The 54,126-nt window shown below is 65.3% G+C and carries 62 protein-coding genes and 3 riboswitches (2 of these 65 cut by a window edge); of the genes, 41 read left to right on the top strand and 21 right to left on the bottom strand.

The annotated features are described in order from the left end of the window. A protein-coding gene (locus tag FHW64_RS22205) for a YXWGXW repeat-containing protein (RefSeq protein WP_184530206.1) crosses the window boundary here: on the top strand, positions 1-59 show its 3' end. It extends 319 nt beyond the left edge of the window; the window shows 59 of its 378 coding nt (coding positions 320-378); the start codon falls outside the window, past its left edge; the stop codon is at positions 57-59. On the opposite strand, the gene FHW64_RS22200 is transcribed toward FHW64_RS22205, so the two are convergent. From FHW64_RS22200 to purU, 4 genes are read right to left on the bottom strand one after another with little or no spacing between them, the layout of a single operon-like run. Then, complete coding sequence (locus FHW64_RS22200) at positions 56-781, bottom strand: LrgB family protein (protein ID WP_184530204.1); 726 nt, start codon at positions 779-781, stop codon at positions 56-58. The two genes, FHW64_RS22205 and FHW64_RS22200, sit on opposite strands and share 4 nt — an antisense overlap. An 8-nt stretch (positions 782-789) precedes the next feature. Continuing rightward, a complete protein-coding gene (locus FHW64_RS22195) occupies positions 790-1,149 on the bottom strand; it encodes a CidA/LrgA family protein (protein WP_184530202.1) in 360 nt (119 codons plus the stop codon). A 2-nt stretch (positions 1,150-1,151) separates the two neighbouring features. Continuing rightward, positions 1,152-2,657, bottom strand: coding sequence for an FAD-linked oxidase C-terminal domain-containing protein (locus FHW64_RS22190; protein WP_184530200.1), 1,506 nt, complete (start codon positions 2,655-2,657; stop codon positions 1,152-1,154). A gap of 31 nt (positions 2,658-2,688) precedes the next feature. Continuing rightward, positions 2,689-3,534: a formyltetrahydrofolate deformylase gene (gene purU / locus FHW64_RS22185; protein ID WP_184530198.1), complete on the bottom strand. Its 846-nt coding sequence runs from the start codon at positions 3,532-3,534 to the stop codon at positions 2,689-2,691. Positions 3,535-3,623: 89 nt separating this feature from the next. Here purU and FHW64_RS22180 point away from each other — a divergent pair, with 89 nt between their 5' ends. Beyond that, positions 3,624-4,958 (top strand): aminotransferase class III-fold pyridoxal phosphate-dependent enzyme, encoded by a 1,335-nt coding sequence (locus FHW64_RS22180; protein WP_184530196.1) that lies wholly within the window; start codon positions 3,624-3,626, stop codon positions 4,956-4,958. On the opposite strand, the gene FHW64_RS22175 is transcribed toward FHW64_RS22180, so the two are convergent. The 4 genes from FHW64_RS22175 to FHW64_RS22160 all read right to left on the bottom strand — a co-directional run bounded on the left by FHW64_RS22175 (position 4,942) and on the right by FHW64_RS22160 (position 8,516). After that, positions 4,942-5,769 carry a ChaN family lipoprotein gene (locus FHW64_RS22175; protein WP_184530194.1) on the bottom strand — a complete coding sequence of 276 codons (828 nt, stop codon included), beginning with the start codon at positions 5,767-5,769 and terminating at the stop codon, positions 4,942-4,944. The genes FHW64_RS22180 and FHW64_RS22175 overlap by 17 nt on opposite strands. Before the next feature lie 67 nt (positions 5,770-5,836). Continuing rightward, positions 5,837-6,115 (bottom strand): DUF3567 domain-containing protein, encoded by a 279-nt coding sequence (locus FHW64_RS22170; RefSeq protein WP_172843856.1) that lies wholly within the window; start codon positions 6,113-6,115, stop codon positions 5,837-5,839. A 115-nt stretch (positions 6,116-6,230) separates the two neighbouring features. Further along, a complete protein-coding gene (gene ydiK / locus FHW64_RS22165) occupies positions 6,231-7,301 on the bottom strand; it encodes an AI-2E family transporter YdiK (protein ID WP_184530192.1) in 1,071 nt (356 codons plus the stop codon). 72 nt (positions 7,302-7,373) lie between these two features. Beyond that, positions 7,374-8,516: an FAD-dependent monooxygenase gene (locus tag FHW64_RS22160; RefSeq protein WP_184530190.1), complete on the bottom strand. Its 1,143-nt coding sequence runs from the start codon at positions 8,514-8,516 to the stop codon at positions 7,374-7,376. A 165-nt stretch (positions 8,517-8,681) separates the two neighbouring features. On the opposite strand from FHW64_RS22160, the gene FHW64_RS22155 reads away from it, so the two are divergent. Next, positions 8,682-9,665 (top strand): AraC family transcriptional regulator, encoded by a 984-nt coding sequence (locus FHW64_RS22155; protein ID WP_184530188.1) that lies wholly within the window; start codon positions 8,682-8,684, stop codon positions 9,663-9,665. 3 nt (positions 9,666-9,668) lie between these two features. Here FHW64_RS22155 and FHW64_RS22150 read toward each other — a convergent pair whose 3' ends face one another. Beyond that, on the bottom strand, positions 9,669-10,793 hold the full coding sequence (locus FHW64_RS22150; RefSeq protein ID WP_184530186.1) for a DUF3108 domain-containing protein: 1,125 nt from the start codon (positions 10,791-10,793) through the stop codon (positions 9,669-9,671). A gap of 100 nt (positions 10,794-10,893) precedes the next feature. Here FHW64_RS22150 and FHW64_RS22145 point away from each other — a divergent pair, with 100 nt between their 5' ends. Further along, positions 10,894-11,925 carry a fumarylacetoacetate hydrolase family protein gene (locus tag FHW64_RS22145; protein WP_184530184.1) on the top strand — a complete coding sequence of 344 codons (1,032 nt, stop codon included), beginning with the start codon at positions 10,894-10,896 and terminating at the stop codon, positions 11,923-11,925. A gap of 1 nt (position 11,926) precedes the next feature. Here FHW64_RS22145 and FHW64_RS22140 read toward each other — a convergent pair whose 3' ends face one another. Continuing rightward, entirely contained in the window at positions 11,927-12,934 is a 1,008-nt protein-coding gene (locus tag FHW64_RS22140; protein WP_184530182.1) for a TIR domain-containing protein, read from the bottom strand. 49 nt (positions 12,935-12,983) lie between these two features. Further along, entirely contained in the window at positions 12,984-13,763 is a 780-nt protein-coding gene (locus tag FHW64_RS22135; RefSeq protein WP_184530180.1) for a LuxR C-terminal-related transcriptional regulator, read from the bottom strand. Between the two features lie 80 nt (positions 13,764-13,843). On the opposite strand from FHW64_RS22135, the gene FHW64_RS22130 reads away from it, so the two are divergent. The 3 genes from FHW64_RS22130 to FHW64_RS22120 are packed head-to-tail and all read left to right on the top strand — an operon-like array spanning position 13,844 to position 16,811. Continuing rightward, entirely contained in the window at positions 13,844-15,589 is a 1,746-nt protein-coding gene (locus FHW64_RS22130; protein WP_184530178.1) for an FAD-dependent monooxygenase, read from the top strand. Next, positions 15,586-15,795, top strand: a complete 210-nt coding sequence (locus tag FHW64_RS22125) for a DUF2783 domain-containing protein (RefSeq protein ID WP_184530176.1) — start codon at positions 15,586-15,588, stop codon at positions 15,793-15,795. The genes FHW64_RS22130 and FHW64_RS22125 overlap by 4 nt, the downstream gene beginning before the upstream one ends. A gap of 41 nt (positions 15,796-15,836) precedes the next feature. Continuing rightward, the gene (locus FHW64_RS22120; RefSeq protein WP_184530174.1) at positions 15,837-16,811 is read left to right on the top strand and encodes a tripartite tricarboxylate transporter substrate binding protein; all 975 of its coding nucleotides are present in this window, start codon (positions 15,837-15,839) and stop codon (positions 16,809-16,811) included. A 9-nt stretch (positions 16,812-16,820) separates the two neighbouring features. On the opposite strand, the gene FHW64_RS22115 is transcribed toward FHW64_RS22120, so the two are convergent. Next, positions 16,821-17,999 (bottom strand): toxin-antitoxin system YwqK family antitoxin, encoded by a 1,179-nt coding sequence (locus FHW64_RS22115; RefSeq protein WP_260306231.1) that lies wholly within the window; start codon positions 17,997-17,999, stop codon positions 16,821-16,823. Then, the gene (locus FHW64_RS22110; RefSeq protein WP_184530172.1) at positions 17,996-18,406 is read right to left on the bottom strand and encodes a VOC family protein; all 411 of its coding nucleotides are present in this window, start codon (positions 18,404-18,406) and stop codon (positions 17,996-17,998) included. Before FHW64_RS22110 ends, FHW64_RS22115 begins: the two co-directional genes overlap by 4 nt. 75 nt (positions 18,407-18,481) lie before the next feature. Here FHW64_RS22110 and FHW64_RS22105 point away from each other — a divergent pair, with 75 nt between their 5' ends. From FHW64_RS22105 to FHW64_RS22085, 5 genes are all read left to right on the top strand, one after another. Further along, a complete protein-coding gene (locus FHW64_RS22105) occupies positions 18,482-18,838 on the top strand; it encodes a DUF2946 family protein (protein ID WP_184530170.1) in 357 nt (118 codons plus the stop codon). A 102-nt stretch (positions 18,839-18,940) separates the two neighbouring features. Next, positions 18,941-21,262 (top strand): TonB-dependent receptor, encoded by a 2,322-nt coding sequence (locus FHW64_RS22100; RefSeq protein ID WP_260306227.1) that lies wholly within the window; start codon positions 18,941-18,943, stop codon positions 21,260-21,262. A gap of 24 nt (positions 21,263-21,286) precedes the next feature. Further along, positions 21,287-22,195 carry a copper chaperone PCu(A)C gene (locus tag FHW64_RS34875; protein WP_184530168.1) on the top strand — a complete coding sequence of 303 codons (909 nt, stop codon included), beginning with the start codon at positions 21,287-21,289 and terminating at the stop codon, positions 22,193-22,195. A 49-nt stretch (positions 22,196-22,244) separates the two neighbouring features. Continuing rightward, complete coding sequence (locus FHW64_RS22090) at positions 22,245-22,979, top strand: PhaM family polyhydroxyalkanoate granule multifunctional regulatory protein (RefSeq protein ID WP_184530166.1); 735 nt, start codon at positions 22,245-22,247, stop codon at positions 22,977-22,979. A gap of 40 nt (positions 22,980-23,019) precedes the next feature. Beyond that, complete coding sequence (locus tag FHW64_RS22085) at positions 23,020-24,288, top strand: FIST N-terminal domain-containing protein (protein WP_184530164.1); 1,269 nt, start codon at positions 23,020-23,022, stop codon at positions 24,286-24,288. Here the strand turns inward: FHW64_RS22085 and FHW64_RS22080 are convergent. From FHW64_RS22080 to FHW64_RS22070, 3 genes are all read right to left on the bottom strand, one after another. Next, entirely contained in the window at positions 24,249-25,562 is a 1,314-nt protein-coding gene (locus tag FHW64_RS22080) for a D-amino acid dehydrogenase (protein WP_184530162.1), read from the bottom strand. The two genes, FHW64_RS22085 and FHW64_RS22080, sit on opposite strands and share 40 nt — an antisense overlap. A gap of 55 nt (positions 25,563-25,617) precedes the next feature. Further along, positions 25,618-25,723: riboswitch (glycine riboswitch) on the bottom strand. Further along, positions 25,724-25,827: riboswitch (glycine riboswitch) on the bottom strand. 43 nt (positions 25,828-25,870) lie between these two features. Beyond that, positions 25,871-27,112, bottom strand: a complete 1,242-nt coding sequence (locus FHW64_RS22075; protein WP_184530160.1) for an FAD-dependent oxidoreductase — start codon at positions 27,110-27,112, stop codon at positions 25,871-25,873. Positions 27,113-27,191: 79 nt separating this feature from the next. After that, positions 27,192-27,299, bottom strand: a riboswitch (glycine riboswitch). A gap of 144 nt (positions 27,300-27,443) precedes the next feature. Continuing rightward, complete coding sequence (locus FHW64_RS22070; protein ID WP_184530158.1) at positions 27,444-28,178, bottom strand: helix-turn-helix transcriptional regulator; 735 nt, start codon at positions 28,176-28,178, stop codon at positions 27,444-27,446. A 125-nt stretch (positions 28,179-28,303) separates the two neighbouring features. Between FHW64_RS22070 and FHW64_RS22065 the strand changes: the two genes are divergently transcribed. From FHW64_RS22065 to FHW64_RS22035, 7 genes are all read left to right on the top strand, one after another. Continuing rightward, positions 28,304-29,146 carry a hypothetical protein gene (locus FHW64_RS22065; protein WP_184530156.1) on the top strand — a complete coding sequence of 281 codons (843 nt, stop codon included), beginning with the start codon at positions 28,304-28,306 and terminating at the stop codon, positions 29,144-29,146. Between the two features lie 26 nt (positions 29,147-29,172). After that, complete coding sequence (locus FHW64_RS22060; RefSeq protein ID WP_184530154.1) at positions 29,173-31,125, top strand: MFS transporter; 1,953 nt, start codon at positions 29,173-29,175, stop codon at positions 31,123-31,125. A gap of 10 nt (positions 31,126-31,135) precedes the next feature. Beyond that, positions 31,136-31,798 carry a phosphatase PAP2 family protein gene (locus FHW64_RS22055; protein ID WP_184530152.1) on the top strand — a complete coding sequence of 221 codons (663 nt, stop codon included), beginning with the start codon at positions 31,136-31,138 and terminating at the stop codon, positions 31,796-31,798. 103 nt (positions 31,799-31,901) lie between these two features. Continuing rightward, positions 31,902-32,387 (top strand): YiaA/YiaB family inner membrane protein, encoded by a 486-nt coding sequence (locus FHW64_RS22050; RefSeq protein WP_184530150.1) that lies wholly within the window; start codon positions 31,902-31,904, stop codon positions 32,385-32,387. Positions 32,388-32,401: 14 nt separating this feature from the next. Then, complete coding sequence (locus FHW64_RS22045; protein ID WP_184530148.1) at positions 32,402-32,860, top strand: hypothetical protein; 459 nt, start codon at positions 32,402-32,404, stop codon at positions 32,858-32,860. After that, a complete protein-coding gene (locus FHW64_RS22040; protein ID WP_184530146.1) occupies positions 32,857-33,741 on the top strand; it encodes a DUF2145 domain-containing protein in 885 nt (294 codons plus the stop codon). The genes FHW64_RS22045 and FHW64_RS22040 overlap by 4 nt, the downstream gene beginning before the upstream one ends. 34 nt (positions 33,742-33,775) lie before the next feature. Continuing rightward, positions 33,776-34,864 (top strand): zinc ribbon domain-containing protein, encoded by a 1,089-nt coding sequence (locus FHW64_RS22035; protein WP_184530144.1) that lies wholly within the window; start codon positions 33,776-33,778, stop codon positions 34,862-34,864. Here the strand turns inward: FHW64_RS22035 and FHW64_RS22030 are convergent. Then, on the bottom strand, positions 34,837-35,616 hold the full coding sequence (locus FHW64_RS22030) for an SDR family NAD(P)-dependent oxidoreductase (RefSeq protein ID WP_184530143.1): 780 nt from the start codon (positions 35,614-35,616) through the stop codon (positions 34,837-34,839). The two genes, FHW64_RS22035 and FHW64_RS22030, sit on opposite strands and share 28 nt — an antisense overlap. A gap of 128 nt (positions 35,617-35,744) precedes the next feature. Between FHW64_RS22030 and FHW64_RS22025 the strand changes: the two genes are divergently transcribed. Continuing rightward, positions 35,745-36,665 (top strand): aldose 1-epimerase, encoded by a 921-nt coding sequence (locus FHW64_RS22025; RefSeq protein ID WP_184530141.1) that lies wholly within the window; start codon positions 35,745-35,747, stop codon positions 36,663-36,665. Here FHW64_RS22025 and tgt read toward each other — a convergent pair. Both tgt and queA read right to left on the bottom strand, forming a co-directional pair. Further along, positions 36,662-37,834 carry a tRNA guanosine(34) transglycosylase Tgt gene (tgt, locus tag FHW64_RS22020; protein WP_184530139.1) on the bottom strand — a complete coding sequence of 391 codons (1,173 nt, stop codon included), beginning with the start codon at positions 37,832-37,834 and terminating at the stop codon, positions 36,662-36,664. The two genes, FHW64_RS22025 and tgt, sit on opposite strands and share 4 nt — an antisense overlap. 2 nt (positions 37,835-37,836) lie before the next feature. Further along, the gene (gene queA, locus FHW64_RS22015; RefSeq protein WP_184530137.1) at positions 37,837-38,877 is read right to left on the bottom strand and encodes a tRNA preQ1(34) S-adenosylmethionine ribosyltransferase-isomerase QueA; all 1,041 of its coding nucleotides are present in this window, start codon (positions 38,875-38,877) and stop codon (positions 37,837-37,839) included. A gap of 76 nt (positions 38,878-38,953) precedes the next feature. Here queA and recG point away from each other — a divergent pair, with 76 nt between their 5' ends. The 4 genes from recG (at position 38,954) to ubiA (ending at position 43,759) form a co-directional block, all read left to right on the top strand. Then, positions 38,954-41,068, top strand: coding sequence for an ATP-dependent DNA helicase RecG (gene recG, locus FHW64_RS22010; RefSeq protein ID WP_184530135.1), 2,115 nt, complete (start codon positions 38,954-38,956; stop codon positions 41,066-41,068). A gap of 153 nt (positions 41,069-41,221) precedes the next feature. Beyond that, complete coding sequence (locus tag FHW64_RS22005; protein ID WP_184530133.1) at positions 41,222-42,187, top strand: LysR substrate-binding domain-containing protein; 966 nt, start codon at positions 41,222-41,224, stop codon at positions 42,185-42,187. Between the two features lie 74 nt (positions 42,188-42,261). Beyond that, complete coding sequence (locus tag FHW64_RS22000; RefSeq protein ID WP_260306199.1) at positions 42,262-42,852, top strand: Dps family protein; 591 nt, start codon at positions 42,262-42,264, stop codon at positions 42,850-42,852. 10 nt (positions 42,853-42,862) lie between these two features. Beyond that, positions 42,863-43,759, top strand: coding sequence for a 4-hydroxybenzoate octaprenyltransferase (gene ubiA, locus FHW64_RS21995; protein WP_184530475.1), 897 nt, complete (start codon positions 42,863-42,865; stop codon positions 43,757-43,759). 29 nt (positions 43,760-43,788) lie between these two features. On the opposite strand, the gene proC is transcribed toward ubiA, so the two are convergent. Together proC and FHW64_RS21985 are read right to left on the bottom strand one after the other, a co-directional pair. After that, a complete protein-coding gene (gene proC, locus FHW64_RS21990; protein WP_184530131.1) occupies positions 43,789-44,646 on the bottom strand; it encodes a pyrroline-5-carboxylate reductase in 858 nt (285 codons plus the stop codon). A gap of 3 nt (positions 44,647-44,649) precedes the next feature. Then, positions 44,650-45,615: an esterase-like activity of phytase family protein gene (locus FHW64_RS21985; RefSeq protein ID WP_409350637.1), complete on the bottom strand. Its 966-nt coding sequence runs from the start codon at positions 45,613-45,615 to the stop codon at positions 44,650-44,652. A 403-nt stretch (positions 45,616-46,018) separates the two neighbouring features. On the opposite strand from FHW64_RS21985, the gene rplN reads away from it, so the two are divergent. From rplN to FHW64_RS21900, 17 genes are all read left to right on the top strand, one after another. Continuing rightward, positions 46,019-46,387 carry a 50S ribosomal protein L14 gene (gene rplN, locus FHW64_RS21980; RefSeq protein WP_068674584.1) on the top strand — a complete coding sequence of 123 codons (369 nt, stop codon included), beginning with the start codon at positions 46,019-46,021 and terminating at the stop codon, positions 46,385-46,387. A 13-nt stretch (positions 46,388-46,400) separates the two neighbouring features. Continuing rightward, positions 46,401-46,718: a 50S ribosomal protein L24 gene (gene rplX, locus FHW64_RS21975; RefSeq protein WP_184530129.1), complete on the top strand. Its 318-nt coding sequence runs from the start codon at positions 46,401-46,403 to the stop codon at positions 46,716-46,718. A gap of 11 nt (positions 46,719-46,729) precedes the next feature. Beyond that, a complete protein-coding gene (rplE, locus tag FHW64_RS21970) occupies positions 46,730-47,269 on the top strand; it encodes a 50S ribosomal protein L5 (protein ID WP_093162401.1) in 540 nt (179 codons plus the stop codon). An 8-nt stretch (positions 47,270-47,277) separates the two neighbouring features. Next, positions 47,278-47,583, top strand: coding sequence for a 30S ribosomal protein S14 (gene rpsN / locus FHW64_RS21965; protein ID WP_088954788.1), 306 nt, complete (start codon positions 47,278-47,280; stop codon positions 47,581-47,583). 20 nt (positions 47,584-47,603) lie between these two features. Beyond that, positions 47,604-47,999 carry a 30S ribosomal protein S8 gene (gene rpsH / locus FHW64_RS21960; RefSeq protein WP_184530127.1) on the top strand — a complete coding sequence of 132 codons (396 nt, stop codon included), beginning with the start codon at positions 47,604-47,606 and terminating at the stop codon, positions 47,997-47,999. A 23-nt stretch (positions 48,000-48,022) separates the two neighbouring features. Further along, positions 48,023-48,556: a 50S ribosomal protein L6 gene (gene rplF, locus FHW64_RS21955; RefSeq protein WP_088954786.1), complete on the top strand. Its 534-nt coding sequence runs from the start codon at positions 48,023-48,025 to the stop codon at positions 48,554-48,556. Positions 48,557-48,570: 14 nt separating this feature from the next. Beyond that, on the top strand, positions 48,571-48,936 hold the full coding sequence (rplR, locus tag FHW64_RS21950) for a 50S ribosomal protein L18 (protein ID WP_184530471.1): 366 nt from the start codon (positions 48,571-48,573) through the stop codon (positions 48,934-48,936). Positions 48,937-48,954: 18 nt separating this feature from the next. Continuing rightward, a complete protein-coding gene (rpsE, locus tag FHW64_RS21945) occupies positions 48,955-49,473 on the top strand; it encodes a 30S ribosomal protein S5 (protein ID WP_093162406.1) in 519 nt (172 codons plus the stop codon). 15 nt (positions 49,474-49,488) lie between these two features. Continuing rightward, positions 49,489-49,671, top strand: coding sequence for a 50S ribosomal protein L30 (gene rpmD, locus FHW64_RS21940; RefSeq protein WP_130366860.1), 183 nt, complete (start codon positions 49,489-49,491; stop codon positions 49,669-49,671). 24 nt (positions 49,672-49,695) lie between these two features. Further along, the gene (gene rplO / locus FHW64_RS21935) at positions 49,696-50,127 is read left to right on the top strand and encodes a 50S ribosomal protein L15 (protein WP_093162407.1); all 432 of its coding nucleotides are present in this window, start codon (positions 49,696-49,698) and stop codon (positions 50,125-50,127) included. Between the two features lie 27 nt (positions 50,128-50,154). Next, positions 50,155-51,465, top strand: a complete 1,311-nt coding sequence (gene secY, locus FHW64_RS21930; protein ID WP_184530125.1) for a preprotein translocase subunit SecY — start codon at positions 50,155-50,157, stop codon at positions 51,463-51,465. A gap of 7 nt (positions 51,466-51,472) precedes the next feature. Further along, complete coding sequence (infA, locus tag FHW64_RS21925) at positions 51,473-51,691, top strand: translation initiation factor IF-1 (RefSeq protein WP_086919801.1); 219 nt, start codon at positions 51,473-51,475, stop codon at positions 51,689-51,691. 32 nt (positions 51,692-51,723) lie between these two features. After that, entirely contained in the window at positions 51,724-51,837 is a 114-nt protein-coding gene (gene rpmJ / locus FHW64_RS21920) for a 50S ribosomal protein L36 (protein ID WP_068641696.1), read from the top strand. A gap of 24 nt (positions 51,838-51,861) precedes the next feature. Then, positions 51,862-52,227, top strand: coding sequence for a 30S ribosomal protein S13 (gene rpsM, locus FHW64_RS21915; protein ID WP_088954781.1), 366 nt, complete (start codon positions 51,862-51,864; stop codon positions 52,225-52,227). A 12-nt stretch (positions 52,228-52,239) separates the two neighbouring features. Further along, positions 52,240-52,644, top strand: a complete 405-nt coding sequence (gene rpsK / locus FHW64_RS21910; protein WP_009124825.1) for a 30S ribosomal protein S11 — start codon at positions 52,240-52,242, stop codon at positions 52,642-52,644. 127 nt (positions 52,645-52,771) lie between these two features. After that, the gene (rpsD, locus tag FHW64_RS21905) at positions 52,772-53,395 is read left to right on the top strand and encodes a 30S ribosomal protein S4 (protein ID WP_184530123.1); all 624 of its coding nucleotides are present in this window, start codon (positions 52,772-52,774) and stop codon (positions 53,393-53,395) included. A gap of 125 nt (positions 53,396-53,520) precedes the next feature. Beyond that, on the top strand, positions 53,521-54,126 hold the 5' portion of the coding sequence (locus tag FHW64_RS21900; protein ID WP_093162415.1) for a DNA-directed RNA polymerase subunit alpha. 384 nt of this gene lie beyond the right edge of the window; only the first 606 of its 990 coding nucleotides appear in the window; it begins with the start codon at positions 53,521-53,523; its stop codon lies off the right edge, out of view.

The raw sequence follows: 54,126 nt of genomic DNA, 5'->3' as shown, positions 1-54,126 counted from the left end.
ACCGCGACGGCGTGCCGAACCGGTACGACCGCCGTCCGAACGATCCGAACCGTAGCTAGAACAGGCGGAACACCAGGGGCATGAGGAGTGCAGCCAGCACTACCTGCATGCCCAGTGCCAACCCTGCGTAGGCACCCGCATCGGCGTTGACGTGCAAGGCACGTGCAGCGCCGATGCCATGTGCGGCAGTGCCCAGGCCGAAGCCGCGCGCCGCAAAGCCCGTGGGGCTGGTGCTGATCCGCAGCATGTCGAACAGATACTTGCCCGACAGCGCGCCGATCATTCCGGTGAGCACCGCGAAGACCGCCGAGAGCGCGGGAATGCCGCCAATCTTTTCCGAGATGCCCATCGCGACCGGTGCGGTCACCGACTTCGGTGCGAGCGACAGCACCACGTCATGCGGCAATCCGAGCGCCCACCCCAGGGCGACCGCCGAACCGCCGGCTGCTGCGCCGCCGAGCAGCGATGCAAGCAAGATCCGGCCGAAGCGCGCGCGCAGTTCGGCGCGACGCTGCCACAGTGGCCATGCAAGCGCGACCACCGCCGGGCCCAGCAGGAAGTGGATGAACTGCGCACCCGCGAAATAGGTCTGGTAGTCCACCCGCGTGAGCAGCAGGCCGCCCGCCAGCACGATCACCGACCACAGCACCGGATTGGCCCAGGGCGCGCCACCGAGTCGCGCGTAAATCGCCGTTGCAATCAGATAGACGACCAGCGTCGCGGTGAGGCCGAAGAGCGGCGTGGCGGAAAGATAGATCCAGAGTTCGACGAAGCGCGGCACGGTGATCCTCAGGGCTCGTTTCGCGGTTCGCTCTTGCGGTCGGGCCACCAGAGCACCAGTGCAGTGACGCCGAGCCCGATCCACGTCGACAACGCGATGATGATCAGCATGCGGCCGCCGTACTGGCTGAGCAGTGCGAGATGCGTCATGACGCCGACACCGACCGGCACGAAGAGCAGCGACAGGTGCGTGAGCAGAAAGCCCGCGCATTCGGCGACGGGTTCGCGAACGACCGGGAAGCGCAGGCCCACGAGCATCAGCATCATGCCGAGCACCGGACCGGGGAAGGGCAGCGAAAGCCCGCGCGAAAGAACTTCGCCAATCGACTGGAACACCAGCAACCAGGCCAAGCCTTGCAGTCCCTTCATGCTCAGAAACGCGGAATGTCCGCGAAGGGCTGCGGCTGGCCGGCGCGGAAGACCTGCTTGCCGTATTCGGCGCAGCGCTGCAGCGTCGGGATCACCTTGCCGGGGTTGAGCACACCGGTCGGGTCGAACGCGCGCTTGATGCCGAACATCTGCTCGTTCTCTTCGGGCGTGAACTGCACGCACATGCTGTTGAGCTTTTCGACGCCCACGCCGTGCTCGCCCGACACGGTGCCGCCCATCGCGACGCTCGTTTCGAGGATGTCGGCGCCGAACAGTTCGCAGCGGTGCAGTTCGTCCGGGTCGTTGGCATCGAACAGTACCAGCGGATGCAGGTTGCCGTCGCCTGCGTGGAAGACGTTGCAGCAGCGCAGGTTGTATTTCTTCTCCATGTCCTGGATCGCGAGCAGGATGTCGGCGAGCCGCTTGCGCGGGATCGTCGAATCCAGGCACATGTAGTCGGGGCTGATGCGGCCGGATGCGGGGAAGGCGTTCTTGCGGCCGCTCCAGAACTTGAGGCGCTCGTCCTCGTTCTCGCTGCAGGCGATCGCGGTGGCGCCGCAGCCGCGCAGCACTTCGGTCATGCGGCTGATTTCTTCTTCGACCTCTTCGGGCGTGCCGTCGGATTCGCACAGCAGGATCGCGGCAGCGTCGAGGTCATAGCCGGCGTGCACGAAATCCTCGACGGCAGCAGTCATGGGCTTGTCCATCATCTCCAGCCCCGCCGGGATGATGCCGGCAGCGATGACCGCAGCGACTGCATCACCAGCTTTGCGCACGTCGTCGAAGCTGGCCATGATGCAGCGCGCGAGTTGCGGCTTGGGGACGAGCTTCACGGTGACTTCGAGCGTGACCGCGAGCATGCCTTCGCTGCCGATGACCAGCGGCAAGAGGTCGAGGCCGGCGCAGTCGAGCGCCTCGCCGCCGAATTCGACCGGTTCGCCTTCCGCTGTGAAGCCGCGCACACGCAAGACGTTGTGCAGCGTCAGGCCGTACTTCAGGCAATGCACGCCGCCCGAGTTCTCGGCGACGTTGCCCCCGATGGTGCAGGCGATCTGGCTCGACGGATCGGGCGCGTAGTAGAGGCCGAAAGGCGCGGCCGCCTCGCTGATCGCGAGATTGCGCACGCCGCACTGCACGACCGCAGTGCGGCTCACCGGGTCGATCTTGAGGATGCGGTTGAACTTGGCGAGCGAGAGCGTCACGCCCATTGCATTGGGCATCGCGCCGCCGGAGAGCCCGGTGCCCGCACCGCGCGCCACCACGGGCACACCGAGTGCGTGACAGGCCTTGAGCACGGCTGCGACCTGCGCTTCGGTTTCCGGCAATGCGACCACCAGCGGACGCTGGCGATAGGCAGTGAGTCCGTCGCATTCATAGGGGACCGTGTCCTCCGCATTCCAGATCAGCGCATGCGCCGGCAGGTGCGGCTGCAGCGCCTGGACGATCCGGGCCTGCCGTTCGGACTTTTCCAGCGCCGATTGCTGGAGAGGCGTGGTGGGCGCGTTCATGGTGAATCCCCCCTGCGTGGACGGGTTGGGGCTACTTGAAGACGACCGTGCGATGGCCGTTCAACAGCACACGATGCTCACTGTGCCACTTCACGGCGCGCGCGAGAACCTGGCTTTCGGTGTCGCGGCCGCGTGCGGTGAGGTCTTCCACGGTGTCGGTGTGGTCGACGCGCTCCACGTCCTGCTCGATGATCGGGCCTTCGTCGAGATCGGCGGTCACGTAGTGGGCCGTTGCGCCGATGAGCTTCACGCCACGGTCGTGCGCCTGGTAGTAGGGCTTGGCGCCCTTGAAGCTGGGCAGGAACGAGTGGTGGATGTTGATCGCACGGCCCGCCAGCTTGGTGCAGAGGTCGTTGCTCAGGATCTGCATGTAGCGCGCGAGAACCACGAGGTCGGCGCCTTCGGATTCGATGATTTCGAGCTGCTTTGCCTCGCCCTGCGCCTTGGTGGCCGCCGTCACCGGGATGTGGTGGAAGGGCACGTTGTAGCTCGCCGCGAGCTGGTAGAAGTCGCGGTGGTTCGAGATGATCGCGCGCACGTCGATGGCGAGCAGGCCGCTCTTCCAGCGGAACAGCAGGTCGTTGAGGCAGTGGCCTTCCTTGCTGACCAGGATGACCGTCTTCATCGGCTCGGCGGCCGCGTAGAGCTTCCAGGTCATCGTGAACTTCGTCGCCAGCTCGGCGATCTGCTCGCGCAGCGCGGCTTCGCTCTGGTCGCAGGCGAAGCGCACGCGCATGAAGAACAGGCCCGTGCCGTGGTCGTTGTACTGCGCCGCTTCTTCGATGTTGCCGCCGCGATCGAGCAGGAAGCCGGAGACGGCGTGGACGATGCCGGTGCGATCGGGGCAGGAAAGGGTGAGGATGTAGGCGGAGGTCATAAGCCCGGCGATTGTCGCAGGGAGCCCAGACTGGGATGCCGGTGCCAAAATGCCCCTTTCCGGCAAGAACTCATCCGCAGGAGCGATTCATGGCTTACAACGATTTCAGCATGGACAACCAGTGGTTGCCCTTCACCCCCAATCGCCACTTCAAGAAAGACCCGCGGGTTTTCGTGGCGGCGGACGGGATGGAGTTCACCACGCACGACGGGCGCAAGGTGATCGACGGCATCTCCTCGCTCTGGTGCGTGGGCGCCGGCCATAACCGCAAGCCGATCAACGAAGCGATCAAGGCGCAGCTCGACACGCTCGACTACGCGACCGCCTTCCAGGTGAGCAACGACAAGGCCTTCAGGGCCGCCGAGATGATCAGCGCGATGGCGCCCGGCGATCTGAACAAGGTGCTGTTCTGCAATTCGGGCAGCGAGGCGGCGGATACCTCGCTCAAGGTGGCGCTTGCCTACCACCGCGCGCGCGGCGAAGGGCACCGCAACGTCTTCATCGGCCGCGAGAAGGGCTATCACGGCGTGGGCTTCGGCGGCATGTCGGTGGGCGGCATCCCGGGCAACCGCAAGGTGTTCGGATCGGCCTTCCTACCGCGCGTGGACCACATGCGCTTCATCCACGACCCGGTCAACCACGCCTACATCCACAACCAGGAACCGGTGTGGGCCGAGGACGCGCTGGCCGACCTCGAGCAGCGCATCCTGCCGCTGCACGACCCGAGCAACGTCGCCGCGATCATCGTGGAGCCGATCGCCGGCTCGGCCGGCTGGTACATCCCGCCGAAGGGCTACCTGCAGAAGCTGCGCGAGATCTGCGACAAGCACGGCATCCTGCTGATCTTCGACGAGGTCATCACCGGCTTCGGTCGCATGGGCACCAACTTCGCGTCGGACTACTACGGCGTGGTGCCGGACATGCTGAATTTCGCCAAGTGCGTGACCAACGGCGTGATCCCGCTCGGCGGCGTGATCTGCCGCGACAAGCTCTACGACGCGATGATGAACACCTCCGCGCCGGAGCACGTCGTGGAGTTCTTCCACGGCTACACCTATTCGGGCCACCCGGTGGCCTGCGCGGCGGCGATCGCGACGCTCGAGCTGTTCCAGAAGGAGCAGCTATTCAAGCGCGCCGGCGAAATGGGCAAGGTGCTCGGCGATGCCTTCCACAGCGCATTCAAGGGGCTCCCCAACGTGATCGGCATCCGCAGCCTGGGTCTGGCGGCGGCAGTGGAACTCGCGCCGATCGCGGGCCTGCCGGGCAAGCGGGCCTACGAAATCTTCCTCGACTGCTTCCACAAGGGTTCGCTGGTCCGGCCGGCGGGCGACGTGCTGGTGATCGCGCCGCCGTACGTGGTCGAGAAGTCGCACATCGACACGCTGGTCAACACGCTGGCGGATTCGATCAAGAAGCACGCTTGACCGGCGGGCGGAGCTCCGCGCAGTAGTCTTTCTCAGGCACGGGCGGTGTGGGCCATGCGGCATCGAAGATGTCCGTGGTGCCGCGCGGCGCGCCGGCCTGCATCTGCACCACCTTGACCGACACGTCGTTCGGCAGGTGCTGCGGCACGCCGAGCGCCTTGTTCGTGTGCCCGGCGCCGCTGACCAGCAGCACCGTCTTGCCGGGCGCACGTGCCTTGACGATCGTCTGGGCCATGGCTCGGTCGCGCGCGATCTGGATCCGGGTCATCGGCACGATCTGGGATTCGGGCAGCAAGTCGCAATGGCCGGCGCGCACGGCGTCCTGCTGCGCGGTGCGCGCTTCGGCAGTCAGTTGGGCGTCGAGCGATACGTCGGCCATCGCATCCTTCATGTGCTCGCGCGGCAAGTTTGCGCCCACTACCGGCACGCCCGCGTGTACTGCTGCCATCACGGCGGGCCCGTAGGCACTCCAGGGCCAGGCCTTCTCGTTCCAGCTGAGGGCGGTCTTGACCTGTTCCTCGGTCGCATCGCGGGGCAGGTAGCCCGTCGCGTTGCCTTCCTCCGCCATTTCGATCGCCAGGGCGGCGAGCCGGCCCTTGGCGGCAAGCGCCTCGACGGTTTCGCGCTCGATCACCTGATGTTCCGGCGCGTCGTGCTGTTCGCCCAGGAGCAGTGCATCGACCGGCATCAGCGCATCGACGCGACGCGCGGTCGGCGCATCGGTGGACGGCGAAGTCGCGCAGGCCACGAGCATGGCGGCGCCGACGAGGGGAACAAGGCGATGGAGGGCGCGGCTGCGAAGAATGGGCATTCCGTACTATGCCCCGGCGTGCGCGCAAATGAAAAGGAGCGCCGCGGCGCTCCCGAAAGGTGCGATGTCAGTGCACAAGGACTGGGGTGTGCGCCAGTTCGGCGTAGCCTTCCAGGGTGTCTTCGACTTCTTCCTGCGTGGGCGTATTGAGCTGCCAGGCGGCGATCTGTTGCTGGAAGAGCTCGGCCCAGGAACCATCGAGATAGACCTCCTTGCCCGAGCGCTTGTCGACGATTTCGAAGCCGTGGCGCGCCAGCGCAGGGACATTCGGTGCCACCGGCGCATCGCCTTCAGTCGGCTGCACGTGCACGACGACGAAGGAGTCGGAGTCGTAGAGCATTTGCATTGCGGGTCCTGTGAGGATATCGATAGCGTTCATGATCGTTAGATAGCAATCAACGCACCAGTTTCAATATCCGTCGTCACAGCGTAGGAACGCGCCTGTATCTTTTTGTGACTTTTTACTTGACCGGGACCGAAAGCGGCTCCGGATCGTCCAGCCAGGCGACCATCAGGGTGTACGACACCGCCAGAAGCACCGGCCCGACGAAGATCCCGACCAGCCCGAAGCCGAGCAGCCCGCCGATGACCCCCGCGAAGATCAGCAGCAGCGGCAGATCCGCGCCGCGCTTGATCAGCCAGGGGCGCAGGAAGTTGTCCATCGTCCCGACGATGATGGTCCAGACGAGCAGGAAGATGCCCCAGCCGGTCGATCCGCTCCAGAACACCCAGACCACCGCCGGCGCCAGCACCAGCGTAGGGCCGATCTGCACGATGCAGAACATGAACATCACCGCGGTCAGCAGGGCCGCGAAGGGCACGCCGGCAATCGCCAGGCCGATGCCGCCCATGACGGCCTGCACGATCGCCGTCACGCCCACCCCGAGCGCGACGCCGCGGATCGCCTTGCCGGCCAGCACGACCGCTCCCTCGCCGCGCTCGCCGCCGAGCTTGCGGCCAAACTGCCGCATCGTGGCCGCCGCGGCTTCGCCCTGGGCATACATCAGGCCCGCGATGACGACCGTGAGCAGGAACTGCAGCGTCAGCGCGCCCACGACCCCCGCTTGCGCGAACAACCAGCCGGTCACCTGCTTGGCATAGGGCGCAACCTGGGATTCGAGCCCGGACACACCGGAGGCGACCTGCGCGTTCCAGGCTGCGGTCAACCTCGGCCCGACGAAGGGCAGGCCGGCGAGCCACGCCGGCAGCTCTGGCGGCCCCCGGCTGATCAGCGCCTTGAACCACGAATAGACCTCGTCGGCGTTCGCGGCGATGGTCGAGATCGCCATCGTCAGCGGCAGCACGAACAGCAGCAGCAGGATCAGCACCATCACCAGCACCGCGAGGCTGCGGCGGCGCCAGAGCTTCTCCTCGAACCACAGCAGCGCCGGCCAGCTCGCCACGACCACCATCGCGGCCCAGATCGTGGCGCCGAGGAACGGGCGGAGGATCCAGAGCGACGACGCGATGAGGAGCGCAATGCTCAGGACGCCAAAGGTGATCTTGGCCAGATCGGATCGGATATCAGGCATGGTGCGGCGGCGCTAGTTGCTTGAACGCCTCGCAGTGTCACCGAAGTCGGCCGGCTCAGGGCCGATTGATCGTCACGCCATCGGCGCTGCCCAGGCGTCGTAGCCGTAGACCCAGTCGGCGTTGCCGCCGGACTTGAGCCACTGGTTGCCGCGCGAACCGATCTGGATGTTGCTCGCGCGTTCGATGCGCATGGCTTCGTAGCGCGCCAGTGCGGCCGGCACGTCGGCCGCGTTGCTGACGTCCGCGAGATTGCGCGACAGCACCACCGCGTCCTCGATCGCCATGCCAGCGCCCTGCGCCATGAACGGCATCATCGGATGGCACGCATCGCCCACCAGCGTCATGTGGCCGTTGGACCAGTTCTTGAGCGGATCGCGCTCGTACAGCGCTGTCTTGAGCACCGTGTCGCAGGCATCGAGCAGCGCGCGCGCATCGGGATGGAAGTCGGCATAGAAGCCGCGAAGCTCCTCCACGCTGCCGGCGGTAGTCCACGATTCCTCGTGCCACGAATCCTGCGCGGTGGTGGCAAAGATGAAGGTGTCGCGCCCCTGGTTGAGCGGGAAGGTCACGATCTGGCTTTCCGCCGTCGGGCCCCACCACTTGGTGAAGGCGGCGATGTTCGGCACGTCCTTGACGCGCTCGGTCGGCACCACTGCACGGAAGGCGACCACGCCGGTGAAGCGCGGGCTCTCCGCGCCGAACATCGCATTGCGCACCACGGAGTGGATGCCGTCGGCGCCGATCAGCACGTCGAGTTCGGTGGCTTCGCTCTGGTCCTTGAAACGGATGCTCACGCCCTTGTCGGTCGCCACGATCGATTCGGCGCGCTTGTCGAAGCGCACGCGATCCAGCGGAAACGCGTCGGCCAGCGCCGCGAGCAGATCGGCGCGATGGATCGTGAGCTGCGGTGCGCCGTACTTGCGTTCGGCTTCGTCGCTCATCGGCAGGCGCGAGGTCTCCTCGCCGGTGTCCCACATGCGGCTGATGCGATGCGTGGGGCGAGCGCCCGAATCGCGCGCCGCGCGGGCAATGTCGGGACCGAGTCCGTCCAGCGCCCGGACCGCGTTCGGCGTGAGGTTGATGTCCGCGCCGACGCGGAAGAACTGCTTCGCCTGTTCGAAGACGACGACGTCGTGCCCCGCCTGATGCAGCGCGTTCGCTGCCGCCAGACCGCCGATGCCCGCGCCGACGATGCCGATTTTCAATTGACCCATGGTGTCTCCAGTTGTGTGAGGAATGGGGAAGTCGATATGTCAAGATCGCTTCCCGATGAGGTGGGTCGATTCTTCGGAAAGGGCCGCCGAGCCTCAACCGCCGTGCGTCCGCAAAGAGGCACGATTCATCCCACCCCTACGCACCGGCCGCCGGAGCAGCGAATCTTGGACGTCCTGAGCGAAGTGCTCGCCATCTGCCGATCGGAACGCGCGGTGACCGCGCGCTTCTCGCTCGGCGCGCCTTGGGGGCTGCACTCGGACGGCGTGCCGGGCGCGATGATCCGGCTGTCCCGGGGCGCGCCTTACTGGATCCGGCTCCATGGCGGCAAGCCGATCCGGGTCGAGAGCGGCGATCTGGTGATGCTCCCGCTCGGCGTGGCGCACACCATGTCCTCGTCGCCGGATGCCCCGGTCGAACCTTTTTCGGAACTCATCGCGCAGCACGCCGACGGTCCGAAGGACGAGAACCCGCTGGTCTTCAGCCACGGTGGTGGCGGCGAGACGACCGAAATCTTCTCGGCGCTGCTGTGGTTCTCCGCGTACTGCCGCCATTCGGTCTTCCGCATGCTGCCGCCGCTGATCCACATCCGCGAAAGCGACATGCCGATGGCCGGATGCCTCGCGACGACCATGCAGTCGCTCATCATGGAAACGCTCGACCGCCGTCCTGGATGGCGGCTCTCGGCGGGGCGCATGGGCGAACTGCTGCTGGTCAACATCCTTCGCGAACGGCTCGGCCACCAGGCGGCGCAAGACCCGGGCTGGCTGCGCGGGCTGACCGATCCGGCGATCGCGCGCGCGATCATGGGTATCCACCGCGCGCCGCAGCAGGCGTGGAGCGTGGAGCAGTTGGCCAGCGAGGCGGCGATGTCACGCTCGCGCTTCTGCGCACGCTTCAAGACGCTGGTCGGCGACACCCCGATCGGCTACCTCACCGCCCACCGCATGGCGCTGGCGGCCGAGCAGCTCGAAGCCGGCGCGCTGCATCCGGCGCATATCGCCGAGCAGGCGGGCTATGAGTCGGAGAAGGTGTTCGCGCGAGCCTTCCGCCGCTGGTCCGGCCTCACGCCCAGCGCCTACCTGCGACGCGAACGCGAGCGCCGCAGCCGCGTGCTCGAGATCCAGGCGCGCGAGGCCGGCGAGGCCTGAGCGCTACATCGACACCTTCTCGCGCAACTGCAGGTCGATGAAGTCGCCGTTGGGTTGCGTCTGGCGGATGCGTACGGGCAAGTAGCCGAGTTCGGGCGCGAGCCACAGTTCTATCTTGTCGTCGAACGGCTTTCGCGGACTGCGCGTGAGCTTGCGCGCAGTGAACTCACCCGCCTGGACCGCGACCTGTTCTTCACCTGACAACGTGAAGGCCCAGATCTCCGCATCGCTGGTCCCGACTGTCTGCACCGCGATGACCGAATTCGGCGGATAGCGGCCCGGGTCGCCCGCCATCAGCGCCCCGAGCTGGAGAACGACGCTCAGGCGGTCCTGCGCACCCGCCAACAAGGGCACGGCGGGCGAGTTGTTGCTGAAGATCACCGTCTTCTGGTCGCGCACGAAATGCGAGGCGACCTCGGTGCGGCGCTTGTCCGAATAGCGCAGGGGCTCGATGCCTGTCGGCCCGATCACGCCGGTACTGCGCGTGCTGCGGAAGGTCATGAACAAGAACTTGATCGACAGGCTCGCGTCGTAGTGCGTGCCGTCCTGCTGCCAGACCAGATCGCCGAAGGCGCCCTGCATCGGCTGGGCACCTTGCTGGGCGGTCGCGGCGAAGGCGAGCCGGACCGATCCTGAAATCCGCAGCGGCGCCGAGACGGGGATGTTGCCGCCCGTATCGCCTTCGCCGGTGCCGGTGCCCTGGCCGGTGCCGGACGATGCGTCTCCGGGTGGCGACTCCTGCGGCACTGGCGCTGTTTCGGGCGGGGCTTGCGAGACCAGGTCCTGCGAGTCTGGTTGAGTCGGCGCAGCGACCTCTGGCGCGGGTGCCGGAGCCGGCGCCACCGGCCGGGGACGTGCGACCGGATGGGGACGCGGCTTCGGCGCTGGCTTGGCCTCGACCTTCGGTGGAGGCGCTGGCGCGGGCGGTTCGCTGACTGCGGGCGGCGCAACGATGATGGTCCGCGTGATGAACTTGTCGACCGATGGCGTCGACGGTGCGCCCACGATGACGGGCGCCAGCCCCAATACCGCCAGATGCCCGGCCAGCACGATCGCCGTGACCACCGCCAGCGTGCGCCAGCGCGGACGCGGCGCATAGGAGTCGGGGAGAAGGGCGGATGTCGGCATCGGGAGTCGGATCCGGTGCCGGCCGCGAGGTTCACCTCGGTACACTGCCGCCCGGTCAATCAGTTTAGTAGCGATGCCGCGCCGGCATCCGCCGCCACCCATGAAACTCGCCACCCTCAAAGACGGCTCGCGCGACGGCCAACTGGTCGTCGTCTCTCGCGACCTGACCAGTGCCCACTACGCCACCGGCATCGCCAACCGCCTCCAGCAGGCGCTGGACGACTGGGGCTTCATCGGCCCGCAGCTTCAGGATCTCTACGACTCGCTCAATGCCGGGCGCGCCCGCCATGCGTTTCCGTTCGATCCGACCCAGTGCATGGCGCCGCTGCCGCGCGCCTACCAATGGGCGGATGGCTCGGCCTACATCAATCACGTCGAGCTGGTGCGCAAGGCGCGCAACGCCGAAGTGCCGCAGAGCTTCTACACCGACCCGCTGATGTACCAGGGCGGCAGCGACGATTTCATCGGCCCCTGCGACCCGGTGGTCGTGCCGAACGAAGCCTTCGGCATCGACTTCGAGGCCGAGATCGCCGTCGTCACCGGCGACGTGAGGATGGGCGCCACGCCGGCGCAGGCACTCGACGGCATCCGCCTCGTGATGCTCGCCAACGACGTCAGCCTGCGCAATCTCATCCCCGCCGAGTTGGCAAAGGGCTTCGGCTTCTTCCAGAGCAAGCCCGCGACGTCGTTCAGCCCGGTCGCGGTGACGGTCGACGAACTCGGCGACGCCTGGCAGGGCGGGCGCGTGCACCTCACGCTGCAGAGCACCTGGAACGGCCGCAAGGTCGGCATGTGCGACGCGGGCGAAGAGATGACCTTTCACTTCGGCGAACTCATTGCGCACATCGCCAAGACGCGCAACGTGCGCGCCGGCAGCATCGTCGGCAGCGGCACGGTGAGCAACAAGGGCGTCGAGAAGGACGGCCGCATGGACTGGCCCAAGGGCTACAGCTGCATTGCCGAGAAGCGTTGCATCGAGACCATCCAGGACGGCCAGCCCAGCACCGAATTCATGAAGTTCGGCGACACCATCCGCATCGAGATGAAGGGCAAGGACGGCCACACGATCTTCGGCGCGATCGACCAGGAAGTGGTGTCGCCCGCTAGCGCAGCGGCCAACGCCGCCGGCTGACCTACCCGGCCTTCCGCTTCGCTTCGAGGTAGGTTCGTATCTCGTCGATGTCGTGGAGATCGACGATCCGGACCTCGCGGAACGCCTTGCTGCGCATCCGGACTTCGTTGGCGAACGCATTCGCCTGCGAGCGGTACATCCGCGCCTTCTCCGTGGCGGTGGCTGTGTTGTTCATGTAGCCATCGATCACGCGCTCCGCAGTGAGCAGCGTGGTCGGGATGTCGAAGTAGAGATCGCGCTTGCCCTTGAGGGACCAGAGCATGGGCCGGCCCTCCGCGCCGCCTGATGGGTCGCTCTGCTCGCACCCCGCGCCGAACACATGGCGGACATTGGCAATGTCCAGCCCATGGAACGAGTTGTGCGGCACCAGCAGCTCCACGGTGAATGGCCCGAGCTTGGCTTCATGCTCGCGGCGCCGCTCGACGAACGGCCTGATCGCCTGCTCGAAATAGCCGATCGCGAGCGAGGAAGCAGGTGCCCAGCGCGGAAGGAAATCCGCCGAGCGTTCCTTGATGAGTGCCACGATCCGCTGCAAGGCGGCCTCCAGGCTCTTCTTGTCCGAGAACCGCAGCCGCTGGATGCCGCGGATGTCGCCGGCGACATGGCTCGCTTCGCCCTTGCCGACCTGCTCGAGGATGAACACGCGCTTCGTGCCGATGTGGCCGTAGAAAAGGCCCAGCTCGAAAAGCACGTTGTCGCGCACCGTGATCTTGGTGTTCTGCGCCTTCGCGTCCTCTACTTTCTTTAATGATTCCGCGACCGTCTGGCGCAGGTCGTCCTGGCTGAAGACGAGGATCGCCCATTCGGAGGTCTTGGCCGCGAGGTCGAGGATCTGATAGGTCTCGGCGCCGATGTGCCCTTCGAACCAGTCGCCCCAGAGGTTGATGTTCAGGGGTGGATCGAGCGCTGCCTTGGAGAAGATCTCCTTCAGCAACGGAACGAACTGCTTGTTCTTCGCGAGGAACTCCGATGAACTGCCGACGAAGACGTCATTGGGGGTGTCTTGCATGCTTCCTCTCTCCGGCTCGTTGATGAACGGAAGGCGATTGGATTGTGGGTCATGCGTGCGGCCCGCGCAGCAGCTCTTTCAGCGTCTTGATCCCCAGCCGGCGGAACGCGCGGTACTGGTGCGTGCGCGCCGTGGTGAGCTCGATGCCGACTTCGCGCGCGGCCTCCTTGGCGGTCTTTCCGGCGAGCAGATGGCCGATCACCTCGCGTTCGCGCAGGCTCAGCACCAGCAGGCGCGAGGCGAGCAGCGGTTCGGCGGCTTCGTGTCTTGCGGCAGTGCTGCGGGCGTGCGCGACAGTGGCATCGGCCAGCAGCTGCGCATGCGCTTCGAGGTGTTCGAAATCCTCGTTCCCGAAGTCCGGCTGCGCAAGGCTCCGGTAGAAGCTCACTGCGGCGCGCTGGCCCGTCGGCAGCAGCACCAGTACCGAGGCCCGCTCGCGGATGCCGACGTCGGTGTAGCAGGCCGCACGAAAGTCCGGATCGACCACGTCCTCGGCCGTGTGGTGCCCCATCCAGAGCTGCGGCTTTTTCGGAAGCTTGCGCGATGCGAGCCAGGCCATGTTCGGATCGAGCAGGTCGAAGCGTTCCGCCACGTAGCGCTCGGCCGTGCGCTCGGCGGTGGTGCCGTAGGTGCTGGCCGCGGAAACGGTCTCGATGCGGCCCGAGGCGCTCGCCGCGAACACGGTGCAGAAGGTCACCGGCAGCACGCGATGCATGGCGGAGAGGTAGCTGGCTGCGAGATGCGATGTGCCGATGCCGGCCAGCACGCCGCTGACCAGCGCGGGCGACAGAGTGGGTTGATCGGCTTCGCGGACAGGCCAGCGCTTCATCTGATTTGGCGGATTCGGGTTAACACCTCGTACGAAGTTATGACATTGCGCGATTCATCGCATCAGGACAATCCCGTCGCATGAACACCGCCGCCGTCTCTCCTCCCGCCGCGCGTGCCGGCGATGCCGCGACAGGCCCGCTGCCGCCGGTCGCAGGCGATCTGCCGCCGTCTGTCGGCGCTTTCGACTACACCCGTTTCGACCCGCGCCTGCCGGCGCTCGAAAGCGGCATCGAGCCCGGCAGCCATCCGGTCGTGATCGCCGGCGGTGGCCCAGTCGGCATGTCGCTCGCGCTCGGGCTGGCCAACCACGGCGTGCGCAGCGTGATCCTCGAAGCGGACGACACCGTCTGCGTGGGCAGTCGCGCGGCCTGCATCTCGCGCCGCAGCCTGGAGATCGTCGAGCGCCTCGGCGCGCTGCCGGCCTTCCTGTCGAAAGGGTTGCCGTGGACCGGCGGCCGCAGCTTCTACAAGACCGATGAAGTCTTCCGCTTCGAGATGCCGACCAGCGCGCAGCAGAAGCTGCCGCCGATGATCAATCTAGAGCAGTACTACATCGAGCAGTACCTGCTGGACGAGATCGTGCGCCGCAACGCGGCAACGCCAGGGTTGATCGACATCCGCTGGGGCACCGAGCTGACCGGCTTCAGCGAGGAAGGCGAGGGCGTCTTGCTGTCGGCGCGCAATGCGCTGGGCGCCTACCAGTTGCGCGGCCAATGGCTGGTCGGCTGCGACGGCGGGCAGAGCTTCGTGCGCAAGTCGCTCGGCCTCAATCTCGAAGGCACGGCCTACGAAGGCCGCTACGTGATCATCGACATCGAACTGCACAGCGACCACCCGACCGAGCGGCGCGCGTGGTTCGATCCACCGTGGAACCCCGGCTCGACCGTGCTGATGCACAAGCAGCCCGACGACATCTGGCGCATCGATTACCAGTTGCGCGTCGGCCAGAGCACCGAAGAAGCGCTACAGCCTGCGGCGGTGACCGAATTCGTGCAGCGCCATCTCGATGCGATCGGCGAAGGTCACCTGCCGTGGAAGACGGTCTGGACTTCGGTCTACCGCGCTGGCGCGATGACGCTCGAGAACTACCGCCATGGCCGCGTGCTGTTCGCCGGCAATGCCGCGCACGCGATGCCGATCTTCGGCGTGCGGGGTCTGAACTCGGGCTTCGACGATGCCGACAACCTCGCGTGGAAGCTGGCGCATGTGGTGCGCGGCTTCTCCGATGTCGCATTGCTCGACAGCTATTCGCAGGAGCGCATCGCCGCCTTCCACATCAACGCCGAAAGCGCGATGCGCAGCACGGAGTTCATGTCGCCGCCTTCGCGTGGCTTCGACCTGCTGCGCGAGGCGGCGCTGTCGCTGTCGGGCGCGCATCGCGGCATCGCGAACCTGATCAATCCGCGGCAGACGCAGGCGGTGGAGTACCGCGATTCGGTGCTCTCCACCGAGGGCAGCGAGCTGACCGAAGGCCCGCTCCCTGGCGAGGCAATGCCGGAGCAGCCGCTCGGACACGACCTGCATCTGACCGACTGGCTGCGGCCGACCTTCATGGTGCTCGTGCTCAACATCGACGAGGTCGACAAATCGCTTGCCGCCGAGATCGCCGATGCGCAGGCCGGCCCGCTGGCCGTCAATGTCTGCGAACTGCCGTCCCGCAGCGCCGATGCATCGGTGTTCGCCGCGCTCGGTGCGCAGCAGGGCGCGGTGTATCTGCTGCGCCCCGACGGCCACATCGCCGCGCGCTGGCGTCGCGTGCCCAAGGGCGCGTTGCGGCGCGCGCTCGCGCGTGCTTCCTTCCTTGTCGAAACGGAACGCTCATGACTGCCCTCCAACACGACGCGCGCGATCGCGTGTATGCCGAATGCGCCCGCGCCATCAGCGAGGCCGGCGCCGAGCGAGAATCGCTCTTCCTCGCGCGGCTGGCCCTGCTGCTGTTCGAGCAGGTCGGCGATGAAGAACGCTGCCGCGCCGCACTGGCGCAAGCGCTCGACGGCCTGCCCGTGCCATCGCTGTCCGCCGGGAACTGACGCTTTTCATTCCAACATCCAGAACACCAGGAGACCAATCGATGGATCGCAGAACTCTGCTCACCACGCTCGCCGCAACGGCAGCCGCAGGCGTCGCGCCGTGGGCCCGGGCCCAGGACTACCCCACCCAGATCATCAAGTGGGTGGTGCCTTACCCCGCGGGTGGCGGCACCGACGTGATCGCGCGCACGCTGTCCGAAGCCATGCGCCAGACGCTGGGCCAGCAGATCGTCATCGACAACCGCCCTGGCGCATCGACCAACATCGGCGCCGAGATCGTGGCCAAGTCCAAGCCGGACGGCTACACGATCCTCTCGGCCGACAACGCGGTCCTGGCCTTCAACGAGCACCTGTTCAACAAGCTGCCGTTCAGTCCCGAAAAGGACTTCACCTACATCGGCGCGATCGGCAAGTTCCCGCTCGCCCTGGTGGTGCATCCGGACTTCCCGGCGCAGGACTTCAAGGCTTTCCTGGCCTACGTGAAGGCCAATCCGGGCAAGGTCAACTACGCATCGCCCGGCAACGGTTCGCCGCACCACCTGGCGATGGAACTGTTCAAGAACCGCACCGGCACCTTCATCACGCACATCCCCTATCGCGGCGCCGCGCCGGCGATGGCCGACGTGATGGGCGGGCAGGTCCCGTGCATGTTCCTCGACCTCGCCTCGGGCCTGTCGATCATGCAGGGCAAGAAAGTGCGCGTGCTGGCGATCGGCTCGGGCGCGCGCTCCAAGCTGCTGCCGGATGTGCCGACGCTGGCCGAAGTGGGCGTGCCCAACTCGGAAGTGTTCGCCTTCCAGGGCATCCTCGGCCCGGCCGGCATGCCACCCGCCGTCGTCAACCGCCTCAATGCCGACCTGAACAAGGCCTTTACCACGCCCGCGGTGCAGAAGCGCTTCACCGATTTCGGCATGGAAGCGATGCCCGGCTCGCCGCAGCAGTTCTTTGCGCTCTCGCGCGCGGAGTCGCAGCGCTGGGGGCCGATCATCAAGGCGGCGAACATCAAGCTGGACTGATTCCAGCGCTCACTGGCTCGTGAAGGCCTTTCGCGAGCCATCCTCGAACACCTGGTCGTCGCGTTCGAGCTTGCCGGTGGCGTCCCACGCGCGCTCGCGCGTGATGCGGCCGTTTTCGTCATAGATCGACTCGGCGATCAGCATGCCCTTTTCGTTGAAGCGCTGGTGTGTGCCGATCGGCGTCTGGCGGAAGCGGTCGGTCGCCACATAGCGGCCCACTGCGGCGCGCTGGCCGTTGTCGTAGTACTCGGTGATCTCGATGAGCCGGCTGCCGCCGTCCACGCCGTAGATGGCCTTGCTGCGCGGCTGTCCGTTCAGGTAGAAGCTTTCGTCGGTGACCGGATCGCCGGTGCCGTTCCAGCGCTGGTCGCGCACCAGCGTGCCGCGCTCGGAGAACTCCTGGTCGCGTTGCCGGATCGCACCGCGCTCGGTCAGCAGCGACACCACTTCGCGGCGCTTGACGCCTTCGGACGAAAAGCGCCGCTCGGTGCGCTGGTTACCGGCGAGTTCGTCCTGCGCCGCGGGCTTGCCGTTGTCGTAGAAGTCTTCGCTGCGCACGCGCTTGCCCGAAAGGTACGAAAGGCGCGATCGAAGGATGCTCTTGCCGTCGAAGAGCTCGACCTGCGACGGCGCGCTGCCGAAGCCGCAGAGCTTCGCGTCGTCGGCGACCGGCGAGAGCACCGGCTTGTCACCACAGCGCAGCGCCGAGAGCTGGCCCCGCTCGGTGAACTCGACAAAGGCGCGTTCGCCCGCCGAATCCGCGAAGTAGGTCGCGCGGCGCAACTGCCCCGAGGGATAGAAGCTGCGGACGAGCCCGATCTCGTGGCCGTCGTCGTAGTTGGCTTCGCGCAGCACCTTGCCGTTGGGTGCGAACTCGCGCGCCGGGCCCTGCATGTTGCCGGCCGCGTTCACGCTGTATTCCTTCGAGAGCTTGCCCTTGTCGTAATAGCGCACGACGCCCTGGAAGGTGCCGCTCTGGATCTGCTGCTCGCGCATCAGCTCGTGGCTGTCACGGTCCTTGCAGCGCATCAGGCCCGACTTGCCGGCGGTCGTTGCGCCGTTGGCCGGGTTCACGGCGACCCCGTTGATCTCGCAGTCCTGCACCGCGTGCGCCGCGCCATGCGCGAGCAGCATCGCGGCCGCGATCGGACTCGCGACACGCACGGAGAGCGCCGTGCGGAGCGTCATGTGGCGTAGACGGTGTCCAGCGACCGGAAGCCCTTGACTTCGATCGGATTGCCGAAGGGATCGCAAAAGAACATCGTCCATTGCTCGCCCGGCTGGCCCTCGAAGCGGACCTGCGGGCGGAGCACGAAATCGGTCCCGGCGGCCTCGAGCCGGTCGGCCAGGGCGCGCCACGCGGGCAATTCGAGCACGATGCCGAAGTGCGGCATCGGCACCATCACGTCGCCCACGCGGCCGGTGCGCGCAGTGGCGAAGGGCTCGCCGAGATGCATCGAGATCTGGTGCCCGAAGAAGTCGAAATCGACCCAGGTGTTGGTGCTGCGGCCTTCGTCGCAGCCGAGCACGTCGCCGTAGAAGCGCCGGGCTTCGTTGAGGTCGCGCACGTTGAAGGCAAGGTGAAAGATAGACATGTGACTTTCTGTGTCCAGTGAGTCATTTTCCACAAGCAGGGGGTCCGTGGCGAGTCCAATCCATAATGCCTGCCCATGTATCCCCTGCGCCGCGCCCGCCGCCTCGTCAGCTTCGTGCTGATGTGGTTCGCGTTGTCGCTCGGCGTGGCGATTGCTTCGCCGGTGGTGCATCCGCAAGCCATGGAGCTTCTGTGTTCCGGCTCCGGCGCGGTGAAAGTGGTCGTGCATACCGACGACGGCATCCAGGAAATGGGCACCACCCATCTCGATTGCGCAATGTGCCTCGTGGCCGGCGCGCCGCCGCCGTCACCCGTCGTCTCGCTCCCTTCGGCGCAACCGCTCTCGCATGCGGTGCAGTCGATACCGGCCGCGCGTCTTGCCGCGGCCACTGCCGCGCCGCTGCCTGCGCGCGGCCCTCCCGGCCTGCTCTGACATTGATCGGCCTTGCCTCGTGCGGCGCTTCTCTGGGCGCCCGCGACGGCTTTCCCGCAATTGATCGGCGTTCGTCTGCGAGCGCCGAGGAGCAGTTTTCAGATGAACAAGAAAACCATGCTGTCGCTTGCCGTGGGCGCAGCATTTCCCTGGCTGGCAGGGCCCGCGCTCGCGCAGGGCGCGTCCGGCAGCACCGCGGACGACGCGCCTGAGCGGGTCAAATCGCTGGGCGTGGTGACCGTGACCGGCGGCCAGCCGACTTCGCTGCCGACGCAGATCCCGACCACGATCGAGGGCATCACGCGCGAGGAGATCGAGACGCGCATCAACGCGACCGACAGCGAGGACGCGCTCAAGTACTTCCCGAGCCTGCTGGTGCGCAAGCGCTATATCGGCGACTACAACCACGCGATCCTCTCCACCCGCGCTTCCGGCACCGGCAACAGCGCGCGGTCGGCGGTGTATGCCGACGGCATCCTGCTGTCGAACTACCTCGGCAACGGCATCGCCAACGGCACCAACTACGCGCCGCGCTGGTCGATGGTCGCGCCGGAGGAAATCGAACGGGTCGACGTGATGTACGGGCCGTTCTCGGCCGCCTACCCGGGCAATTCGGCCGGCGCTGTGGTCGACTACGTGACTCGCATGCCGACGCAGCTCGAAGCGCATGTGAAGGCGGGCTTCTCGTCGCAGCCCTTCGATCTCTACAACACCCACCAGACCTTCAACAGCTGGCAGACCAGCGCATCGATCGGCAGCAGGAGCGGCGACTGGTCATGGTGGATCGACATCAACCGAACCGACAGCCAGGGGCAGCCGTTGACCTTCACCACTGCCACGGTGGCCTCGGGCACGCGGGGAGGCGCTGGTACGCCGGTCACCGGCTGGGTGCCGGGGCTGAACACGACCAACACGCCGTGGTACATCCTCGGCACCGGCACCCAGTACCACACGGTGCAGGACCACGCGAAGCTGAAGCTGGCGTACGACTTCTCGCCGACCGTGCGCGCGACCTACACGCTCGGCTGGTGGCAGAACAGCGCCGAGGGACGGCCGGAAAGCTACCTGAGCAACGCCGCCGGCCAGCCGGTCTATAGCGGCCTGGTCAACATCAACGGACGCAGCTTCAACCTCGCGCCGACGGCCTTTCCGCTCACCAACGACGAGCAGACGCACTACATGCACGGCCTCTCGGTCAAGAGCAACACGCAGGGCGAGTGGGATTGGGAAATTGCGGGCAGCCTCTACGACTATGCGACCGACCAGCAGCGCGCACCGACGATCGCGCTGCCGCTCGCGGCCGTCGGCGGCGCGGGCACCTTGCAGGACCAGGGCGGCACCGGCTGGAACACGCTCGCGGCCAAGGCGACCTGGCGGCCGCAGGGCGTGGGTGGTGCGCACATCGTCGACTTCGGCATCGGCCGCGACGCCTACAAGCTGCAGATCCTGAAGAACAACGTGCTCGGAAGCTGGCTCGACGGCGCGCCGTTCTCGCCGGTAAGCAACGTCGGGGGCCGCGCCGAGACGCTCAGCGCCTGGGCGCAGGACACCTGGTCCTTCGCTCCGAAGTGGAAAACGGTGCTGGGGCTGCGCTACGAAGACTGGAAGACGACCGACGGCTTCACGTCGACCGCCAGCAGCTTCCTCGCCTACCCCGAGCGCAGCGAGTCGGACGCCTCGCCCAAGGCCGCGCTGGCTTACCAGTGGACGTCGGACACGGTGCTCAAGGCGTCGGTCGGCCGCGCGGTGCGCTATCCGACGGTCGGAGAGCTCTACGGCGCGACGTCCGGTGGGGCGCTGTCGTTCATCAACGACCCCAACCTGAAGCCCGAGAAGTCGTGGACCAGCGAACTCTCGGCCGAGAAAGACCTGGGCAATGGCATCGCACGCGCGACCTTCTTCCACGAGACGACCGACGATGCGCTCTACAGCCAACTCATCCCGAACACGAGCATCTCGAGGGTGCAGAACGTGGACAAGGTGCGCACCAACGGACTGGAGTTGGCCTACACGGGCGAAAACGTCTTCGTGCGCGGCTTGGACCTCGGCGCGAGCCTCACCTATGCTGATTCGAAGATCGTCGCCAATGCGGCCTTTCCGGCCAGCGTCGGCAAGTGGCAGCCACGCGTGCCGCAATGGCGCTCGACGGTCTACGGCACCTACAGGCCCGATGCGCAATGGGCCTTCACCGTGGCCGCGCGCTACAGCGGCAAGCAGTATTCGAACCTCGACAACAGCGACGTGAACGGCTTTGCCTACTTCGGCGCGAGCAAGTACTTCACCGTCGATTTGCGGGTTCGCTACCAGATCGACCGGCGCTGGGCAGCGGCGTTCGGCGTCGACAACGCCAACAACTACCAGTACTGGAATTTCCACCCGTATCCACAGCGCACCTACTCCGCAGAACTTCGCTACGACCTCTGATCCAACCTTTCACGAAAGTCTCCGATGAACACGCCCATGAACGCATCCTTCTCCCTCCGCCAACTCGCTGCCTGCATCGTGCTTGCCGGCTCTGGCAGTGCCTTCGCGCACGTGACCCTGCCGCCCGGCGGTGCCACCGCCGGCAGCGAATACGAAGCCGCTTTCCGCGTCGGCCACGCCTGCCAGGGCGCCAAGAGCACGACCGGCATCACCGTGCGCCTGCCCAAGGGCTTTGCCTTCACCGATGCGCAGGCGCGCAAGGGCTGGAAGCTCGAAGCGCCGCCGGCCGGTGACAACGGCGGCGAAGTGCGTTGGACGGCGGAGAACGCCGCGGCGGCACTGCCCACCACCGAACGTGCCGACTTCGTGGTGCGCGGCAAGCTGCCCACCACCCCGGGCGTGCTGTGGTTCAAGGTGCTGCAGAACTGCGACAACGGCAGCGCGGACTGGGCGCAGATTCCCGCAAGCGGCACCTCCACCGCAGGCCTCGAAAGCCCGGCCGCGCGGCTCGACGTGCTGGCCGCCGGTGTCGCGCCAGTCGATGTGCGCGATGCATGGATCCGCGCTTCGGTGCCGGGCCAGAGCGGCTCCGGCGCCTTCATGAAGCTCAGCGCGCCTTCCGGTGCGCGCCTTGTCGGGGCATCCACTCCGGTGGCAGGCGTCGCCGAAGTCCACGAGATGAAGATGGAAGGCGACACCATGCGCATGCGTGGTCTCCCGAGCCTCGAGCTGCCCGCGCGGCAGACGGTCGAACTCAAGCCCGGCGGCTATCACCTGATGCTGATGGATCTGAAACAACCGCTCGTCAATGGAACGACCGTACCGCTGACGCTGCTCTTCGAAGATGCGAAGGGTCAGAAGAGCTCGCTCGAGATCAAGGTGCCGGTGCAGACAGCCTCCGGAACGGCCGCGGCAGGCGAGCACAAGCACTGACGCTTGGAGTAAGCTGCCCCGCACAACAACTCTCATCCGGAGGCCCTTCATGAGCGACACGAGCAAGCCTTTCGCATTCAGCCAGTTCGTTCCCGGTTTCGATTTCCTGAAGAACCTGGCCAGCGGAAGCGCGGCGGCGGGCGCGACGCCCGGCATGCCAAGTCTCGCGAGTTGGGTTGCCCCGACGCTCAGTGTCGAAGAGGTCGACAAGCGCATCCAGGAACTCAAGACCGTGCAGTTCTGGCTCGAGCAGAACGGCCACGCGCTCAAGGCCACCATCCAGGCGCTCGAAGTGCAGAAGATGACGCTTTCGACCCTGCGCGGCATGAACGTGCAGATGGAAGATCTCGCGAGCGTCTTCACGCGGCAGACCACGGCCGCGCCGGAGCCTGCACCCGCACCCAAGGCGGAGCCGAAGAAGGCTGAACCCGAAGTGGAAGAGCACGAGGAAGAAGCGCCGGCCGCAGCGAAGTCTTCCAAGCGCGCGCGCGGCAATGGCAGCGCCTCCGCGGCCGAAGAAGCAGGCGTGGTCGACCCACTGCAATGGTGGGGCGCACTGACGCAGCAGTTCCAGCAGATCGCCAGTGCGGCGTTGCAGGAAGCCTCGCATTTGAAGATGCCGGTGATGGCTCAGCCGACCCCTGGCGCGGCACCGCGAAAGGCGCCGGCCGCCAAGTCCGCGAAGCAACCCGCTGCCGCGGCAAGCAGCAAGTCGCCAGCCGGTGGCCCGCGTGCCGCTGCTGCCGGCAAGACGCCGGCTCCGGCGCGCAAGCGGGCGCGCTGAAGCCGGCACCGCATCCCCTCCCGCAGAGAAAGCCGAGCCCATGAAGATGTTTCCCTCAGGCCACGCCACTCATCCGCAATGGCGCATGGCTGCAGGGCTGGTGCTCGCGCAACTTCGGGCACAGATGGCGTTGCCCGACTACGCGCAGTCGCCGACGCTGGGCCTGCTCTACATCACCGATCACTACTCGGCCGATGCCCAGGAGATCCTCGATCACCTGGCCGCCGAACTGCCCGAGGTGACCGACTGGTCCGGCACCGTCGGCGTTGGCGTGTCGGCCAACAACGCCGAGTATTTCGACGAACCCGCGCTCAGCGTGATGCTGTGCGAACTGCCGAGCGACCAGTACCGCGTGTTCTCCGGTGTGGCACCTCTTGCGAGCACCGAAATGAGCGGCTTCTCGGCGCACACGGCACTCGTGCATGCCGACCCGCACACGCCCGAACTCGCCGAACTGATCGCCGAGATGGCGGAGCGCACCGACACCGGCTACCTCTTCGGTGGGCTTTCATCGGGGCGCGCCGGATCGCTGCAGTTTGCGGTCGGCGGCAACGGCAACATTCCGGGGCATGGTGCGCATGGCGGGGTGTTCTCGGGCGGCCTGTCGGGCGTGGTGTTCGGCGAAGGCGTGCGCCTGGTGTCGCGCGTCACGCAGGGCTGCCAGCCGGTATCGGGCGAGCGCGAGATCACGGAGGCTGACGGCAACCTGCTGCTCGCGCTCGACGGACGGCCGGCCCTGGATGTGCTGCTCGAGGACCTGGATGTGTCGCTCGATGCGCCCGAGGAGGCCATCGCCGCGGTGCGCGCGACGCTGGTGGGGCTCTCCGAAGCCGGCACCGATCGCGTCCGCCGCACGCGCGACCTGGGCTCCGACGTGCGGGTGCGGCACATCATCGGCCTCGATCCGACGCGGCGCGGCGTGGCGATTGCCGACGTGGCCGAGGTGGGCATGCACATGACCTTCTGCCGGCGCAACGCACAGGCCGCGCGTGCCGACCTGATGCGCGTCTGCGCCGAGATCCGCGAGGAGCTGGAGCCCGAGGAGCAGACGCTCGCCACTGCGCGCGCAGTCGCGGGCGATGAAACCGGCGCGTCGCCGCACCCGGCGCGTCGCGTCGCGGGCGCGGTGTACGTGAGCTGCTCAGGCCGTGGCGGCCCGCACTTCGGCGCGCCGAACGCCGAACTGCAGATCGTGCGCCATGCGCTCGGCGACGTCCCACTCGTCGGCTTCTTTGCCGCCGGCGAGATCGCGCGGCATCACCTGTATGGCTATACCGGGGTGCTGACGGTCTTTACCGCCGACGACTGAGCGGCGCGCAGGCCGGTAAACGCGAAATCCACCTCGGGCGCGAGCCCGCTCACGATGCGGGCGATCGACTTGCCCGAGCCGCAGGCATGCGTCCATCCGAGCGTGCCGTGGCCGGTGTTCAGGAAGAGGTTCGGCAGTTTCGTCGCGCCGATCAGCGGAACGTTGCTCGGCGTTGCGGGGCGCAACCCGGTCCAGAACTGCGCCTGTGACGCATCGCCCGCGCCGGGGAAGAGTTGCTCCACCCGACGCACGATCGCCTCGCAGCGCACGCGGTTGAGGTCGCGGTCGTAGCCGTTGAGCTCCGCAGTGCCGGCGATGCGCAGGCGGTCGCCGGTGGGCGAGGTGTAGCGCGAGAAGACGAGCTTGAACTCGTCGTCGGTGAGCGAAACCTGGTGCGCCTTCGACGGATCGATCACCGGCATCGTCACCGAGTAGCCCTTGGCCGGATAGATCGGCAGGCGGATGCCCAGCGGCGCCGCATAGAGCGGGCTGAGCGAGCCCATCGCGAGCACGAAGGCGTCGCCGCGAATGCGCTGGAAGCGGCCTTCGCTGTCGGTGGCTTCGACGTGATCGATCTGCCCCCCGGCTTCGCGCAACGCGGTCACGGTGTGGCTCATGAGAAAGCGCACGCCGGCCGCTTCAGCCAGCTTCACCAGTTCACGTGCGAAGCGGTTGGCGTCGCCCGATTCGTCCTCGGCTGTGTAGGTGGCGCCGGCGAGTTGCGGACGGATGTGCGCCAGCGCGGGTTCGATGGCGACTGCCTCGTCGGCGGAGATCACGCGGCGCTCGCAGCCGAGAGCGCGCATCTGCTCGGCCGGTTCGAGCGCGCCATCGAATTCCTTCTTGTCCGTATAGAAGTGCAGGATGCCTTGCGTCCGCTGCTCGTAGCCGATGCCGGTGTCGCGGCGCAGTTGCTGGAGCGTGTCGCGGCTGTAGGTGCCCAGTCGCACGATCTGTTCGATGTTGTGGCGCGTGCGCGCCGGCGTGCATTCGCGCAGGAACTGCAGTCCCCAGAGCCATTGCCGCATGTCCGCGCGCAGGCGGAAGAGGAGCGGTGCGTCTTCCTTGCCGAGCCACTGCAGCACCTTGAGCGGCGCACTGGGGTTCGCCCAAGGCTCGGCATGGCTCACCGAGATCTGCCCGCCGTTGGCAAAGCTGGTTTCAGCGGCCGGCGTGGCTTGCCGGTCGATCACGGTCACTTCGTGGCCGAGTTGCTGGAGGTAGTAGGCCGAGGTCACGCCGAGCAGGCCGGCGCCAAGAACGATCACGCGCATTTCAGAACCCTTGAAGGTTGCAGCGCTTGGACGAACGAAAACCCGTATCCAAGCGGCCGCTCCCCCTGTCCTCGGTACCTGAGAGATTCACCCGTTGCACCCGCAACGGGCTTGCTCCTTCGGTGCATCACATGGCGTGATGGCTCTCCAGACGGCTCTGACAGTTGATTGCAGTACAGGCTCGTTGCGAGCCGACCTGAGCGTTTATGGGAGTTTGCGCCTTCGGTGGAGCCGCTTTCGCGGCCCGCTCTCCTGCAAGTGCGGCGATTGTAGGGACTTCGCCGCGGAACGGCTACAGCCCTACAGCGTTACAGGCCGCGGAAGGCGAAATCGAGCTCGGGGCGCAGGCCGCTGACGATGCGCGCGATGGACTTGCCTGCGCCGAGCGCATGGGTCCAGCTCGGCGTGCCGGGGGCGGTGTTGAGGAAGAGGTTGGGCAGGCGCGTCTTGCCGATCATCGGCAGGCGGTTGCTGCTGACCGCGTGCATCGCGGTTTCGAGGGACGCGCGGCGGGTGTCGACCACACCGGGGAACAGCGTCTCGACGCGTCGAAGGATTGCATCGAAGCGGTCCGAGTCGGGTTCGTTCTCTTCGTCGTCCTTGACGCGGACGGTCGAGGTGATGCGCAGGTGGTGACCGCCGGCGTTCTCAAGTCGTCGGATGCGCAGCTTGCCCTGGCGGTCGTGCAGCGACAGACGGGGCGCGATCGACAGGTCCTTGATGGGGAGCGTGACCACGTACTCGCGCACGAAGTTCATCGGCATGTCGATACCCAGATGTTCGCCATGCAGAACGCTCGAGGCACCGAGCGCAAGCACGTACGACTGCGCACGCACGAACACGCGCTCGCCCTGCGGATCGAGCAGCTCGACGTGATCGATGCGGCCGTTGCGCTCCTTCAGCGAGACCACCGTGTGCTTCATCATGAAGCGCACGCCGGCTGCACGGCACAGGAAGACGATGCCCGCTGCGAACTGCGACGGGTCGCGCGCGGGGTCTTCGGGCGAATAGGTCGCACCAGCAAGTCGGCCGCCCATGAGCTGCAGCGAAGGCTCCAGGCCGACGGCTTCGTCGGCCGACAGCAGGCGGTCTTCGCAACCCAGTTCCGACCAGTGGGGAGCGCGTTCGATGCGTCCCCGGAACGACTGGGCATCGGTGTAGACGGTCATCTGTCCGGTCGAGCGCGGGCGCTGCGGCATGCCGGATTCGTCGCGCAGCGCGAGAGCGCTTCGTCGGCTGTAGACGGCAAGGCGGACCATGTGGTCGAGCGGATTGCTTCCTGGAGGCACCACTGCGTGGTCGAGGAGCTTTCCGAAGCGGCGCCGCACCAGCGCCCGCAGACGCGACCAGCGCCCCTGCGCAGGCTTCGTCGGCAGCGATGCAGCGCCGGCATTGAATGGCGTGGCGCCCTCGGGGGAGGGGATCCGGCCCCGGGCCTTTGCAGCGGGCGTCGCATGGCGATCGATAACGATCACCTCGTGACCGAGCTGCTGAAGGTAATAGGCTGTCGTGACGCCGTGAAGGCCGGCGCCGAGTACTACCACGCGCATGTCCGAATCCTTTTGGGAGGGCATGAACGGCCGGGGCGAGCACTCACTGTGTCGAGCGTCGGGACCGGGGGTTCAGATAGCCGCTCCCTCTGTCTCCTTTACCTGAGAGATTCATCGGCTGCGGCATGCAGCGGACTTGCTCCTTCGGTGCGCCACGTCGATGCGGCGTCTCTCCAGTCGGCATTGGTCAATATGGGGCAGTCAACGAACCGCGCTGCGGTTCACCTGAGCGTTCATGGGAGGTTGCGCCAACGGTGGGACGGTTGCCGTCCGCTTTTCTGCGGGGCGAAGTTTATAGAAGAAACCGGTTTCTGTCTGTTTCAAGTGTGAGTCAGTTCCGGCGCAGACGCGTGAAGAGTTCGAACTCCCAGTTGCGCATTCCGAGCAGGAGGGTGTAGCCCTCGCGCTCTTTTGGCGACAGTTTCTGATCGGTCTGATGCTGTTGCGCGAAGTCCTGGGCGACGCGCTGGAGGCGGTCCAGAAAGGCCGGCGCGAGCGATTTGCTGATCGATCCGTGCACCAGCAGGAGCCCTTCCGATGGGCCGTCGAAGCCGCCGCGGTAGTAGTCGAGCACCACGTTCTCGCGGAAGAAATCCATCACCGGGCCATGTGGCCGCCAACGGAAGGTCTTCGCGAGCTTCAGGCGATACCGGTTCAGGGGGCGCAGCTCGATGATGCCGATGCGATCGAGTTGCGCGAGATAGCCGATGCACTCCGGCTCGGTCATCCGGTAGGCGGCAACGATCTGCTCCAGCGTCCACTGGCTCAGGACGCAGATGGCGACCAGCAGCAACTTCTTGTCCTTGACCACTGCCTGTTCCTGCTCCAGCGTGAGCTCCTTGAGCAGCGGCTGCGAGTCCGCGACCCGGCGCGCGAGTTCCGCAAAGTCGATCTTCAGCGCCCGGCAGATGGCGTCGACCCGGGTGAGCGGCATGTCGCCCTTGGCGAGCATCCGCTTCACGCTGGATTCGGCCATGTCGAGCGACTTGGCGAGATCCGCATAGGTCATGCGGGCGTTCTTGAGTTCGTTCTTGAGGGCGACAACCAGGTCGACGGTGGTGCTCATTGCGAAGGGAGGTATTGCCCGGCGATACCGGCGGTGGTGGATAAGTGCTCCGTATCGATTCTCGATGCCGTGGAGGGGGTTGGCAACCTAGATTGCGCCCATCGAGTTATCTGTTGGAGTCCGCCATGTCGCTCTCGTCCCTTTCGATTCGCGAACGCTACCTCCTCTCGCTGTTCGCGGTGCTCCTGCTGGCCGCCGTCATCGGTCCGGCCATTCCCGTCTCCGGCCTCGGAAGCGCCACCTTCGCCGATGAGCAGGCGTGGGGCGCGCTGCCGAACGCCATGGACGTGCTGAGCAACCTGCCGTTCGCCGCGATCGGCCTCTGGGGCCTGCGCTGGCTCCGTTGGCTCGATCGGGCGCACGAGGAAGCACAGGATGCCGCGCCGGCGCAGCAGACCGGGTGGCACCTGCCTGTGAACGCCCTCGATTGCGCCTGGATGTTCTTCGCCGGCCTGATCCTGACTGCACTCGGATCGGCCTTCTATCACCTGCAGCCCGACAGCGTGCGACTGGCTGCGGATCGTGCTGGGATGGCCGTGGCATTCGCCGGCGTGGTCGGATTCGCGACTTGCGAACGAGTGAGTGCTCGCGCCGGATGGCCCGCCGCATGGTTCACGCTGATCGGTGGGTTGCTCGCCGCAGCGGTATGCCACGAGACCGGCAATGCGCTTCCCTGGGCGCTGGTGCAGTTCGGCGGCATGGCACTGATCGTGCTGCTCTCGTTTGCGCGACCGACGACCGGCGCGGTGGGCCTCCGTCTGGGGTGGGTGATCTTCTTCTATGCACTCGCGAAGCTCTTCGAACTTGCCGACCACGCGATCTTTGAAGCGACACACCACCTGATTTCGGGCCACAGCCTCAAGCACCTGACGGCAGCGCTCGCGGCACTCCCGGTGCTGCACGCATTGCAAGCCATCGGACGGCAGACGCTGCGGCACAATCCGGGCGCCGTCACCGTGACGGCTTGAGGAAGGCCGCCAACCAGGCATTGCGAATGACAACGACCGCCAACGCATCATCCTCCGCCGCGCACGACGCGCAGGCGCACGCCAACCAGTTCGCACTGCTCGGGCAGCGGCGCTTCGCGCCGTTCTTCTGGACGCAGTTCGCTGGTGCGGCGAACGACAACCTCTTCAAGTTCGCCTTCACCGTGATGGTGACCTACCAGCTCCAGTTGAGCTGGATGCCGCCGTCCATGGCGGGACTGGTGATCGGCGCGCTTTTCATCCTGCCCTACCTGCTGTTCTCGGCAACCGCGGGACAGCTCACCGACAAGTTCGACAAGACGAAGATGATCCGCTTCGTCAAGAACATCGAGATCGTGATCATGCTGATCGCCGCCTGGGGCTTCATGCGGGCCGATGCCGTGGTGCTGCTCGCATGCGTCTTCCTGATGGGGCTGCACTCCACGCTCTTCGGACCCGTCAAGTTCGCGTATCTGCCGCAGGTGCTGGATTCGCGCGAGCTCACCGGCGGCAACGGCATGGTCGAGATGGGCACCTTCGTCGCCATCCTGCTCGGCCAGGTTGCGGGCGGCCTGCTCGTCGCTGTGCCGCAGATCGGCCATACCTCGGTGGCGGCAGCCTGCGTGCTGCTGGCGCTGGTCGGGCGTGCGGTGGCGCAGGCGATCCCGGCCGCACCGGCGACCGATCCGGGGCTGCAGATCAACTGGAACCCGGTCAGCGAAACCTGGCGCAATCTCAAGCTCGCGCATGGCAACGTCGTGGTGTTTCGCTCGCTCCTCGGTATTTCGTGGATGTGGTTCTTCGGCGCGACCTTCCTGAGCCAGTTTCCGAGCTTCGCCAAGGAGGTCCTGCACGGCGACGAACAGGTGGCTTCGCTGTTGCTGGTGGTGTTCTCGGTGGGCATCGGGATCGGCTCGCTGCTGTGCGAAACACTGAGCCGCCGGCAGGTCGAGATCGGATTGGTGCCGCTCGGTGCGATCGGCATGAGCGTGTTCGCGATCGATCTCTACTTCGCGTCTCGTTCGCTGCCGATGCTTGGCGATCTGGGGCTTGGCGCATTCCTGCACCAGCCGGCGCACTGGCGCGTGCTGGCCGACCTCGGCCTGCTGTCCCTCTTTGCGGGCCTCTACAGCGTGCCGATGTATGCGCTCATCCAGATGCGAAGTCAGCCGACACACCGCGCGCGCATCATTGCGGCCAATAACATCCTCAATGCGCTCTTCATGATCGCCAGTGCGGTGATCGCCGGGGCGCTCCTGAAGACCGGCTTCACGATCCCGCAGATCTTCCTGATCATCGGCATCGCGAATGCGGTCGTCGCGTTCTACATCTTCATGCTGGTGCCGGAGTACCTTCTGCGCTTCGTCTCATGGATCCTTTCGCATGTCGTCTACCGCTTCGGCGTGAAGGGTGGCGAGCACATCCCGAACGAAGGTGCGGCGGTGCTGGTCTGCAACCATGTGAGCTTCATTGACGCGGTGCTGCTGATGGCCGCAAGCCCGCGTCCGATCCGCTTCATCATGGACCACCGCATCTTCGCGGTGCCGGTGCTCGGATGGCTCTTCCGATTGGCGAAGGCCATTCCGATCGCGCCGCAGAAGGAAGATCCGGGCGCCTACGAAGACGCCTTCAGGCAAGCCGTGCAGGTGCTTCGCGAAGGCGACCTGCTGGCGATCTTCCCGGAAGGCGCGATCACGAGGGACGGCCAGCTGCAGCCCTTCAAGGGCGGCGTGATGAAGATTCTCGAAGCCGCACGCGCCGAAGGCATCGAGCCGCCGGTCGTGCCCATGGCGCTGACCAACCTTTGGGGCTCCTTCTTCAGCCGCGTCGAGGTGCGCGATGGGCAGAACGTCGCGATGGTGCGGCCGTTCCGGCGTGGCTACTTCAGCCGCGTGGGGCTCAACGTCGGCAACGCGGTGCCCTATGCCGATGTGCAGCCCGATGTCCTGCAGCAGCGCGTGAGCGGACTCATGGGGGCATGAGTCTCGCCTGATGCTGTCGTTGCTTCCCCAGACACTCTGGCCCGCTGTCACCTGGTTCGGTGACAGCGGCTTTCTGCTGCCTGCCTCGCTGTGGATCACCGCCTGGCTCGGACTGCCCCGGGGGACGCGCGTCTCGGCGGTGCGCTGGGTGCTGGTGTTCGGTCTCGGCTGCAGCGTGATCCTGGTGTCCAAGCTCGCCTTCCTGGGCTGGGGTGTCGGCATCGCGGCGATCGACTTCACCGGATTCAGCGGGCACACGGCGCTGTCGGCCAGCATCTGGCCCGTGGCGGCCTGGCTGATGGCTTCGCGGCAGGATCACCGCGCCCGCGTCGCCGCTGCCGTGATCGGGCTGATGTTCGCCGCCGTCATCGGCGTCTCGCGCATCGCGCTGGACGCGCACTCCTATTCGGAAGTCCTGGCCGGCTTTCTGCTCGGCGCGGCGGTGAGCGGCATGTTCCTCTGGTGGCAGCATCGTTCGCCGCATCCTCGACTGAGCTGGCTGCTCGTGGCGCTGAGCCTCGCGACGCCGGCGCTTCTCCAGCGGCCCGGCACAGCGGCACCGACGCAGAGTGCCCTGGAGGTCATTGCCATGCGTCTCGCGGGAACCGACCGCGTCTATACCCGCGCCGACCTCCTGGCCCGCCGGAACGGTTCGCGAAACGGTATCGAGTAGCGATACCGAAAGCGTTGGAAGGCGCCACTGGTTCGTTAATTTGTTCCAGGGCAGAGAAGCGCGAACCATCATCCGCGCACCTTCACTTCGCCGCGAGGCCGACATGCAAACCTACCCTTCGAACATCTCCATCCAACGCGATACCCGCGCCTGGCAGGTCCAGGTCTGGATCTCGTTCGGACTGGCGGTTTTCCTGTGCGCTACCGGCCTTGGCTGGCTGCCGGGCCAGGCCCTCGATCGCGCGTTCATGGTGATGGGGTATGTGTTCTGCCTCTCGGCTGCGTTCGTGCTTGCCAAGTTCGTGCGCGACAGCCAGCGCGGCCATGCGCTTTCGGCCGGCGACACCCCGATGTGGAAGCTGGTTGTCTGGGGCGGCTTCTTCACCGCGATGGCGCTCACCGGCTGGGGCCTCCTGCGCATGGAGATCAGCGAAACCTACAAGGCCTTTCTGGGTGTGAGCTGGCTGTTCCTCATCAGCTCGGCCTTCACGCTCGCCAAGACCCTGCGCGACCGTCACGAGGCCGATATCGCCGAAGCCCGCCTGCAAGGTCGCCGCGAAGCCCGCGCCGAGTCGCGCGAAGCCGAATGAAAGGAGAACCCATCATGAAGCAGTACTTCTTCACCTTTCTCCTGGCCGTCTGCGCGGCGACGGTCAATCTCTCGTTCCCGCTGCCTGCGCGCGCGCAGAGCGAGGCATCGGTGGCGCTGTCGATGCTGCCGGTCGCCTCGGTGGTCGGCGCGGCTTCGGTCTCGGGGGCTGCGGCAAGTGCTGTCGCCACGGTGCCGGTGGCGCTTTCGGTCGGCGGTGCGACCCTGACCGTGGTGGCGGTCGAAGCCTCTGTTGACGGCACAGTGTACGTTCTCGAACGCGTGTCGGATGGCGCCAGGGCGAGCGTGAAGGTGCTCGACCGCACGGCACGCGGCGCATCGGTCGTGATCGGGAGCACGGTCACCGTCACGGTCATCGCAAGCGGCGTCGTCATTTCGGCGGCCGGCGAAGTGCTGGCCTTCGTACCCAATGCGCTCGGTCGCGCGCTGCTCTACAACGAGAAACTCTCATGACCCGGACACCCACGAACTTCGGCCCCTATGAACGCGAATATCAGGCGCGCGTCTCGCGGGCACGCCGCCTGCTGAAGGGTGTGGTGCAGGCGATCCTGACGGCGGCTGCGGTCGTTCTGGCCGGGGTGTTTCTGTTCCCTCTCAATGCGCATGCCGGGCGGTCGTGTGAGCAAGGCAGGCCCACTGCGGCCACCATCGTGAAAGGCATGCAGCTCGCTGAACGCACCTCGCAGCAACTCGATGCCAGTGGCGCGAAGGTGGTGCTGCTGGCGCGCGCCGGACAGGACCTGAGCAAGTACGACCTGCGCTACTCGCATCTCGGGCTCGCCTACAAGACTGCGGAAGGCAACTGGCGCGTGGTGCACAAGCTCAACCAGTGCGGCACGGCGGTGGCTACGGTCTACCGGCAGGGCCTCGGAGAGTTCTTTCTCGACGATCTCTTTCGCTATGAGGCCGCGTGGATCGTTCCGACGCCCGCTGTGCAGACACAACTGCTTGCGGCGCTCAACGAGCCACCGGCGCGCATCACGCGCCTGCACACCGCGCCATACAGCATCGTGAGCTACGCCTGGGGGCACAAGTACCAGCAGTCGAACCAGTGGGTCATCGAAACCATGGCCGGGGCGATGGAGCCGGGCGCCATCGTCAATCGCGACCAGGCGCAGGCGTGGTTGCACTTCAAGGGCTATGAGCCGACGACGCTGCGCCTCGGGCCGCTGACGCGCCTCGGCGGTCGTGTGGGGTCGGCCAACGTTGCCTTCGACGATCATCCCAACGAAAAGCGCTTCACCGATCGCATCGAAACCGTGACGGTGGATTCGGTGTTCGCGTGGATGCCGAGGGCAGGCCTTGGTGCCGCGCCAGTCGTGTTCAAGCTCTAGACCAGAATCCGCCACATTCCAGAAAAGGACCTTCATGAGCAAATCCCTGCGCCTGTCCGAAAAGTGGTTTCGTCGCGGCCTCTGGGTCGTGGCAGTGATCTTCGCGAGCTTCCTCATCGGGCTGGGCAGCACCATCGTCGGCGACCTGCCGAGGGTCGAGCACCGGATCGAGCTGGACGATTTCATCGACCGCGCCGCCGCCGACCCGCTGCGCAACACAGTGCGCGACACGGAGCGCGTCGAGCAGGAGGCTGTGCGCGATCGCGAGCAGGCCGACCTCAAGCTGGTCGCTGCGCGACAGGCCAGCCGTGCGGCGCGGGAAACCTTCTCGAACTGGCTCGCGACGCGCCACGCGACAGCGCAGCCGGACCAGGACACCGAACTCATCGCGCGTACGAAGGCGCTCGATGCGCTCAAGCAGAAGGAAGATGAAGCCGAGAGGGCTGTGGGCGCGCAACGCCAGATCGCGCTCGATGCGCGCCAGTCGCGCCAGCGCGCTGCGGAGCAACTCGCGAAGTTGGAGGACGACGCGCGCACGCGCATGGATGCGGAGAACCGTCGCGTCGAGCTGCGCGTCTTCCTCTACCGCCTCGCGCTCACGCTGCCGCTGCTGGTCATCGCGGGATGGCTCTTCGCGAAGAAGCGCAAGAGCACCTGGTGGCCCTTCGTGTGGGGCTTCATCTTCTTCGCTCTGTTCGCGTTCTTCGTCGAACTCGTTCCCTATCTGCCGAGCTATGGCGGCTACGTGCGCTACGCGGTGGGCATCCTGATCACGGTGCTCGTGGGGCGCTACGCGATCGTCGCGCTCAACCGCTACCTCGAGCGCCAGAAGGCTGCGGAGTCACAGCCCGATACGGTGCGGCGCAACGAGCTGAGCTACGACACCGCGCTCGCACGGCTCGCCAAGGGCGTGTGCCCTGGCTGCGAGCGACCTGTGGATCTGAAGAACACCGAGATCGATTTCTGCCCGCACTGCGGCATCGGCCTCTTCGACCACTGCCACGCCTGCAAGACGCGCAAGAGCGCCTTCGCACGCTTCTGCCATGCCTGCGGAACAGGCGCGATGGCGGCTGCGCCGCGCGATCCGTCGTTGCCTCAGGTCCAGCCGGCGTCCACCACGTAGTCCTGCGCGGTGCACATCTTCGAATCGTCGGCGGCGAGGAAGAGCGCCATGGCGGCGATGTCCTCGGCCATGACGCGGCCGGGCAGGCACTGCGCGGCATCGATCTCGGCGTGGGACTCGGGCTTGACCCAGAGCTTGAGTTGCCGCTCGGTCATCACCCAGCCCGGGACCAGCGAGTTGACGCGGATGTTCTGCTTGCCGAGGTCGCGTGCCAGCGCTCGCGTCAGCCCGCGCGCGGCCGACTTGCACGCCTGGTAGACCGGGTACCCACGGCCCTTGATCATCCAGCTCACCGAGCCGAAGTTGATGATCGAACCGCCGCCGGATGCGCGCATGTCCTCCGCCACGGCCTGCGCCGCAAAGAACTGGTGCTTGAAGTTGATCGCGGCGAGCCGGTCGAAGTCCTCGCTGGTGACGTCTTCCATCTCGTGCCGGCGGTCGTTCGCTGCGTTGTTGAGCAGCACGCGGATTGGGCCGAATTGCGCGCGCACCGCAGCGATGGTGGCCTGCAGCGCGGACACATCCGTGACGTCGCACTGAAGGAAGAGCGGTGGGTTCTCGCCGCCTAGCGCAGCAACCAGCGCGCGGCCGGCATCCACGTCGATGTCGCAGAAGCCCACGCGCGCGCCTTGCGCTTGGAAGGCCCGCACGAGCGCTTCCCCGATTCCCGTTGCGCCGCCCGAGATGAACACGGTGCGGCCCTTCAGGGACGGATAGCTGGCCGAGGGGGCGGGAGAAGTCGATTCGGTCATGTCGGAGTTCCCATGAAAGATCAGCCCGGACGAAGAGCCGGGCTTGCGCGATTTTGACGCGCGGTAGTGTTGCATGCCACCCGTGTGAACGAGAATGCCGCGATCACAGCGAACCGTGGTGCGATTCGATGAACGACAACGAGACAGAACGTGTTCGGCTTGAAGCGGGCGCATTGCGCCTCGAGCTGGCGCCGGCGATCGGTGGCGCAGTCACTGCGCTCTACGACGTCGAGGGCGGCACTCGCTTCGACTGGCTTCGCCCGGCAACCGACGAAGCTCTGGCGCAGCGCGATCTCTTCGCGATGGCAAGCTTTCCGCTTCTGCCCTGGTGCAACCGCATCCGCGACGGACGCGCGCATTTCGAAGGGCGCGAGATCGCGATTCGCGCGGGGCATCCTGCCGGCCCGTCGGGCAAGCATCCGCTGCACGGCATCGGCTGGATGCGACCGTGGCGCGTTGCAGAGGCATCGGCGACACAGGCACGGCTCGAACTCGACGTCGATGCCGATTCGCAATGGCCATGGCGATTCGCTGCTTCACAGACTTTCGAACTGGATTCGACAGGGCTTCGCTGCACCGTCTCGCTGACCAACCGCGACACCGTGCGTATGCCGGCTGGCATCGGACATCACCCTTACTTTCCGCACCGCGCTGGCACGCGACTGCAGACTGCGACTTCGGCCATGTGGCGCGGCGATTCGGAAGTCATGCCAGTGGCCTTGGAACCCACTGCGGAGGTGGCGCAGTTGCGCGATGGCGTGCTTCTGTCCGAGCTTGACCTGGACAACAACTTCGCCGGCTGGCAGCACGCCGCGCGCATCGACTGGCCCGGCTCGTCGCGCACGCTGGTGATGTCAGCCGAACCGCCGCTCGACTTCTTCGTGCTGTACTGCCCCGGCGGTGCCGATCATTTCTGCGCCGAGCCGGTGAGCCAGTGCACTGACGCGATCAACCTCGCGGACCGCTACGTCCCCGCTGAAGTCGGCGGTGCGGTATTGGCGCCGGGCGAGACCCTCTCGGGGAACTGGACTCTGCGCTCGGCGCGCTAGACGCCGCGCGCGCGATCCGCCTTGAACTGCGCACGGAATTCGCTGAAGCGACCCGCGTCGAGTGCTTCGCGGATCTCGCGCATCAGGTTCAGGTAGTAGTGCAGGTTGTGGATGGTCGTGAGCATCGGCCCGAGCATCTCGCCGCAACGATCCAGGTGATGCAGATAGGCGCGGCTGAAGCCCTCGCGACCACCGTCGTTCCACGACACACCCGATGAACCCGCGCAGGCGTGGCACGTGCAACTCGGATCGATCGGCTGCGGATCGCTCTTGTGACGCGCGTTGCGCATCTTGAGGTCGCCGTAGCGTGAGAACAGCGTGCCGTTGCGCGCATTGCGCGTGGGCATCACGCAGTCGAACATGTCGACGCCTTGTGCTACGCCCTCGACGAGGTCCTCGGGCGTGCCAACACCCATCAGGTAGCGCGGCTTGTGTGCCGGCAGCCGATGCGGTGTGTGGGCCATGATGCGCAGCATCTCGTCCTTGGGCTCGCCGACGCTCACGCCGCCGATCGCGTAGCCAGGGAAGTCCATCTCGACCAGTTTTGCGAGGGACTCTTCGCGCAGGTTCTCGAACATGCCGCCCTGCACGATGCCGAAGAGTGCATTGGGGTTCGAAAGGCGCGCGAACTCATGCTGGCAGCGCAGCGCCCAGCGCAGGCTCAGCTCCATCGACTTGCGCGCTTCGGCTTCAGTGGTGATGTGCCCTTGGGTTTCGTACGGCGTGCACTCGTCGAACTGCATGACGATGTCGCTGTTGAGGATGGTCTGGATCTGCATCGACACTTCGGGCGTCAGGAAGAGCTTGTCGCCATTGACCGGCGAGGCGAACTTCACGCCTTCTTCGCTGATCTTGCGCATGGCGCCGAGCGACCAGACCTGGAAGCCGCCCGAGTCGGTGAGGATGGGCTTGTTCCACTTCTCGAACTGGTGCAGGCCGCCGAAGCTCGACATCACGTCGAGACCCGGACGCATCCACAGGTGGAAGGTGTTGCCGAGGATGATCTGTGCACCCATCTCCTCGAGGCTGCGCGGCATCACGCCCTTGACGGTTCCGTACGTGCCCACGGGCATGAAGATCGGTGTCTGCACCACGCCGTGGTTCAGCGTGAGCGTGCCTCGGCGCGCATGGCTCGAAGGGTCGGTGGCGAGGAGTTCGAAGTTCAGCATGATCAGGACTTTCTGGCGAGGAGCATGGCGTCGCCGTAGCTGAAGAAGCGGTAGCGCTCGCGGATCGCGTGGGCATAGAGCGCCATCACGTGCTCGTAGCCGGCGAAGGCGCTCACCAGCATCATGAGCGTGCTCTTGGGCAGGTGGAAGTTGGTGATGAGCACGTCGACGTGCTCGAAGACGAAGCCGGGCGTGATGAAGATGCTCGTGTCGCCCGAGGCCTCGCCGCTCTTCGCCCACGATTCGAGCGTGCGCACGGTGGTCGTGCCGACGGCGACGACGCGGCCGCCGCGCGCCTTGGTTTCTGCGATCGCGCGCTGCGTGGCCTCGGGGACTTCATAGCGCTCCGCGTGCATCGTGTGCTCGGCGATGTTCTCGGTCTTCACCGGCTGGAAGGTGCCGGCGCCGACGTGCAGAGTGACATTGGCGCGCTGGATGCCGCGCGCTTCGAGTTCGGCGAGCAGCGCATCGTCGAAGTGCAGCGCAGCGGTCGGCGCCGCGACCGCGCCGGGCACGCGTGCGAACACCGTTTGGTAGCGGCTTTCGTCGTCCGCGGAATCCGTGTGGGTGATGTACGGCGGCAGCGGCACGTGGCCGCAGCGGGACATCAGTGCGTAAGGGTCTTCGCCCGACGGGCTTTCGAAGCGAAAGCGAAAGAGCGCGCCTTGCTCGTCCGGCCAACGGCCGAGCAGCGTGGCGCTGAAGCCGCCAGTCATCGCGAGCGTGGTGCCGACCTGCGGCTTCTTGCTCACCTTCATGTGCGCGACGACCTCGTGGTCCTGCAGCACGCGTTCGACGAGGAGTTCGAGCTTGCCGCCCGTTGGCTTCTCGCCGAAGAGTCGCGCCTTGACGACGCGCGTGTCGTTGAAGACGAGCAGGTCGCCGGGTCGCAGAAGCGAGGGCAGGTCCTTGAAGATCCTGTCGACCGGTGTGTCGCTGGTGCCGTCCAGTAGTCGGGAGGCGCTGCGTTCCGCAGCGGGATGTTGCGCCACCAATTCAGGCGGCAAATGGAAATCGAAATCGGAAAGCGTGAAGTCGCGCATGATGCTTGAGGGCCGGACGGGCCCGTGCCAAGAAGGCGGGGGAGGTTGGATGCCGAGAGGCGGGCAGAATTGTCCCATGCCTGCAGCCGCCAAGTCCCCGCCAACGGAAAAGCCCGTCCCCGCACAGGCGCCTGCGCCCGGCACCGGGCTGAGCGCGGTGCAACGCGCGCTTCGCAAGCTCGGCCTTCTTCGTGACATCGACTTCGCGCTTTATCTTCCGATGCGCTATGAGGATGAGACGCGCATCGTGCGCCTTGCCGACACGCGCGATGGCGACATGGCGCAGATCGAGGCCGTGGTCACCGAATGCGAAGTGGTCTACCGGCCGCGCCGGCAGTTGATCGTCACGGTCGACGACGGCAGCGACACCTGCCAGTTGCGCTTCTTCAATTTCTATCCATCGCAGCAGAAGCAGCTTGCCGTCGGCGCGCGAGTGCGCATTCGCGGCGAAGTGCGGGGCGGGTTCGTCGGGCGGCAGATGATGCATCCGGCCGTCAAGGCGGCAGGCACTGCATTGCCGGAAGCGTTGACGCCGGTGTATTCGACGATCGCGGGACTCGCGCAGCCCGTGCTGCGTCGCGAGGTCCGGTCGGGGCTCGCTCGTGCAGAACTCGACGAGACATTGCCGCCAGGCGCTGCACCCCATGGGACGTGGGACCTGCGCCGCTCGCTGAACTTCCTGCACTACCCCACGCCGGATGTCGCGATCGCCATGCTCGAGGATCACAGCCATCCGGCATGGCAGCGGCTCAAGGCGGATGAACTGCTGGCGCAGCAACTTTCCCAATTGCAGGCGCGGCGCGAGCGCGCGGCGCAGCGAGCGCCGGTGCTGGAGATGGATGCGTCGGGTGGCAGGCTGCACAAGGATCTGCTGGCTGCCTTGCCGTTTTCCCTCACGGGCGCACAGCAGCGCGTGGGCGAGGAGATCACGCGCGATCTCGCCCGCGAAATTCCGATGCACCGCTTGCTGCAGGGCGACGTCGGCTCGGGCAAGACCGTGGTCGCTGCACTCGCGGCCGCGCGATGCATCGATGCGGGCTTTCAGTGCGCACTGATGGCGCCGACAGAAATCCTTGCGGCGCAGCATTTCGGCAAGTTGGTGAACTGGCTCGATCCGTTGCTCGCCGAACGCGGCCTTCGGGTCGCGTGGCTTACCGGCAGCCAGAAGAAGAAGGAGCGCGACACGATGACCGCCGCCGTCGAAAGTGGCGAGGCGGCCCTGGTGGTCGGAACGCACGCCGTCATTTCCGAGAAGGTGCGCTTTCGCAATCTCGCGCTCGCCGTCATCGACGAGCAGCACCGCTTCGGTGTGGCGCAGCGGCTCGCATTGCGGGGCAAGGCAGGCGATGACGTCGAGCCGCATCTGCTGATGATGAGTGCGACCCCGATCCCTCGCACGCTGGCGATGAGCTACTACGCCGACCTCGACGTCTCCACGCTCGACGAACTGCCGCCGGGCCGCACGCCGATCGTCACCAAGCTGGTGGCCGACCATCGGCGGGACGAAGTCGTCGATCGCATCCGCGCTCAGTTGGAGCAGGGCCGGCAGGTCTACTGGGTGTGTCCGTTGATCGAGGAAAGCGAGGCTGTCGATCTGCGCAACGCGACCGAGACGCGCGACGAACTGGCGGAGGCGCTCGGTGAGCAGGTCGGCGTCGGCCTGCTGCATTCGCGGATGCCGACCGCGGAGAAGCAGGCCGTGATGGAGGCGTTCACCGCCAACCGCCTGCAAGTGCTGGTGAGCACGACCGTGATCGAAGTCGGCGTCGACGTGCCCAATGCCTCGTTGATGGTGATCGAGCATGCCGAGCGCTTCGGCCTCTCGCAGTTGCATCAGTTGCGCGGCCGCGTGGGACGCGGCGCCGCGGCGTCGGCCTGCGTGCTGCTCTATTCGCCCAACGAAGGCGGGCGGGTAGGCGAGGCCGCACGCGCAAGGCTCAAGGCCATGGCCGAAACGAGCGACGGCTTCGAGATCGCAAGGCGCGACCTGGAGATCCGGGGCCCCGGCGAATTCCTCGGCGCCCGCCAGTCCGGCGCACCGCTGCTGCGCTTCGCCGATCTGACTAACGACACCTTGCTTCTGGACTGGGCACGCGAGCTTGCCCCGCAAATGCTCGACCGCCACCCCGATCTAGCTGCGCGGCATGTCGACAGATGGCTAGGCAGCAAAGCCGAATACCTCAAGGCATGAACAGCGCCCCTGCCAGGGCAAGCGCAGCAAAGCTCGTTCGTGAGGCGCCTCGGAACCGGCTCCGCCGGGCCGCCGGTGCTGCCCCCGGTAGGGGGTTGGCGAAGCGACACGAAGTGCGCGGAGCCTGGGGGCGAGTGATAATAGGTTTTCGCTATGACACTCACCGAGCTCAAATACATCGTTGCGGTCGCGCGCGAGAGGCATTTCGGAAAGGCCGCGGAGGCCTGTTTCGTGTCGCAGCCGACCCTGTCCGTGGCGATCAAGAAGCTGGAGGACGAACTCGAGGTCAAGCTGTTCGAGCGCAGCGCGGGCGAAGTCACCGTCACGCCGCTCGGCGAACAGATCGTCCAGCAGGCGCAGAGCGTGCTCGACCAGGCCGCGAGCATCAAGGAAATCGCCAAGCGCGGGAAGGATCCGCTCTCGGGCCCGCTGAACCTCGGTGTGATCTACACCATCGGCCCGTATCTCCTGCCCGACCTGGTGCGCCAGAACATTGCGCGAACGCCGCAGATGCCGTTGGTGCTGCAGGAGAACTTCACCGCCAGGCTGCTCGAGATGCTGCGCTCCGGCGAGATCGACTGCGCGATCATGGCCGAGCCGTTTCCCGACACCGGACTCGCGATGGCAGCCCTCTACGACGAGCCTTTCATGGCTGCAGTCCCGGCCCATCATCCGCTGGCGAGCAAGGAGACGGTCACGTCCGACGAACTCAAGAAGGAAACGATGCTCCTTCTGGGCACCGGCCATTGCTTCCGTGATCACGTCCTGGAGGTCTGCCCGGAATTCGCGCGCTTCTCCAGCAACGCCGAGGGCATCCGCAAGAGCTTCGAAGGCTCATCGCTCGAAACCATCAAGCACATGGTCGCTTCGGGCATGGGCGTCACGCTGGTGCCGCGTTTGTCGGTGCCTGCGGATGCGCTCAAACCCAAGTCCAGGGGCCGCAAGGAGCCGGAGCAGATCGTGCGTTATCTCCCGGTGCTCGACACGCAGGGCGGCGATCCGCCGACCCGGCGCGTGGTGCTCGCGTGGCGGCGCAGTTTCACGCGCTACGAGGCCATCGCCGCGCTGCGCAACGCGATCTACGCCTGCGAATTGCCGGGCGTCAAGCGTCTTTCCTGAACAGTCGCCGCGTCCGATGCCTGCGCTAGAGTGCGGTTTTGCCGTCAACCCAACTGAAGAAAGAGCTCATTGCCATGGCCAAAGTTGAAAAGAAAGCCAAGTCGACCGTGAAAGCCCCGGCCGGATCCGCCGGCAAGGTGCCCAAGAAGGGAGGCCTGGCGGTTGCAGAGGAATCCGGCAGCCGCAATGCGCCGGTCATCAACATCGGCATCGAGCGCCAGGACCGCGCTGCGATCGCCGAGGGCCTGAGCCGCGTGCTGGCCGATACCTACACGCTCTACCTCACGACACACAACTTCCACTGGAACGTGACCGGGCCTCATTTCAATTCGCTGCACGCGATGTTCATGGCGCAGTACACCGAGCTGTGGGCGTCCACCGACGTCATCGCCGAACGCATTCGCGCGCTGGGGCACTACGCACCGGGCTCGTATGCCGAGTTCGGCAAGATCGCCACCGTGCCCGACGTTCCGCAGACGCCCCCCAAGGCCATGGAGATGGTGCGCATCCTGGTCAAGGGCCATGAGACCGTGTCGCGCATCGCGCGCGAGTTCATCCCCGTGGCCGAGGAAGCCGGCGACGATCCGACCGCCGACATGCTGACCGCGCGCTGCACGGTGCACGACCAGACCGCGTGGATGCTGCGTTCGCTCCTTGAAGACTGACACTTCCGCCATGGCCGCGACAGGGTCGATCCAACCCACGCCCGCGCCCCGCCGCGGGCGTTTTGCCGTCTACCTCGACCTGATCCGTTGGAATCGGCCGGCGGGATGGCTGTTGCTGCTCTGGCCAACGCTCGGTGCGCTGTGGTTTGCCGCCGGGGGCTGGCCGGGCTGGCATTTGCTGGCTGTGTTCGTCATCGGCACCATCCTCATGCGCAGCGCGGGTTGCTGCGTGAACGACGTCGCCGATCGCGACTTCGATCGGCACGTCAAGCGAACGGAGAAGCGGCCGGTCACCAGCGGTGAGGTCTCGGTGCCCGAGGCGCTCACGGTCGGTGCGGTGCTGGCGCTCGCGGCTTTCGCGCTCGTGCTGACCACGAACCGGCTGACCATCCTGATGTCGTTCGCGGCGCTCGCGGTGACGTTGATCTATCCGTTTGCCAAGCGTTTTGTATCGGTGCCGCAAGCAGTGCTCGGCATCGCGTTCAGCTTCGGCATTCCAATGGCATTTGCCGCGGTTCGTGACAGCCTGCCGCCGGTCGCGTGGTGGCTGTTGGCCGGCAACCTGTTCTGGGTGTTGGCCTACGACACCGAATACGCCATGGTCGACCGCGACGACGACCTCAAGATCGGCATGAAGACCTCCGCAATCACCTTCGGGCGACTGGACGTGGCGATCGTCATGACGAGCTATGCGATCTTCCTGGCGGTCTGGACGGTCATCGGGACCGCCGCCGGACTTGGCGTGGCGCTCTATGCGGGGATCGCCGTTGCCGCGGCGCAGGCACTGTGGCATTGGCGGCTGATCCACGATCGCACGCGAGAAGGCTGCTTCAAGGCCTTCCGGCTCAACCACTGGCTTGGTTTCGCCGTGTTCGCTGGCATCGTTGCCGGCTACGCCTTGCGCTGAGCCGCGCTCGTCGCGGCACCGCTGCCCTCTCAGGCCTTGCCGAACTCCTGGCCGAGTTCGGCGGCGCGTTGATGCGCAGCGCGGATCGCGGTCTTGAATTTCGCTTTGACGTCAGCGCTTTCCATCGAAGTGATCGCGGCGTAGGTGGTGCCACCCTTCGACGTCACGCGCTCACGCAGGACGGCGGGCGGCTCGGTGGCATTCGCCGCAAGCGCGGATGCGCCGGTGAACGTGCCTACCGCGAGTCGATGCGCTTGTTCGGGCGTAAGGCCCAACTCCACGCCGGCTTCGGTCATTGCTTCGATGAAATAGAACACATAAGCCGGACCAGAGCCCGAGACTGCCGTTACGACGTCGAGCGCATCTTCGGCATCGACCCACATCAGTTCGCCGGTTGCGCCGAGGACTTGGTCGATGAGTTTTCGGTCGCCGCTGTCCACCGCGTCGCGTGCGAAGAGGCCGGTCATGCCCTGGCCGACCAGCGCAGGCGTGTTCGGCATGGCGCGGACCACGCGCTCGGTGTCGAGCCAGCGCGCGATGCTGCTGGAGGGAATGCCGGCGGCCACGCTCAGATGCAGCGCGTCGGGCGCCAGGCCTCGGACAGGTCCGGCAGCCTCGGCAAAGCTCTGCGGCTTGACGGCCCATACGATCACCTTGCACCTCGCCAGCGCCGGGCTCGCGGCCGGCTGGGCCAGGACACCGAATTCGTTGGCGAGCCGAGCGCGCGCGTCGGCAAAAGGCTCGACGACCTCGATGCTGGCGGCGGGAACGTCTTGCTTGATCAGGCCGCCGATGATCGCGCTGGCCATGTTCCCTCCACCGATGAAACCGATGGGGGGGAGGGGTGTCGGTTCCTGTCTGGGCAGGAAGGTGACTGCAATATTCATGATCTATCCGGTGAATTCGAATGCCGCGAACTGGGTGATCTGCAGCGGATTGAAATTGTCGTCGCTCACCGCAACCAACAGGCGATTGCCGTTCGGCAGGTCGGGTCCCCAACACAGGCCTTCGGTGTTGTCGAGCTGCGATAGGCCGAGCGTGGCGAAATCGGCCACCAGCGTCTTCGGCGCCGCCTTGTGATTGTCCGGCGCTAGTGCGTCGACAGCCAACACATCTGAGCCCTCCCGCGTGTCGATTTCGTACAGCCGCAGCGAATTGCCGGCGCCGACCGCGTAGGAGCGTTCGAGCACCAGCATCCGGTTGGCGTTGATCATCAGGACCTCGCTGACGCCGTTATCTGCATAGGTGCCGGGCAGCAGCGGGCGGCGCGGGATCGGATCCGGCACGTAGGCGATCTGGCGGATTGCCTTCCCGGTCGAAAGCTCGATCTGCGTAAACCGGCAGGGTCCTCCGGCCGCCGTGAATGAGGGGAGCGGCCCGTCCTGGACCAGGGCGGCTTCCATCGCGAGCCACGCGTGGCGGCCGTCCGGCGTCAGGGCGAGGCCTTCGAGGCCCAGGTTGTCGCGGGCGCCGCGATGGCCGTCGGAGGCGGCGTCGAGCATGGCGGGGAGGGGGATCTGGCGCACCAGCGAGCCGTCGCGCCGCGATTCATAGAGTGCCTGGCCGAAGCCGCGCTGTACATCGCCCTCGCTCGTCCAGAGCAGCGTGTCCGTGTCGGGACGCCATCGGATCGCCTCCGGATCCGGAACGGCGACCTCCGGTGCAGCCTTCCGTCGCGGGGGCCAGGGCTCTCCATTCGCCTGACGCAGGTAGGTGACCCCTGTCGGTAGGGGCGGATCTTGTCTCGCGGTGGGGGACCACTGCATCTGGTAGACGCGCACCGGTGCAAAGTCTGACCGGTCATCGCTCAGAAGCAGGTACTCACCTCGTTGCCGGTCGTAGTCGATTCCGGACAAGCCCCCGACGGTGGTTCCCTCGAATGACAGGCGGTGCTTCAGCCTGGACTCGGCGAGCAGGTGCAGCCGCTGGGGCCCGTTGCTCGTCGCGGGCGCGATCCCGGTCCTGCAGCCCGCGGCGGCGCACGCAAGTGCAGCCCCGATCCATAGAGCATGACGGCGCGTGAGATTCGGAGAGGGCGGTTCGTGCACGCGGGAAGTCTAAGGGCCCGCGTGGTAGAAGTTGTTGACGCAGAACTGATCGTGTGCCACAATCGCTGGCTTCGCTTCAAAAAGGCGAAGCTTCTGCCCAGCGGAAGCGCATTGGAGTGGTTTCAATGCGTGGACGACGGGCCCAAGACTGATCGTTTGATTGCTTCGGAACGTCCGGGCGGCAAGCGGTACAAGTTGGGAATATCACGAAATGATCCAAACTGAATCCCGGCTCGATGTGGCCGACAACACGGGCGCGAAATCCGTCCTGTGTATCAAGGTGCTCGGTGGCTCCAAGCGGCGCTATGCCAGCGTCGGCGACGTCATCAAAGTCTCCATCAAGGAGGCTGCTCCGCGTGGTCGCGTCAAGAAGGGCGAGATCTACAGCGCTGTGGTGGTGCGTACCGCCAAGGGTATCCGTCGTGCCGACGGCTCGCTCGTCAAGTTCGACGGCAACGCCGCTGTGTTGCTTAACGCCAAGCTGGAGCCGATCGGCACCCGCATCTTTGGACCGGTCACGCGCGAACTGCGTACCGAGAAGTTCATGAAGATCGTGTCGCTGGCTCCCGAAGTTCTCTAAGGACAACAACGCCATGAACAAGATTCGCAAAGGCGACCAGGTCATCGTGTTGGCCGGCCGCGACAAGGGTAAGCGCGGCACCGTCACGCTGCGTGCGGACGATTCGCACGTCGTCGTCGAGGGTATCAACCTCGTCAAGAAGCACACCAAGCCGAACCCTCTGAAGGGTACGACGGGTGGCATCGTTGAAAAGGCCATGCCGATTCATCAATCCAACGTGGCGATCTTCAATGCTGCGACCGGCAAGGCCGATCGCGTCGGCATCAAGGTCACGGACGGCAAGCGCGTGCGCGTCTTCAAGTCCAGCGGCGAAGAAATCAAGGCCGCCTAAGGGGTACTTACATGGCACGTCTCCAACAACACTATCGCGAAAAGATCGCGAAAGATCTGACTGAAAAGTTCGGCTACACCTCGCCGATGCAGATCCCGCGCCTGACGAAAATCACGCTCAACATGGGCGTGGGTGAAGCAGTCGCCGACAAGAAGGTGCTCGACAACGCTGTGGCTGATCTGACGAAGATTGCTGGCCAGAAGCCCGTGGTGACCAAGTCGAAGAAGGCTATCGCTGGTTTCAAGATTCGTGAGAACCAGCCGATCGGCTGCATGGTCACGCTGCGCGGTGTGCAGATGTATGAATTCCTGGATCGCTTCGTGACTGTCGCGCTGCCGCGCGTCCGCGACTTCCGCGGGATCTCTGGTCGTGCGTTCGATGGCCGTGGTAACTACAACATCGGCGTCAAGGAACAGATCATTTTCCCTGAGATCGAGTACGACAAGGTTGATGCCCTGCGCGGTCTCAACATCAGCATCACGACGACGGCCAAGACCGACGAAGAAGCCAAGGCGCTTCTCGCTGGCTTCCGTTTTCCGTTCAAGAACTGAGGTGGTTTGTGGCTAAAGTAGCTTTGATCGAGCGCGAGCTCAAGCGAGAAAAACTGGTCGCAAAGTACGCCGCCAAGCACGCGGAACTGAAGGCGATCGCCAACGACGCAAAGAAGAGCGACGAAGAGCGCGCGGCTGCCCGCCTGGCTCTGCAGAAGCTCCCGCGCAACGCGAACCCGACGCGCCAGCGCAATCGCTGCGAAATCACGGGTCGCCCGCGTGGCACCTTCCGCCAATTCGGTCTGGCGCGCGCCAAGATCCGCGAAATGGCTTTCAACGGCGACATCCCGGGTGTCACCAAGGCCAGCTGGTAAGCCAGGCAGGAGCAAACAACATGAGCATGAGTGATCCCATTGCCGACCTGCTGACGCGTATCCGCAACGCGCAGATGGTGGCGAAGCCCACCGTGTCGGTTCCGTCTTCCAAGGTGAAGGTTGCAATCGCACAGGTCCTGAAGGACGAGGGCTATATCGACGGTTTCAAGGTCAAGACCGAAGCCGGCAAGACCGAGCTGGAAATCGCGCTGAAGTATTACGCTGGTCGCCCGGTCATCGAGCGCATCGAGCGTGTGAGCCGTCCCGGCCTGCGCGTCTACAAGGCGAGCGCCGCGATTCCGCAAGTCCAGAACGGCCTTGGCGTTGCTATCGTCACGACCCCGAAGGGCGTGATGACGGACCGCAAGGCTCGCGCCGCCGGTGTCGGTGGCGAAGTGCTGTGCTACGTCGCCTAACCGAGACATCAAGGAGAAACTGAATGTCCCGCGTAGGAAAAATGCCAGTCGCCATCCCCGCTGGCGTGGATGTGTCGATCAAGGAAGACCAGATCAGCGTCAAGGGTTCGGGCGGTACGCTCAGCCTCGCACGCAATGCGTTGGTCAACGTCGTCAACAAGGACGGCAAGCTGAGCTTTGAGCCCGCCAACGATTCGCGCGAAGCGAATGCGATGAGCGGCACCGTTCGCCAGTTGGTGAACAACATGGTGGTCGGCGTGACCAAGGGCTTCGAAAAGAAGCTCAACCTGATCGGCGTTGGTTACAAGGCCCAGGCGCAAGGCGCCAAGCTGAACCTGTCGGTCGGGTTTTCGCATCCGGTCAACAAGGACATGCCGCAAGGCATCACGGTGGCAACGCCCACCCCGACCGAAGTCGTGATCAAGGGTGCCGACCGCCAGCGCGTCGGCCAAGTGGCCGCTGAGATCCGCGCCATCCGTCCGCCAGAGCCCTACAAGGGTAAGGGCATCCGCTATGCGGACGAGAAGGTTGTGATCAAAGAGACCAAGAAGAAGTAAGGGGCAGCAAAATGATGTTGACCAAAAAAGCACAGCGTCTCCGTCGCTCGCGCCAGACCCGTATTCGTATTGCAACGCAAGGCATTGCGCGTCTGACGGTGAATCGCACCAACCTGCATATCTACGCCACTGTCATCTCCGGCGACGGCTCGAAGGTGCTCGCGAGCGCGTCGACTGCCGAAGCAGAAGTGCGCGCCGCCCTGGGTGGCTCGGGCAAGGGTGGCAACACGGCCGCAGCAACCGCCATCGGCAAGCGCATCGCTGAAAAGGCGAAGGCAGCCGGCGTGGAAAAGGTTGCCTTCGATCGCGCAGGTTTCGCATACCACGGTCGCGTGAAGGCGCTGGCCGATGCGGCCCGCGAAGCCGGCCTGCAGTTCTAACCGGACACGAGATTCAAAATGGCAAAGATTCAGGCAAGAACGCAGAACGAAGGACCCGAGGACGGTCTGCGCGAGAAGATGATCGCGATCAACCGCGTCACCAAGGTGGTGAAGGGTGGTCGTATTCTGGGTTTCGCAGCGCTCACCGTGGTGGGTGATGGCGACGGCCGTGTCGGCATGGGCAAGGGCAAGTCGAAGGAAGTGCCCGCTGCCGTGCAAAAGGCAATGGAAGAAGCACGTCGCAACTTGATGAAGATTTCGATCAAGAACGGCACCTTGCACCACCAGGTGACGGGTCACCACGGCGCTTCGTCGGTCGTGATGTATCCGGCCCCGAAGGGTACCGGCATCATCGCCGGCGGCCCGATGCGTGCCGTGTTCGAAGTGATGGGTATCACCGACATCGTGGCCAAGAGCCATGGTTCGTCGAACCCTTACAACATGGTCCGCGCGACGCTGGACGGTCTGCGGAACTCGACGACGGCTTCCGAAGTTGCTGCCAAGCGCGGCCTGACCGTTGAGCAACTCTTCGCCTAAACCGGGAGTTTCGAAATGACGCAACAACAAACCGTCAAGGTGCAATTGGTCAAGAGCCCGATCGGCACCAAGCAATCGCATCGCGCCACCGTTCGTGGCCTGGGCCTGCGCAAGCTCAATAGCGTGAGCGAACTGCAGGACACGCCCGCGGTTCGCGGCATGATCAACAAGATCAGTTATCTGGTCAAAGTGCTCTAAGCAGAGTCACTGAGAGAGACGCATATGGAACTCAATGGCATCAAGCCGGCAGCTGGCGCTAAGCACGCCAAGCGCCGTGTCGGCCGCGGTATCGGCTCTGGCCTCGGCAAGACTGCTGGCCGCGGTCACAAGGGTCAGAAGTCGCGCGCAGGCGGTTTCCACAAAGTGGGCTTCGAAGGCGGTCAGATGCCGCTGCAGCGTCGCCTGCCGAAGCGCGGCTTCAAGTCGCATCTGCTGAAGTTCAACGCTGAAGTGACGCTCGCATCGCTTGAGCAGCTGGGCCTGGCAGAAGTGGACGTGCTGGCTCTCAAGCAAGCAGGACTCGTGGCTCAGATCGCCAAGGTCGTCAAGGTCGTGAAATCGGGTGAGATCACCAAGGCCGTCAAGCTGACGGGTATTGGTGCCACGGCCGGTGCCAAGGCAGCGATCGAAGCGGCTGGCGGCAGCGTCGCCTAAACACAAACGGACTGAAAGAAGTTCTTCGTGGCAACCAACGCGGCAACGCTCGCAAAAACAGGCAAGTTCGGTGACCTGCGTCGCCGGCTTGTCTTTTTGCTGCTCGCTCTCGTGGTCTATCGCATCGGGGCTCACATCCCGGTGCCTGGCATCAACCCGGACCAACTGGCGCAGCTGTTCCAAGGTCAGCAGGGTGGCATCCTGAGCCTGTTCAACATGTTCTCGGGTGGCGCTTTGTCGCGCTTCACCGTGTTCGCGTTGGGCATCATGCCTTACATCTCCGCGTCGATCATCATGCAGTTGATGACCTACGTGATTCCCACCTTCGAGCAATTGAAGAAGGAAGGCGAGGCAGGTCGCCGCAAGATCACCCAGTACACCCGATACGGGACCCTGGCACTTGCGCTGTTCCAATCGTTCAGCATCGCCGTTGCGCTCGAGTCCTCGCCGGGCTTGGTCCTGGCGCCGGGGTTTGGCTTCCGCCTCACCGCGATGATCAGCTTGACCGCTGGTTCGATGTTCCTGATGTGGTTGGGTGAGCAGATCACTGAGCGCGGCTTGGGCAACGGGATCTCGATCCTGATCTTTGCTGGCATCGCTGCTGGTCTGCCGAACGCGATCGGCGGTCTGCTGGAGCTGGTTCGCACCGGCGCCATGAACGTGCTGGTTGCACTGTTCATCGTGGCGGTGGTCGTTCTGGTGACCTATTTCGTCGTGTTCGTCGAACGAGGTCAACGCAAGATTCTGGTGAACTATGCGCGGCGACAGGTGGGCAACAAGGTGTACGGCGGTCAGTCGTCGCATCTGCCGCTCAAGCTGAACATGGCCGGGGTGATCCCGCCGATCTTTGCGTCGTCGATCATCCTGCTGCCGACCACTATCGTGGGATGGTTCAGCACCGGTGAGAGCTCACGCTGGATCAGGGATATTGCGAGTGCTTTGCACCCGGGGCAACCGATCTACGTTCTGCTGTACGCCAGCGCGATCGTGTTTTTCTGCTTTTTCTACACGGCGCTGGTTTTCAACAGCCGTGAGACTGCAGATAACCTGAAGAAGAGTGGTGCGTTTATTCCGGGCATCCGTCCGGGTGACCAGACCGCAAGGTACATCGACAAGATCCTGGTTCGTCTGACGCTGGCTGGCGCGGTGTACATCACCTTCGTTTGCCTGCTGCCGGAGTTCCTGATCCTGAAGTACAACGTGCCGTTCTACTTCGGAGGCACATCCCTGTTGATCATCGTGGTGGTCACGATGGACTTCATGGCCCAGGTACAGAACTACATGATGTCTCAGCAGTACGAGTCGCTGCTAAAGAAGGCCAACTTCAAGACTTCGTAGGCATGAGATGTCGAAGGACGATGTCATCCAGATGCAAGGAGAGGTTCTGGAGAACCTGCCCAACGCGACATTCCGGGTGAAGCTTGAAAACGGGCACATCGTTCTTGGTCATATTTCCGGAAAGATGCGGATGCACTACATCCGAATCCTTCCAGGTGACAAAGTCACCGTTGAGTTGACGCCCTACGACTTGAGCCGGGCGCGCATTGTGTTTCGGGCGAAATGAGTCGCCGGGTTGAAGAGTTTTAGGAGAATGAAATGAGAGTTTCGGCTTCGGTCAAAACCATTTGCCGTAATTGCAAGATCATCCGCCGCAAGGGTGTGGTGCGTGTGATCTGTTCCGACCCGCGCCACAAGCAGCGCCAGGGTTGATTGATAGAGTACTAGAGGACGCACATGGCACGTATTGCTGGCATCAACATTCCGCCGCACAAGCACGCTGAAATTGGCCTGACGGCCATCTACGGCATCGGTCGCACGCGCGCACGCAAGATTTGCGAAGCGAGCGGCATCGAGTACTCGAAGAAGATCAAGGATCTGACCGACGCCGATCTCGAGAAGATCCGCGATCAGATCGCGCTCTTCACGATCGAGGGCGACCTGCGCCGCGAAACGACGATGAACATCAAGCGCTTGATCGACATCGGTTGCTATCGTGGTTTCCGTCATCGTCGCGGCCTGCCGATGCGCGGCCAGCGTACGCGCACCAACGCCCGCACTCGCAAGGGTCCGCGCAAGGCTGCGCAGTCCCTGAAGAAATAAGGATAGACCAGCATGGCTAAAGCTCCTGCCAATAACGCAGCACAGCGCGTTCGCAAGAAGGTTCGCAAGAACGTCGCGGACGGTATCGCGCACGTGCACGCTTCGTTCAACAACACGATCATCACGATCACGGACCGCCAGGGCAACGCTCTGTCGTGGGCTTCGTCGGGTGGTCAAGGCTTCAAGGGTTCGCGCAAGTCGACGCCGTTCGCTGCGCAGGTGGCCTCTGAAGTTGCAGGCCGCGCCGCGGTCGAGCAAGGCATCAAGAATCTCGACGTCGAGATCAAGGGTCCCGGCCCGGGTCGCGAATCGTCGGTGCGCGCGCTGGCTGCGCTCGGCATCCGGATCAATTCCATTGCCGACGTGACCCCCGTGCCGCATAACGGCTGCCGTCCGCAGAAGCGTCGTCGCATCTAAGGCGATGACGTCTGGCGCAGACCGCTTCACGGCGGCTGCGCGTTTTGTTTTTTAACAAGCCCACCGCCATCGGCATACGTTGATGGCTCCCGCAGTCCGCTGCGGTAGATGAACAAAGGAAGATCAAGTGGCACGCTATCTCGGCCCCAAGGCCAAACTCTCCCGCCGCGAAGGCACCGACCTGTTCCTGAAGAGCGCTCGTCGTTCGATCCAGGACAAGGCGAAGTTCGACTCCAAGCCCGGTCAGCACGGCCGCACCTCGGGTCAGCGCACCTCGGACTTCGGTCTGCAGCTGCGCGAGAAGCAGAAGGTCAAGCGCATGTACGGCGTGCTCGAAAAGCAATTCCGTCGCTACTTCGAAGAAGCTGATCGCCGCCGCGGCAACACGGGCGCGAACCTGCTGTTCATTCTCGAATCGCGTCTGGACAACGTTGTCTATCGCATGGGCTTCGGCTCGACGCGCGCGGAAGCCCGCCAACTCGTGTCGCACAAGGCGATCACGGTGAACGGCCAGTCGGTCAACATCCCGTCGTACCTGGTTAAGACCGGCGACATCATCGCTGTCCGCGAAAAGTCGAAGAAGCAGAACCGCGTCGTCGAAGCACTCCAGCTCGCACAGCAAGTCGGTATTCCCGCCTGGGTTGAAGTGAATGTCGACAAGGCCGAAGGTACCTTCAAGAAGGTGCCAGATCGCGATGAATTTGCCTCGGACATCAACGAGTCGCTGATCGTCGAACTGTACTCGCGCTAATCAGACGATAACGAGCCGCGTCGCGGCTCGAACTTGTATTTTTGTTCTCGCCGGGAGGCATTCCCGTCGAGGACTTCACCAGCCTTACCGGTGTAACGAGCCGGGGGTATTGAGAGGAAGTCTGCATGCAAACAACCCTGCTGAAACCCAAGACCATCCAGGTCGAGCAACTCGCGCCCAACCGGGCGAAGGTCACGCTCGAGCCGTTCGAGCGCGGCTACGGCCACACGCTCGGCAACGCGCTGCGTCGCGTTCTGCTTTCGTCGATGGTCGGCTATTCGGCGACGGAAGTCACCATTGCGGGCGTGCTGCATGAGTACTCGTCCATCGATGGCGTGCAGGAAGATGTGGTCAACATCCTCCTGAACCTGAAGGGCGTGGTGTTCAAGCTGCACAACCGCGACGAAGTCACGTTGAGCCTGCGCAAGGATGGTGAAGGTGCCGTTACGGCGTCGGACATCCAGACGCCGCACGACGTCGAGATCATCAATCCCGATCACGTGATCGCCCACCTGTCGCAGGGTGGCAAGCTCGACATGCAGATCAAGGTCGAGAAGGGCCGTGGTTACGTGCCGGGCACGATGCGCCGCTATGCGGATGAACCGACCAAGTCGATCGGCCGCATCGTTCTGGATGCATCGTTCTCGCCGGTCAAGCGTGTGAGCTACACGGTGGAGAGTGCCCGTGTGGAGCAACGTACCGACCTCGACAAGCTGCTGGTCGAAATCGAG

The organism is Variovorax sp. Sphag1AA (assembly GCF_014192575.1).
Taxonomy (GTDB): Bacteria; Pseudomonadota; Gammaproteobacteria; order Burkholderiales; family Burkholderiaceae_C; genus Variovorax.
Note: the sequence above shows the minus strand (reverse complement) of the source record. Positions and strands in the feature narration are given on the sequence as shown.

Bases quoted from the DNA above. Each gene is read 5' to 3' on its own strand.
- FHW64_RS22035 (WP_184530144.1), top strand. From the start codon at position 33,776: ATGAGCAAATCCCTGCGCCTGTCCGAAAAGTGGTTTCGTCGCGGCCTC.
- FHW64_RS22000 (WP_260306199.1), top strand. From the start codon at position 42,262: ATGGCCAAAGTTGAAAAGAAAGCCAAGTCGACCGTGAAAGCCCCGGCC.
- FHW64_RS22025 (WP_184530141.1), top strand. From the start codon at position 35,745: ATGAACGACAACGAGACAGAACGTGTTCGGCTTGAAGCGGGCGCATTG.
- rpsM (WP_088954781.1), top strand. From the start codon at position 51,862: ATGGCACGTATTGCTGGCATCAACATTCCGCCGCACAAGCACGCTGAA.
- FHW64_RS22190 (WP_184530200.1), bottom strand. From the start codon at position 2,657: ATGAACGCGCCCACCACGCCTCTCCAGCAATCGGCGCTGGAAAAGTCC.
- FHW64_RS22080 (WP_184530162.1), bottom strand. From the start codon at position 25,562: ATGCGCGTGATCGTTCTTGGCGCCGGCCTGCTCGGCGTGACCTCGGCC.
- FHW64_RS22030 (WP_184530143.1), bottom strand. From the start codon at position 35,616: ATGACCGAATCGACTTCTCCCGCCCCCTCGGCCAGCTATCCGTCCCTG.
- FHW64_RS22120 (WP_184530174.1), top strand. From the start codon at position 15,837: ATGGATCGCAGAACTCTGCTCACCACGCTCGCCGCAACGGCAGCCGCA.
- proC (WP_184530131.1), bottom strand. From the start codon at position 44,646: ATGAATATTGCAGTCACCTTCCTGCCCAGACAGGAACCGACACCCCTC.
- FHW64_RS22060 (WP_184530154.1), top strand. From the start codon at position 29,173: ATGACAACGACCGCCAACGCATCATCCTCCGCCGCGCACGACGCGCAG.
- FHW64_RS22105 (WP_184530170.1), top strand. From the start codon at position 18,482: ATGTATCCCCTGCGCCGCGCCCGCCGCCTCGTCAGCTTCGTGCTGATG.
- FHW64_RS22140 (WP_184530182.1), bottom strand. From the start codon at position 12,934: ATGCAAGACACCCCCAATGACGTCTTCGTCGGCAGTTCATCGGAGTTC.
- FHW64_RS22180 (WP_184530196.1), top strand. From the start codon at position 3,624: ATGGCTTACAACGATTTCAGCATGGACAACCAGTGGTTGCCCTTCACC.
- FHW64_RS22040 (WP_184530146.1), top strand. From the start codon at position 32,857: ATGACCCGGACACCCACGAACTTCGGCCCCTATGAACGCGAATATCAG.
- rplR (WP_184530471.1), top strand. From the start codon at position 48,571: ATGTTGACCAAAAAAGCACAGCGTCTCCGTCGCTCGCGCCAGACCCGT.
- purU (WP_184530198.1), bottom strand. From the start codon at position 3,534: ATGACCTCCGCCTACATCCTCACCCTTTCCTGCCCCGATCGCACCGGC.
- FHW64_RS22145 (WP_184530184.1), top strand. From the start codon at position 10,894: ATGAAACTCGCCACCCTCAAAGACGGCTCGCGCGACGGCCAACTGGTC.
- FHW64_RS22130 (WP_184530178.1), top strand. From the start codon at position 13,844: ATGAACACCGCCGCCGTCTCTCCTCCCGCCGCGCGTGCCGGCGATGCC.
- FHW64_RS22100 (WP_260306227.1), top strand. From the start codon at position 18,941: ATGAACAAGAAAACCATGCTGTCGCTTGCCGTGGGCGCAGCATTTCCC.
- rplN (WP_068674584.1), top strand. From the start codon at position 46,019: ATGATCCAAACTGAATCCCGGCTCGATGTGGCCGACAACACGGGCGCG.
- recG (WP_184530135.1), top strand. From the start codon at position 38,954: ATGCCTGCAGCCGCCAAGTCCCCGCCAACGGAAAAGCCCGTCCCCGCA.
- rpmD (WP_130366860.1), top strand. From the start codon at position 49,489: ATGACGCAACAACAAACCGTCAAGGTGCAATTGGTCAAGAGCCCGATC.
- FHW64_RS22135 (WP_184530180.1), bottom strand. From the start codon at position 13,763: ATGAAGCGCTGGCCTGTCCGCGAAGCCGATCAACCCACTCTGTCGCCC.
- FHW64_RS22150 (WP_184530186.1), bottom strand. From the start codon at position 10,793: ATGCCGACATCCGCCCTTCTCCCCGACTCCTATGCGCCGCGTCCGCGC.
- ubiA (WP_184530475.1), top strand. From the start codon at position 42,863: ATGGCCGCGACAGGGTCGATCCAACCCACGCCCGCGCCCCGCCGCGGG.
- FHW64_RS22115 (WP_260306231.1), bottom strand. From the start codon at position 17,999: ATGACGCTCCGCACGGCGCTCTCCGTGCGTGTCGCGAGTCCGATCGCG.
- rpsK (WP_009124825.1), top strand. From the start codon at position 52,240: ATGGCTAAAGCTCCTGCCAATAACGCAGCACAGCGCGTTCGCAAGAAG.
- FHW64_RS22110 (WP_184530172.1), bottom strand. From the start codon at position 18,406: ATGTCTATCTTTCACCTTGCCTTCAACGTGCGCGACCTCAACGAAGCC.
- FHW64_RS22045 (WP_184530148.1), top strand. From the start codon at position 32,402: ATGAAGCAGTACTTCTTCACCTTTCTCCTGGCCGTCTGCGCGGCGACG.
- queA (WP_184530137.1), bottom strand. From the start codon at position 38,877: ATGCGCGACTTCACGCTTTCCGATTTCGATTTCCATTTGCCGCCTGAA.
- FHW64_RS22195 (WP_184530202.1), bottom strand. From the start codon at position 1,149: ATGAAGGGACTGCAAGGCTTGGCCTGGTTGCTGGTGTTCCAGTCGATT.
- FHW64_RS22075 (WP_184530160.1), bottom strand. From the start codon at position 27,112: ATGCGCGTGGTAGTACTCGGCGCCGGCCTTCACGGCGTCACGACAGCC.
- FHW64_RS22070 (WP_184530158.1), bottom strand. From the start codon at position 28,178: ATGAGCACCACCGTCGACCTGGTTGTCGCCCTCAAGAACGAACTCAAG.
- ydiK (WP_184530192.1), bottom strand. From the start codon at position 7,301: ATGCCTGATATCCGATCCGATCTGGCCAAGATCACCTTTGGCGTCCTG.
- rplX (WP_184530129.1), top strand. From the start codon at position 46,401: ATGAACAAGATTCGCAAAGGCGACCAGGTCATCGTGTTGGCCGGCCGC.
- FHW64_RS22050 (WP_184530150.1), top strand. From the start codon at position 31,902: ATGCAAACCTACCCTTCGAACATCTCCATCCAACGCGATACCCGCGCC.
- FHW64_RS22055 (WP_184530152.1), top strand. From the start codon at position 31,136: ATGCTGTCGTTGCTTCCCCAGACACTCTGGCCCGCTGTCACCTGGTTC.
- rpsH (WP_184530127.1), top strand. From the start codon at position 47,604: ATGAGCATGAGTGATCCCATTGCCGACCTGCTGACGCGTATCCGCAAC.
- FHW64_RS22160 (WP_184530190.1), bottom strand. From the start codon at position 8,516: ATGGGTCAATTGAAAATCGGCATCGTCGGCGCGGGCATCGGCGGTCTG.
- rpmJ (WP_068641696.1), top strand. From the start codon at position 51,724: ATGAGAGTTTCGGCTTCGGTCAAAACCATTTGCCGTAATTGCAAGATC.
- FHW64_RS22170 (WP_172843856.1), bottom strand. From the start codon at position 6,115: ATGCAAATGCTCTACGACTCCGACTCCTTCGTCGTCGTGCACGTGCAG.
- rpsE (WP_093162406.1), top strand. From the start codon at position 48,955: ATGGCAAAGATTCAGGCAAGAACGCAGAACGAAGGACCCGAGGACGGT.
- FHW64_RS34875 (WP_184530168.1), top strand. From the start codon at position 21,287: ATGAACACGCCCATGAACGCATCCTTCTCCCTCCGCCAACTCGCTGCC.
- FHW64_RS22005 (WP_184530133.1), top strand. From the start codon at position 41,222: ATGACACTCACCGAGCTCAAATACATCGTTGCGGTCGCGCGCGAGAGG.
- infA (WP_086919801.1), top strand. From the start codon at position 51,473: ATGTCGAAGGACGATGTCATCCAGATGCAAGGAGAGGTTCTGGAGAAC.
- rplF (WP_088954786.1), top strand. From the start codon at position 48,023: ATGTCCCGCGTAGGAAAAATGCCAGTCGCCATCCCCGCTGGCGTGGAT.
- FHW64_RS22065 (WP_184530156.1), top strand. From the start codon at position 28,304: ATGTCGCTCTCGTCCCTTTCGATTCGCGAACGCTACCTCCTCTCGCTG.
- FHW64_RS22175 (WP_184530194.1), bottom strand. From the start codon at position 5,769: ATGCCCATTCTTCGCAGCCGCGCCCTCCATCGCCTTGTTCCCCTCGTC.
- rplO (WP_093162407.1), top strand. From the start codon at position 49,696: ATGGAACTCAATGGCATCAAGCCGGCAGCTGGCGCTAAGCACGCCAAG.
- rplE (WP_093162401.1), top strand. From the start codon at position 46,730: ATGGCACGTCTCCAACAACACTATCGCGAAAAGATCGCGAAAGATCTG.
- FHW64_RS22085 (WP_184530164.1), top strand. From the start codon at position 23,020: ATGAAGATGTTTCCCTCAGGCCACGCCACTCATCCGCAATGGCGCATG.
- FHW64_RS22125 (WP_184530176.1), top strand. From the start codon at position 15,586: ATGACTGCCCTCCAACACGACGCGCGCGATCGCGTGTATGCCGAATGC.
- tgt (WP_184530139.1), bottom strand. From the start codon at position 37,834: ATGCTGAACTTCGAACTCCTCGCCACCGACCCTTCGAGCCATGCGCGC.
- FHW64_RS22090 (WP_184530166.1), top strand. From the start codon at position 22,245: ATGAGCGACACGAGCAAGCCTTTCGCATTCAGCCAGTTCGTTCCCGGT.